Below are 57,329 nucleotides of genomic sequence, written 5' to 3'. Positions count from 1 at the left end.
GCCCGCCGCGTAGCGGAGCTTCTCCATCGTGTACGCGGTCGCCGCACGGTCGCCCGAGATGACCGAGCCGGTCAGCGCGTAGTCGGACGCCGACTCCATCTGGGTCAGCATCTCGTCGTAGCTTTCGTCGTCTCCGTCCTCGTAGACGTGCACGGCGAGGAAGGGACCGAAGTACTCCGTCTTGAAGACCTCGTTCTCCGGGTCCGAGCACTCGACAACGGTCGGGCGCACGAAGTAGCCGACCGAGTCGTCGTACGAACCGCCCGCGACGATCGTGCAGGACTCGTCGGCCTTCGCGCGGTCGATGGCGGCCTTGTTCTTGGCGAACGCGCGCTCGTCGATGACGGCGCCGATGAAGTTCGACAGGTCGGTGACGTCACCCATGGTCAGGTAGTCGACCTCGGCCGCGAACTCCTCCTTGAAGCCGGAGTTCCAGATGGAGGCCGGGACGTACGCCCGGGAGGTGGCGGAGCACTTCTGGCCCTGGTACTCGAAGGCACCGCGGGTCAGGGCGGTCTTCAGGACCGCGCGGTCGGCGCTGGGGTGCGCGACCAGGAAGTCCTTGCCACCGGTCTCGCCGACGAGCCGCGGGTAGGAGCGGTACTTCTCGATGTTGTTGCCGACCGTCTTCCACAGGTACTGGAAGGTCTTGGTCGAGCCGGTGAAGTGGATGCCCGCGAGGTCGCGGTGCTCAAGGGCGACCTTGGAGACCTCGATACCGTCGCCGGTGACGAGGTTGATGACGCCCTTGGGCAGACCCGCCTCCTCCAGGAGCTGCATCAGCAGCACGGCGGCGTGGGTCTGCGTCGGTGACGGCTTCCACACGACCACGTTGCCCATCAGCGCGGGCGCGGTCGGCAGGTTGCCCGCGATCGCCGTGAAGTTGAACGGCGTGATCGCGTAGACGAAGCCCTCCAGCGGGCGGTGGTCGAGGCGGTTCCACACGCCCGGCGCGTTGGCCGGGGGCTGCTCGGCGAGCAGGTCACGGGCGTACTTGACGTTGAAGCGCCAGAAGTCGACGAGCTCGCAGGGGGTGTCGATCTCGGCCTGCTGGGCGGTCTTCGACTGGCCGAGCATGGTGGAGGCCGCGAGGGTCTCGCGCCACGGGCCCGACAGCAGCTCGGCGGCGCGCAGGATGATCGCGGCGCGGTCGTCGAAGGACATCGCGCGCCAGGCCGGGGCGGCGGCGAGGGCCGCGTCGATGGCGTCCTGGGCGTCCTGCTGAGTGGCGTGGGCGCCGGTGCCGATGACGGCCTTGTGGTTGTGCGGCTGCACGACCTCGAAGCGCTCACCGCCACCGAGCCGCTTCTCGCCGCCGATGGTCATCGACAGCTCGATCGGGTTCTCGGCCAGCTCCTTGAGCTTGGCCTCCAGACGGGCGCGCTCGGGCGAGCCGGGGGCGTAGCCGTGCACCGGCTCGTTGACGGGGGTGGGGACCTGGGTCACAGCGTCCATGAGCTACCTCTTCCGAGTGAATCCCTGGCTTCAGCCCGGGAGAGCCGAAACCGTGTGCGTATGTTGGGCGGCGGTCAGGGCTTGACCGTCACGAGCTCGTTGCGGCGAGCGAGTGAGGAGCCCCCACGGGGGCGGAGTCACGGGTTCCGTAACTCCTTTCCGGAACCTGGTCGGCTCAGCCGACCGATGGGCGGTAGCTGCCGTCACCCAGGATGCACCCGGGTGCCGACGGCTACCGCTCAGCCCTTGCTGACCATCGAGCGGACGAAGAAGCGCAGGTTCGCCGGCTTCTCCGCAAGCCTTCGCATGAAGTAGCCGTACCAGTCGGTGCCGTACGCGGTGTAGACCCGCATGCGGTGGCCCTCGGCGGCGAGCCGCAGGTGCTCCTCGCTGCGGATGCCGTACAGCATCTGGAACTCGTACTCGTCCAGCTTGCGCCCGGCCTGGCGCGCGAGCTCCTGCGCGATGGAGATGAGCCGCGGGTCGTGGGACCCGATCATCGGGTACCCCTCGCCCTCCATCAGGATCCTCAGGATGCGGACGTACGCCTTGTCCGTCTCGGCCTTCTGCTGGTAGGCGACCTCGGCGGGCTCCTTGTAGGCGCCCTTCACCAGGCGTACGCGGCTGCCGCTCGCGGCGAGGCGGCGGGCGTCGGCCTCGGTGCGGAACAGGTAGGCCTGGATGACGCAGCCGGTCTGCGGGAAGTCCTTCCGCAGCTCCTCGTGGATGGCGAACATCGAGTCGAGAGTGGTGTGGTCCTCCGCGTCCAGCGTGACGGTGGTGCCGATCGCGGCGGCGGCCTCGACGACCGGGCGGACATTGGCGAGGGCGAGCTCGTGACCGCCCTCCAGAGCTTGGCCGAACATCGACAGCTTGATGGACATCTCCGCCTTGGTGCCGAGGTCCAGGTCCTTGAGGTGCTCGATGAGCTCCAGGTACGCGTCCCGGGCGGCGAAGGCCTGCTCGCGGGTGGTGATGTCCTCGCCGACGACGTCGAGGGTGACCTCGAGTCCCTTGGCGACGGCGTCCTGGACGATCGGAATGACCTGGTCGACCGTCTCGCCGGCGATGAAGCGGGCGACCACCTGCTTGGTGCCGGGGGCCGCCGACACGAAGCGGCGCATCTTGTCGCTGCGCGACGCGGCGAGAATCACGGGACCCAGCACGGGGCACCTCCACGGAAAGAACGGACGGCCGCGGCCCCTCAAGAGACTTTTCGGGTACGGCACGGAGAACCACCGTGAAACCTAAGGATCCCTCCGATCGTCGGCCATCGACAGCTGTCACGCATCCGTGCCCTGGATCTCAGACATCTGTATGAGGCGCCGTGAAAAATGAGGCAGAATGCCCGTGTGACGGGCGATTTCAAGGCAGTCCGCGGGGCAGGCCGCGGTGAGTACCAGGAGCTGGTGGACGAGATCTCGGCGCTCCTCGGTGCCCCCGCGACGCTGGAGAACCGCGACTTCGAGCTGATCGCCTTTGGCGCATACGACAGTGACGGCGACTTCGACGAGGCCTCCCTCGATCCCGTCCGCACCCGCTCGATCCTCACGCGCCGCTCCACGTCGGCGGTCCGGGCCTGGTTCGAGAGCTTCGGCATCGCGCGCGCGACGGGTCCGGTGCGCATTCCACCGACTCCGGAAGCCGGGGTGTACAGAGGGAGAATCTGCCTCCCGGTACGCCATCGGGGCGTCGTCCTCGGTTACGTATGGCTGCTGGCCGACGAGCCCGGCCCCACCGACGCCCAGCTGGCCGCCGCCATGGAGGTCGCCTCCCGGATCGGCGCCCTGCTCGCCGACGAGGCCCAGGCCGGCGCGGACCTCACCCGCGAGCTGCGCGCCGTCCTCACCGCCGAGCGCGGCTGGCAGCGCGACATGGCCGTCGCCGAACTGCGCACCGCCCTCGGCCCGCGCGGCGACGGACTGCACACCGTCGTCTGCGTCGCCCCGTGGCCCTCGGCCGACCCGGACGACGCCCCTTCCGCCCGTTCGGTGCCGGGGGCGACGGCGCTGTGCACGGTGCCGTGGGGGGCAACGGGGCAGAGCCTGGCGCTGCTCGTACGACTGCGCTCGGCGGACGTATTGACTCCGGCACTGACGGCGGCTTCGCGCTTCGTGCGGGAGGCGGAGGGTGGCCGCGGGGTCGATCGGCCCACCGGCGGTGGCACGGCGGGAGGTGGTGAGCCCGGCGGTACGGCGGGTGCCGCATCGGCCGGGGCGAAGCCCGGCGGAACGGCGGGTGCCGCATCGGCCGGGGCGAAGCCCGGCGGAACGGCGGGTGCCGCATCGGCCGGGGCGAAGCCCGGCGGAACGGCGGGTGCCGCATCGGCCGGGGCGAAGCCCGGCAGAACGACCGGAGCCGTATCGGGCGGGGCGGCCGGAGGTGATCGCGCCCTGCGTGCCGCGGCCGGGGTCGCCACCGCGCGCGTCGGGCTCGCCGAGCTGGGCACGGCCTGGCAGGAGGCGTCCGCCGCGGCGCGCGCCGTGCTGGCCGAGCCGCGCCTCGGCCCGGTCGGGGAGTGGGGGTCCATCGGGCCCTTCCGGCTCCTGACCTCCCTGCCTCCGGAGGCCGCCCAGGACCCTGCCGTACGGATCCTGCTGTCTCCCGCCCACCACGAACTCGCCCGCACCGCCGAGGTGTTCCTCGACTGCGCGGGCCAAGCCGGGCGCACGGCGGCGGAGCTGGGCATCCACCGCCAGACGCTCTACTACCGTCTCTCCCGGGTCGAGCAGCTCACCGGCCTCGACCTGGACGACGGCGAGGACCGGCTGCTGCTGCACATGGTGTTGAAGGGGGCGCGGCTCTAGGGCCCGATCCGCCGAACGGGCTCTGAGGCCGTCCAGCGACAGGGAGTGTCTCCGGGGAGGGGGCCGTCTCTAGGAACAGGGCCCTGCGAGCAGGTCGCCGACCGCCGCGATGCCCTCCGTGATCGCCCGCTCCCCCACATCCCCGAAACCCAGTACCAGTTGAACCGGCGTGGTCGCGTGCGTGGAGCGGCACGGGCTCATGCCGTACAGCCCGACGGACCGTTCCCGCGCCGCGATCACGAGGGCCCTCTCGTCGGCGGGAGCGGCGAGGTGCGCGACGGCGTGGAACCCCGCGGCGAGGCCGGTGAGCCGGACCTCGGGGGCGTGCGCGGCAAGGGCGGAGACAAGGGCGGTACGCCGGGTCGCGTAGAGGGTGCGCATACGGCGCAGATGGCGGTCGTGGCGGCCGGACTCGATCAGCTTGGCGAGAGCGAGTTGGTCGAGGGTCGGGGAGCCGCGGTCGGTGAGCCGCTTGGCCTCCGTGACGGGGCCGGTGAGCGCGGGCGGGCAGAGCAGCCAGCCGATGCGCAGCGCCGGGGCGAGGGACTTGCTGACGGTGCCGATGGAGATCACCCGGTCCGCGGCGAGCCCCTGCAGCGCGCCCACGGGCTCCCGGTCGTAACGGAACTCGGCGTCGTAGTCGTCCTCGATGACGTACGCGTCCCGCCGCATGGCCCACTCGATGAGGGCGAGCCGCCGCGCGGGCGCGAGGACGACCCCGGTGGGCCACTGGTGCGCGGGGGTGACGACGACGGCCCGTGCCCCGGTCGCGTCGAGCGCTCGTACGTCGATGCCGTCGTCGTCGACCGTTACGGGCACCGCCGTCAGGCCCGCGGCCTCCGCGGCGGCCGTCGCGGAGGCCGGCGCGCCCGGGTCCTCGTACGCCACGACCCGCACGCCGGCCCCGGCCAGGCTGCGCAGGGCCAGTCCGAGGCCCTGCGCGTAACCGGAGCAGACCACGATCCGCTCGGGGTCGGCAGCGGCGGCGCGCACCCGGCGCAGATATCCGGCCATGACCTCGCGCAGGGCCGAACTTCCGCGTGGATCCCCGTAGTCGAGGCCGGCCGTCGGCATGGCGCGGCCCGCCTCGCGCATCGCCCAGAGCCAGTCGGCGAGCGGGAAGCTGCCCAAGTCCGGTACGCCGTGCCGGAAGTCGGCGATCAGGCGCGGGGCCGCCGGGTGGGCGGAGGCGGGCGCGGGAGGAACATGGGCGCCCGCCGCGACCCGCGTGGCGGAGCCGACACGCGTCACGAGGTAGCCCTCTGCCTGGAGTTGGACGTAGCAGTCCTGGACCAGGCCCCTCGACAGGCCTAGCGCGCGGGCGAGTTCGCGGGAGGACGGAAGGCGTTCACCGGCGACCAGCCGACCGGTGCGGATCGCGTCGCGCACCTGCCGTTCCAGCTGCGCGCGCAGCTGCTCACCGCTGCCCCGGTCGACGGACAGGAGCAGCTCGGGCGACAAACCGGCCCACTGCGGCGGCATGGAATTGGAGCTTACCGGCGGTCCGGCCACAACCTAACGTCGTTCCCATGACGACTGCCGCGATGACGCCGCCGACGGCCCAACCCCCGCTCCTCACCCGCCCCTTGATGCTCCGCTTCGTGAGCATGGTCGGCGCCTCGGTGAGCTTCTTCCTGCTCCTGTCGGTCGTCCCCCGCTACGCGACGGCGTCGGGCGCGGGCCTTGCCACGGGTGCCCTGATGCTCGCCACGGTCCTCGGCGAACTGGCCGCTCCACGCCTCGTGGCGCGCTACGGATACCGTGTCGCGCTGATCGCGGGCCTCGCCCTGCTCGGCGCACCCGCGCTCGCCCTGACCGCCTCCCGCGACATGGCATGGATCGTGGCCATCTGCCTGGTCCGCGGCCTGGGCTTCGCGCTCACGCTCGTGGCGGGCGGCGCGCTCACCGCGTCGCTCATTCCCGCCGGGCGCCGGGGCGAGGGCCTGGCACTGGTGGGCGTCGTCTCCGGCGTACCGTCCCTGATCGCCCTGCCGCTGGGTGTGTGGCTCGCCGCGCACGTGGGCTGTACCGCCGTCGCGGTGACCGCGGGCGTGGCCGCGCTGGCCGCGATCGCCTCCGTACCCGGCCTGCCGGACCGGGAGTCGACGACCGAAAAGCCGGTGGGCATGGTGGCCGGACTGCGGACCGCCGCCCTGACCCGCCCCGCCGTCGTCTTCGCGACCACCGCCCTCGCGACCGGGGTCATCGTCACGTTCCTGCCGCTCGCCGTCCCCGCCGCCTACACCGGCGTCGTCGCGGCGGCCCTCTTCATCCAGCCCGCCGCGTCGACCGCCGCCCGCTGGCTGGCCGGCCGGTACGGCGACCGCCACGACCCGGCGCGACTCGTGCTGCCCAGCCTGGCCCTGTCCTCCTCCGGCATGCTGATCACGGCGCTGACCGCCAGTCCGGTCGCCGTCCTCGCCGGAGTGACCGTCTTCGGCATCGGCTTCGGCATCGCCCAGAACGCCACGCTGACCCTGATGTACGCGAGGGTCCCCGCTTCCGGCTACGGCACCGTCAGCGCGCTGTGGAACCTCGCGTACGACGGCGGCATGGGCGTCGGCGCGGTCGGCTTCGGCGCGCTGGCCGGACGGACGGGCTATGCGCCGGCGTTCGCCGTCACCGCCGTACTGATGCTGGTGGCGGTGATCCCGGCGATGCGGGACCGGCGGACGAGCGCCACGAAGAAGGACTGACGAGCACGCCGAAACGAATGACCGCACCACGGCTGCCGGCCCTTGCCGACCGGTCCCGGCACTCGACCCGTCCGGCCCGACGCCTCAGCCCTGGCCCTCATCCTGGCCCTCGCCCCGGCCCTTCGCCTCCGCGGCAGCGGCCGCGTCGATCACCCGCCGCAACCCCTCCGTGAGGTCGTCCGCCGTGGACGCGCTCGCCGGGTCGAAGAGCCACTGCACCATCAGGCCGTTGAGCAGCGCCTGGTAGAAGCCGCCGAGCGACTGCACGGTCCGCTCGTCGAGCGTCTCCTCGTCCAGGCCCGTCATCATCGCGACGAGCCCGGACCGGCCCTCGATCTGCGCCTTCGCCATCAAGTCCCGCAGCTGCGGCACCCGGTCGCCCTGCGTGGCGATCTCCATGCTGGCCCCCCACAAGGGCCTGAAGTCCTCGAAGGACTCGAGCATCCGCGCCCACACGCTGTGGAACCGCTCGACGGAGCCTCCGGGCTCGGCTTCGCGCGCCGAAGCCGGGTCGAACTTCTCGCCCCACTCCTGAATCAGTTCCACGAAGGCCTGCGTCAGCAGCGCGTCCTTCGAGCCGTAGTGGTAGCCGATGGACGCCAGGTTCGTCCCCGACTCCTTGACGATGTCGCGCGCCGTCGTGCGCACGAACCCCTTCTCCAGCAGGCAGCGCTTGGCGCCTTCGAGCAGATCCTCACGGTGTCCCATGCGGACCAGCGTACCCCCGATCCATACAGTCGTCCTATACCAACGTTCAAAACATGCGTCTTAAACGCTCGTACTAGACAAGCGTTTAAGACGTGCGTACAGTCGCTGCCATGACGAACTCGACGAGCACAACTCCCGCACCCGGCACCCCGGGTGGCCCCGCCGCCCTCGCCGGCCGCCGCGAATGGACCGCCCTCGGCGTTCTGATGCTTCCGCTGCTCCTGGTCTCGATGGACGTATCGGTCCTCTACTTCGCGATCCCCTCGATCAGCGCGGACCTGGAGCCCAGCGGCACCCAGCAGCTGTGGATCTTCGACATCTACGCGTTCGTGCTCGCCGGGCTGCTGATGACGATGGGCTCGCTCGGCGACCGCATCGGTCGCCGCAAGCTCCTCCTCTTCGGCGCCGCCGCCTTCGGCACGGCCTCGGTGATCGCCGCGTACGCCAACAGCCCCGAGACCCTGATCGCCGCCCGCGCGCTCCTCGGGATCGGCGGCGCGACCCTGATGCCGTCGACGATGGCGATCATCCGCACGATGTTCACGGACTCCGCCCAGCGCGCGAAGGCGATCGGGATCTGGTCCGGCGTCATGACCGGCGGCGTCGCGCTCGGTTCGGTGATGAGCGGTGTTCTCGTCGAGTACTTCTGGTGGGGCTCGGTCTTCCTGGTCAACCTGCCCGCGATGGTGCTGCTGCTGGTCCTCGGCCCGATCATGCTCCCGGAGTCCAAGAACCCGGAGCCCGGCCGCTTCGACCTGCTCAGCGTGCCGCTGTCGATGGCGGCGGTCCTGCCCGTCATCTACGGCATCAAGGAAATACCGTCCGAGGGCTGGAAGTTCGAGTACGTCGTCTCGGTCCTCGTCGGTCTGGTCTTCACGGCGCTGTTCGTCCACCGCCAGCGCACCGCGACGTCCCCGCTGATCTCCCCGGCCCTGTTCCGCGGCCGCGGCTTCGCGCCGGCCGTCGTCCTCAACCTGATCTCCTCCTTCGGGATGATGGGTTCGGCGTACTTCACCACCCAGTACCTGCAGTCCGTGCTCGGCAAGAGCTCCATGGAGGCCGCGCTGTGGGCGTTGCTCCCCACGGTCCTGGTCGGCGTCGCGGCCCCGGTCGCCGCGCAGCTCGTCCAGAAGGGTGTGCACCGCGCCCACGTCGTCTCCGGCGGCTTCGTCACCGCCGCCTGCGGCTACGGGCTGCTGACGCTCGCCGGTACCGACTCGATGTGGCTCGTCCTCGCCGGTGCCGGTGTCCTCGCCGCCGGGATCGTCACCGTGATGTCGCAGATGATGGACCTGGCCCTCGGCACCGTCCCCGTCGGCAACGCGGGCGCCGCCTCCTCCCTCCTGGAGACCGGCGCGGAGTTCGGCGGCGCGCTGGGCATGGCCGTCCTCGGCTCCATCGGCACGGCGGTCTACCGCCACGAGATCCCGGCCGGTGCTCCGGCCCCGGCCCACGAGACCCTGGGCGGCGCGCTGGCCGTGGCCCGGCAACTGCCGGGCGACGCGGGGCAGGCCCTGACGACGGCCGCGCGGGAGGCCTTCACCAGTGGGATGCAGGCCGCGGCGATCGCGGGTGCGGTCCTGCTGCTGGGAGCGGCGGTGCTCGCCACGGCGACGCTGCGGAAGGTCCACGTACGAGAGGACCGGGCCGAGGCCGCGGAGTCGGTTGCCTGAGGATGCCCATCTGAGACGGGCCGGGGTTTCCCGGCCCGTCCGGCGTTTCGGGCGAAACCCGTTCGGTGGGCCGCACCGAGCGACCGTACGGGTGTCAGTGCGGCGTGCCAGGATGGTCCCCGTGGCACAGACATTCGGTACGCCGTTCATCGGCCGGGAGGACGAACTCGCCCGGCTCACCGGCGTGCTGGAGCGGGCGAAGCACGGCGACCCCCGCGCCGTACTGGTGGCGGGCGACGCCGGCGTCGGCAAGACCCGCACGCTGACGGAAGCCGCGACGCACGCCGCGGCCACCGGCATGGCCGTCCTCACCGGCCACTGCGTGGACCTCGGCGACGTGGGCCTGCCGTACCTGCCGTTCACGGAGATCCTCGGTGCACTGGCCGCGGACGACAGGTTCGCCCCCGCCTTCGCGGCACACCCGGCGGTGGACCGCCTGCTGAGCACCGGATCCGGCACCGACAGCGCGCCCGACCCCGGCAGCCGCCTGCAGCTCTTCGAGGGCCTGGCCGGGCTCCTCGCCGACCTCGCCGACATCGCCCCGCTCCTCCTCGTCCTCGAAGACCTGCACTGGGCGGACCAGTCCTCCCGGGACCTCCTCCGCTTCCTGCTCAGCCGCGGGCTCCTCCAGCGCCCGAGGCCCGGCGCCCCCGCCCACCGCCTGGCGGTCTTCGCCTCGTACCGCGCGGACGACCTGCACCGCCGCCATCCCCTTCGCCCCCTGCTCGCCGAGCTGATCCGGCTGCCCGCCGTCGACCGCGTGGAGCTGCGGCCGATGGCCGACGCCGAAGTGGCCCGTCTCGTCCGGGCGCTGCGGACGGACCCCCTGTCGGACACCACGGTCCGCCGAATCGTCGACCGGGCCGAGGGCAACGCGTTCTACGCGGAGGAGCTGCTCGCCGCCCTGCCGGGGGACTTCGACCCGGCGTCGCCCGCCATGCCGAGCGGGCTGGCCGACGTACTCCTCATCCGCATCGAGCAGCTCTCCGAGACCGCTCAGCAGGTCCTGCGCACGGCCGCCGTCGCCGGGCGCCGTGTCGAGCACACCCTGCTGCGGGACGCCGTACAACTGCCGCAGGACGAGCTGGAGTCGGCGCTGCGCGAGGCCGTCGGCCGGCAGCTGCTGGTCCCCGGCGAGGACGCCACGTACTCGTTCCGGCACGCCCTCACCCGCGAGGCCGTGTACGCCGATCTGCTGCCCGGCGAGCGTGTCCGGCTGCACGGCGCGTTCGCCAAACTGCTTGCGGGGCACGGCCGTTCGGCGGAGAGCGCGGCGGAGCGGGCCCACCACTCACGCGAGAGTCATGACCTCGCCGACGCGCTCACGGCCTCACTCGAAGCCGCCGACCACGCCCAGCGAGTCGGCGCGCCGGCGGAAGAGCTGCACCATCTGGAAACCGCACTCGAACTGTGGACCACGGTGGACGCCGCCGCCCGCCCCCAGGACGGCGACTCGGTGACCCTCACGCTGCGCGCCTCCGCCGCCGCCGCACGCGCGGGCGAGGCCCACCGGGCGGTCCACCTCACCCGCGCCGCACTCGCCAGAGCCGGCTCGGACGCCGACTCCGAACTCGCCGCCCGCGTCCGCTACACACTCGCGGGCAACCTGATACGCATCGACAACCTGAAGGCCGCGTTCACGTACAGCAGCGAGGCGCTCGCCATGATCCCCGCCGAGCCTCCGTCGTCCACCTGGGTGTGGGCGGCGGCGACACACGTCATAGCGGCACGGTACGTGGGGCACGACGAGGACGCCGAGCGGGTCGCCCGCCAGGCGATGCGCACCGCCGAGAAGCTCGAACTCGCCGACGCCCAGGCCGATTTGATGATCTCCCTGGTCGGTCTGGAGGCGCACAACCGGCGTACGCCGGAGGGACGCGACCGGCTCCGGCAGGCCCGCGAGCTGGCCCGGAGCGCCGGCAACATCCCGGTCGAGATGCGCGCGCTCTACAACCTCGCCATCGGGTGTTACGAATCCGGCGACCTCGACGAGTGTCTGACCTCGCTCACCCACGGCCTGGACCGCGCCCGCCGCGCCGGTCTCCTCACCTCGCCGTACGCACTGGAGCTGCGCTACCTCCAGTCCCTGGTGCTCTACACGCTGGGCCGCTGGGACGAGTGCGCGCGAGCGGCCGCCGCGGATGCCGAACGGCTGCCCGCGGCCGGCGAGTTCGCGACCGGTCCCGCGCTCTACGTCGCCGTGGCGCGCGGCGATCACAAGACGGCCGCCGGAGGGGCCCGCGCTCTGCTCGACGGGCCCTTCGACTGGATGGCGACCCTCGTCGCGAGCATCGTCCTGACCGATACCGCGGCGCTGCGAGGCGACCCGGAGGCGGCCGTCGAGCGGGTACACAGCTCGGTCGAGACCCTTACCGACGTCTCGGGCGCCGAACGGCCCGACGTCGGTGTACGGCTGGCGGCGCTGGCCCTGGCCGCGGTCGCGGACGCGGCCGAGGAGTCGCGTCTGTCCGGTGATGCGGCGGGGGCCCGCCGTTGGACGGACACCGCGACCGAGCTGGTGGAGCTGGCCAGGACGACGGCGGCCAGGGGCGAGGACGGCACCGAGCAGGGCCCCGAGGGCCGGGCCTGGCTCGCCCGCGCCGAGGCGGAGTGGATCCGCGCCCGCACCGGGCCGGACGCCACCGCCTGGGAGGAGGCCGTCACCGCGTTCGGCTACGGCGATCCCTACGAGCTGGCCCGCTGCGAGCGGCGGCTCGCGGAAGCCCTGTTGAGCGCCGATCGCCGCGAGGAGGCCGCCGAGCACGCGCGCGCGGCCCGCGACACGGCCGTCCGCCTCGGTGCCGTACCGCTGCGGGAGGACCTGGACGCCCTCATCCGTCGCGGCCGCCTCGCCGAGTCACCGTCCGCCGAGGACCGCATCGCCACACTGACAGCCCGCGAGAGCGACGTCCTGCGCCTGCTCGCGCGCGGGCGCACCAACCGCCAGATCGGCGAGGAGCTGTTCATCAGCGGCAAGACGGCCAGCGTCCACGTCTCCAACATCCTCGCCAAGCTCAGCGCCGCCAGCCGCACGGAGGCGGTGGCCATCGCCTACCGCGAGGGTCTGATCGAGCCCGAAACGACGCCGTCCGGCTGACCCCGTCATACGACCGAGGGCCGGACCACCCGTAGGTGGTCCGGCCCTCGATGGCAAATGTCAGACCGCGAACGTCAGACGAGGTTCACCGAACGCGCCGACGTCGCGCCGATCTCCTCGGCGACCTCGGAGAGGACGGCCTGCGAGACCGTGTCGTCGACGGTCAGGACCGCGAGGGCCTCGCCACCGACAGCCGAGCGGGCGACCTGCATACCGGCGATGTTGATGCCCGCCTCGCCGAGGATGCGGCCGACGGTGCCGACGACGCCGGGACGGTCCTCGTAACGGAGCACGACCATGTGCTCGGCGAGCGCGAGGTCCACGTCGTAGTCACCGACGGCGACGATCTTCTGCAGGTGCTTCGGGCCCGCGAGCGTGCCGGAGACCGAGACCTCCTCGCCGTTGCCGAGCGTGCCGCGCACGGTGACCACATTGCGGTGGTCGGGGGACTCCGAGCTGGTCGTCAGGCGCACCTCGACGCCGCGCTCCTGCGCGAACAGCGGGGCGTTGACATACGACACGGTTTCGTCGACGACGTCCTCGAACACACCCTTGAGCGCGGAGAGTTCGAGCACCTTGACGTCGTGCTGGGTGATCTCGCCGTACACCTCGACGTCGAGGCGGACCGCGACCTCGCCCGCGAGGGCGGTGAAGATGCGGCCGAGGCGCTCGGCGAGCGGCAGGCCCGGCTTGACGTCCTCGGCGATGACACCGCCCTGGACGTTCACCGCGTCGGGGACCAGCTCACCGGCGAGGGCGAGGCGCACCGAGCGGGCGACGGAGATACCGGCCTTCTCCTGGGCCTCGTCCGTGGAGGCGCCGAGGTGCGGGGTGCAGACGACCTCGTCGAGCTCGAAGAGCGGGGAGTCCGTGCAGGGCTCCTTCGCGTACACGTCGAGGCCGGCGCCGGCGACGCGGCCCTCCTTGAGCGCCGAGTACAGCGCCTCCTCGTCGACGATCCCGCCGCGCGCGGCGTTGACGATGCGCACCGACGGCTTGACCTTGTGCAACGCCTCGTCGCCGATGAGACCGAGGGTCTCAGGGGTCTTGGGCAGGTGCACGGTGATGAAGTCGGAGACCTCGAGCAGCTCGTCGAGGGACAGCACCTTGACGCCCATCTGCGCGGCCCGGGCAGGCTGGACGTAGGGGTCGTAGGCGACGACCTTCATCCCGAAGGCCGACATGCGCTGAGCGACCAGCGCGCCGATGCGGCCGAGGCCGACGACACCGAGGGTCTTCTCGGCGAGCTCGACACCGGTGTACTTGCTGCGCTTCCACTCGCCGTTCTTCAGCGCCGAGTTGGCCTGCGGGATGTTGCGAGCGGTGGCGACGAGGAGACCGCAGGCCAGCTCGGCCGCGGTCACGATGTTCGAGGTGGGGGCGTTGACGACCATCACGCCGGCCTTGGTGGCGGCGGAGACGTCGACGTTGTCCAGGCCGACGCCGGCTCGTGCGACGACCTTCAGCTTCTTGGCGGCGGCGACGGCCTCGGCGTCGACCTTGGTGGCCGAGCGGATCAGGATCGCGTCGACGTCCGCGATCGCGGGCAGCAGCTCGGCGCGGTCCGCGCCGTTCGCGTGCCGGATCTCGAAGTCCGGGCCCAGGGCGTCGACGGTCGCGGGCGACAGCTCTTCAGCGATGAGTACGACAGGTTTCGAGCTCACGTGAGTCCTCACAAGTCCAATGCGGACGGCCGTCCCGACGGCCGCAGGCGGTGGAGGGTAGCCGCGTGGAAGACGCACGACGCTGTGGGCCCGACGCGTATGTTGTGCAGCAGTCTAGTGCCGGTACGGGGCACGTCTTGCGCCTCCGTGGAAGGATCACCCGGACGTGGCTGGCCTCAGTGGACAACAACGTTACCCGGGGTTCGACGATGGGGCCGGAACGGTATGTTCCGGCCCCATGGTCGTCAGGCTTACGCCTCGTCGTCGTTGACCCAGCTCATGAGCTTGCGCAGCTCCTTGCCGGTGGTCTCCAGCAGAGACTCCGCGTCCTGCTTCTTGTACTCGTTGTACTTCTTCAGACCGGAGTGGTACTCCTCCATCCAGTTACGGGCGAACGTGCCGTCCTGGATCTCGGCGAGGACCTTCTTCATCTCGGCCTTGGTGGCGTCGGTGATGATGCGCGGGCCGGTCACGTAGTCGCCCCACTCGGCGGTCTCGGAGACGGACCAGCGCATCTTCTCCAGGCCGCCCTCGTACATGAGGTCGACGATGAGCTTCAGCTCGTGGAGGCACTCGAAGTACGCGATCTCCGGCTGGTAGCCGGCCTCGGTCAGCGTCTCGAAGCCCGCCTTGACCAGCGCCGCGGTACCACCGCAGAGGACGGCCTGCTCACCGAACAGGTCGGTCTCGGTCTCCTCGGTGAAGGTCGTCTTGATGACGCCGGCGCGGGTGCCGCCGATGCCCTTGGCGTACGACAGCGCGAGCGCGAAGGCGCCTCCGGTCGCGTCCTGCTCGACGGCCGCGATGCAGGGAACGCCGCGACCCTCCTCGTACTGGCGGCGCACGAGGTGACCCGGGCCCTTGGGGGCGACCATGGCGACGTCGACGCCGGCCGGGGGCTTGATGAAGCCGAAGCGGATGTTCAGGCCGTGGCCGAAGAACAGCGCGTCGCCGTCCTTCAGGTTGCCCTGGATGGACTCCTCGTAGACCTGGGCCTGGATCGGGTCCGGCACCAGGATCATGATGACGTCGGCCTCGGCGGCGGCCTCCGACGGGGTCACCACGCGCAGGCCCTGCTCCTCGGCCTTCGCCTTGGACTTGGAGCCCTCGTGCAGACCGACGCGGACGTCGACACCCGAGTCACGCAGCGACAGCGCGTGGGCGTGGCCCTGGCTGCCGTAGCCGATGACCGCGACCTTGCGGCCCTGGATGATGGACAGGTCTGCGTCGTCGTCGTAGAACAGCTCGGCCACTGGGGTTCTCCTTGTTATTGCCGGTATCGCCGGTGTTGCATCCCACCGTACGGCGGGCGGGGGAAGGGAAGTTTTCCGGTCTCGGCATACGGGCGGTCGGCGATCACCGACCGCCCATATCAAGACCGTTTACGGACTCATGGAGACCGTTTAAATACTTACGCCGATCGGTCCAGCGCGCGCAGCGAGCGGTCCGTGATTGAACGCGCCCCGCGCCCGATCGCGATCGTGCCGGACTGGACGAGCTCCTTGATGCCGAACGGCTCCAGCATCTTGAGCATGGCCTCCAGCTTGTCGCTGCCGCCGGTGGCCTCGATGGTGACGGCCTCCGGGGAGACGTCCACGGTCTTGGCGCGGAACAGCTGGACGATCTCGACGATCTGGGAGCGCGTCTCGTTGTCGGCGCGCACCTTCACCAGAACGAGTTCGCGCTGCACCGCCGAGGACGGCTCCAGCTCGACGATCTTCAGGACGTTGACGAGCTTGTTGAGCTGCTTGGTGACCTGTTCGAGCGGGAGTGCCTCGATCACGTTCACCACGATCGTGATGCGGGAGATGTCGGGGTGCTCGGTGACACCGACGGCGAGCGAGTCGATGTTGAAGCCGCGCCGGGAGAACAGGGCCGCGATCCGGGCGAGGATGCCTGGCTTGTTCTCGACGAGGACGGAGAGGGTGTGCTTGCTCATGGTTCTGACTCGGCTCTCTCTCAGTCGTCTTCGTTGTCGCCGAAGTCCGGGCGGACGTCCCGGGCGGCCATGATCTCGTCGTTCGAGGTGCCGGCGGCGACCATCGGCCACACCATCGCGTCCTCGTGGACGATGAAGTCGATCACGACGGGGCGGTCGTTGATCGAGTTCGCCTCTTCGATGACCTTGTCGAGGTCGTCCGGGGACTCGCAGCGGATGGCGTAGCAGCCCATGGCCTCCGACAGCTTCACGAAGTCGGGGACGCGGGTGCCCGCGCTCGGCTCCTTGCCGGTCGCCTCGGGGCCCGAGTGCAGCACGGTGTTGGAGTAGCGCTGGTTGTAGAAGAGGGTCTGCCACTGGCGGACCATCCCGAGAGCGCCGTTGTTGATGATGGCGACCTTGATCGGGATGTTGTTCAGGGCGCAGGTGGTGAGCTCCTGATTGGTCATCTGGAAGCACCCGTCGCCGTCGATCGCCCAGACCGTCCGGTCCGGCTGACCGGCCTTGGCGCCCATCGCGGCCGGGACCGCGTAGCCCATCGTTCCGGCGCCGCCGGAGTTGAGCCAGGTGGCGGGCTTCTCGTACTGGATGTAGTGCGCGGCCCACATCTGGTGCTGGCCCACGCCCGCGGCGTAGATCGTGCCCTCCGGGGCGAGCTTGCCGATGCGCTCGATGACCTGCTGCGGTGACAGCGAGCCGTTGTCGGGCTGCTCGTAGCCCAGCGGGTACGTCTCGCGCCAGCGGTTGAGGTCCTTCCACCAGGCGGTGTAGTCGCCGTGGTGGCCCTCGCTGTGCTCCTTCTGCACCGCTTGGACCAGGTCGGCGATGACCTCGCGGGCGTCACCGACGATCGGCACGTCGGCGGCACGGTTCTTGCCGATCTCCGCCGGGTCGATGTCGGCATGGACGATCTTGGCGTACGGGGCGAAGCTGTCCAGCTTGCCGGTGACGCGGTCGTCGAAGCGGGCTCCGAGGGCGACGATCAGGTCGGCCTTCTGCAGCGCGGTGACGGCGGTGACCGCACCGTGCATGCCCGGCATTCCCACGTGCAGCGGGTGGCTGTCGGGGAATGCGCCGAGCGCCATCAGGGTGGTGGTGACGGGCGCTCCGGTGAGTTCCGCGAGGACCTTCAGTTCGGCGGTGGCGTTCGCCTTGAGGACGCCGCCGCCGACGTACAGGACGGGCCGCTTGGCCTGGGTGATCAGCTTCGCGGCCTCGCGGATCTGCTTGGCGTGCGGCTTGGTCACCGGGCGGTACCCGGGCAGATCCTGGGTGGGCGGCCACTGGAAGGTGGTCTGCGCCTGGAGGGCGTCCTTGGCGATGTCGACGAGAACGGGACCCGGGCGGCCGGTGGAGGCGATATGGAAGGCCTCCGCGATCGTCCGCGGGATGTCCTCGGCCTTGGTCACCAGGAAGTTGTGCTTGGTGATCGGCATGGTGATGCCGACGATGTCCGCCTCCTGGAACGCGTCCGTGCCGATCGCCTTGGAGGCGACCTGGCCGGTGATCGCCACGAGCGGCACCGAGTCCATGTGCGCGTCGGCGATCGGGGTCACCAGGTTGGTGGCGCCCGGGCCGCTGGTGGCCATGCAGACACCGACCTTGCCGGTGGCCTGCGCGTAGCCGGTGGCCGCGTGACCCGCGCCCTGCTCGTGGCGGACGAGCACGTGCCGCACACGCTGGGAGTCCATCAGCGGGTCGTAGGCCGGGAGGATCGCGCCGCCGGGAATGCCGAATACCGTCTCGGCGCCGACCTCCTCGAGAGAGCGGATGAGGGACTGCGCACCCGTGACGTGCTCGGGGGCGGACTGCTGTCCTCCGGAACGGGGCCGCGGCTGCGGATGGTGGGCCCCGGTGGCCTGCTCGGTCATCGGCATTCTCTTCTCGATGCTGAGGGTTTTTGCGAGTTTTGTGCGGTGTACGACGGGTGCCTGTGCAACAAAAAACCCCTCGTGCCGTGAGGCAAGCGAGGGGAGCGCGCCGGGTGCGGTCGCTGGGTGTTCCGGGTCTGTCCGGTGGCCACCAAGCTTCAGCCGACGCGCTTTCCAAGTACGAGAATTCGGGTGCGCATGGCATTGACCCTCCCCCCGGCACGCACTGACTGTCAAGTGGGTGGGACGGGAGTCTCATTATGTGAGCGGAGGGCAGTACCGCCCCCCAAAACAGCAGGCACACCACTCGTATACACCCCTGCGCCGCCGCCCGCGAACGCAGGCTCGACCGGCCCGTGCGGCACCGGATAGTGGCCGGAAGACACCGCCCGGCGCAGCCGGTATTCATCGAGGGGCCCCGAGAAGGCCATGCCCTGCCCATGGGTGCAGCCCATCGCGCGCAGGGCGATGACCTGCTCCGGAAGATCGACTCCGTCGGCCACGGACTGCAGTCCCAGGTCGGTGGCGATCCGCAGCAGCCCGCTGGTGATCTTGTGCAGCCGGGCGGACTCGACGACACCCTCGACGAGACCTCTGTCGAGCTTGAGCATGTCGATGGGGAGCCTTCTGAGTGCCGTGATGGCGGCGTATCCGCTGCCGAAGCCGTCCAGGGCGACCCGGACGCCGAGGCGCCTGAGCGCGTTCAGTCGGCGCTCCAGCTCGTCCAGGGAGACCCGGGGGTCGGTGTCGGACAACTCCACGATCAGGGCACCGGAGGGAAGGCCGTGCCGGGTCAGCAGGGCTTCCACCGAGCCGACGGGCAGCGAGCGGTCCAGCAGGCGCCGAGCGTTCATCCGGACGGCGACGGGCACGGCGACACCCGCGGCCGCGCGCTGGGCGGCCTGCTCGACGGCTTCTTCGAGCATCCAGCGGCCCAGCTCGGCGGTCCTGTCACTGTCCTCGGCGACGCGCAGGAACTCGGCGGGCGTGAAGAGCACACCCTGGGAGGAGCGCCAGCGCGCCTGCGCGGTGACCGATGTGATCCGGCCGTTTTCGAGCGACACCACAGGCTGGTGGAGCAGCGCGAACTCGCCGCCCTGAAGAGCCGAACGCAGCCGGGTGGCCAGCTCCGCCTTCCGCACGACGTCCTGCTGCATCTGGGGCGCGTACAACTCGACGCGTCCCTTGCCGGCTGCCTTGGCGCGGTACATGGCGAGGTCGGCGTTGCGCTGCAACTCGCCCGCGCCCAGGCCCGGTTCGGCGAAGGCGACGCCGATGGACGCGGCCACCCGGACATCGTTGCCGTCGATGGCGTACGGCTGCGAGAGCCTCACCCTGAGCCGGTCGGCGAGCTCCATGATGTGGCGTTCGCGCGCGGTGCGGTCGCGGGTACCGTCGCCGACGATCAGGGCCGCGAACTCGTCGCCGCCGAGGCGGGCGGCGGTGTCGCCGTGCCGCACCGAGTCCTGGAGTCTGCGGGCGGCCTGGACGAGGAGCTCGTCGCCGGCCTGGTGCCCGATCGTGTCGTTGACCGCCTTGAAGCCGTCGAGGTCGATGAACAGGACGGCGGTACCGCGGTCGGAGGAGCGGCGGCCGGAGAGCGCCTGCTGGACGCGCCGGGTGAACAGCGCACGGTTGGGCAGGTCGGTGAGCGGGTCGTGCTCGGCGTTGTGCTGCAACTGCGCCTGCAGACGCACCCGTTCGGTCACGTCACGGCTGTTGAAGATGAGGCCGCCCTGGTGCCGGTTGACGGTGGATTCCACATTCAGCCAGCCCCCGTCGCCGGACCGGAAGCGGCACTCGATGCGGGTGGTGGGTTCGTCGATGTGGCTGGCCGCCAGGAAACGTCGCACTTCGTGCACTACGCAGCCGAGGTCCTCCGGGTGGATGAGCGAGGCGAGCTCGGAGCCGACGAGTTCGTCGGCGTCGCGTCCGTAGACCCCGGCGGCGGCCGGGCTGACGTACCGGAGGATTCCGTTGGGCGCGGCGATCATGATCACGTCGCTGGAGCCCTGCACCAGGGAGCGGAAGTGGTTCTCCTTCTGGGCCAGCTCCTGGGTGAGGGTGATGTTGTCGAGCAGCATGATGCCCTGGCGCACGACGAGGGCCAGCACGACGAGCCCCGCGGTGATGAGCACCACGCGGTCGACATTGCGCCCGTTCAGCACGTTGTAGAGGATCCCCAGCGTGCAGACGGCGGCGGCCAGGTAGGGCGTGAGCGCGGCCAGCGATCCGGCGATCGGGCGTGTGGCCGGGTACCGGCTGTGGCCGCTTTCCTGGAGGAGGCTGTGGCCACCTTCCTGGAGGAGGCTGTGGCCGCCTTCCTGGAGGAGCACGTGCATGTGTCCTCCCTGCTGTCGTTCTTGCCGATTCGCCTGATGTCCGTGCTGCCGCTGTTGACCGTGATGGCCATGTGGGGCCTGATGTCCGTGCTGCTCCCGGTGCCCTTCCTGGCGCTGTCCCGGGATGTGCTCATGCACCACGCGTGCGCACCCGTCCGTACTGGGGCCGTCGGCGTCCGACTGTCCGCGCCGGGTGCCGACCCAGGGGGCGTACGCGAGGAGCAGCGAGCCGGCGAACCAGCCCGCGTCGAGGAGCTGCCCGGAGTGGTAGTTGTTGTGCAGGAGGGGCGAGGTGAACAGGGCGTCGCACATCACGGTCAGGGCGAGTGCCCCGATCGCCGTGTTCACCGCCGATCTGTTCACCGACGAGCGCCGGAAATGCAAGGCCAGCACCATGCTGACCAGCGCGATGTCCAGCAGCGGGTACGCCAGCGACAGCGCGGTGTGCGCGACGCTCGGCCCGTCGAACTTCGCGGCCTGGGCGAGCGCGAGGCTCCAGGACAGGGTGAGCAGCGAGCCGCCGATCAGCCAGGCGTCCAGCGCGAGGCACATCCACCCCGCCCTGGTGACGGGCCTCTTGGCGAGCACGAGCAGTCCTACGATGGCGGGCGGCGCGAAGCACAGGAAGAACAGGTCGGCGTAGCTCGGGCTGGGCACCGGGCTGCTGAGGACGACCTCGTACCACCCCCAGACCAGATTGCCGAGCGAGGCCATGGCGGAGGAGAGCGCGAACAGCAGCCACGCGGGTCGAAAGCGGCTGCGGCGGCTGCGCGCGTAGAGGAAGCAGGAGACCGCCGAGGTGCCCGCCGCGGCGCTCAGCCCGAAGTCGCCCATGATCAGCGAGAGACTCGCGGAGCCCCAGCCGAGCGCGGAACCGACGGCGTATCCCGCGCACACCAGGGCCAGTACGAGTTGCGGGAGCAGGCCCGTCCCGCCGGCGAATACAGGCCGGCGGGTCAGCAGCGCCACTGGGGAGCTCACCGGGCCCACCCGGTCCGCACCCCGGGGTCCCGCTGGTCCCCGTGCGCCGGGTGCGCATGCCTCCGGCGGCCGCTGTGCCTGCGGTGGTGATGGCCGCCATGGCCACCGTGGCCACGTCTGCGCGTGGCCGCGCGCCAGGGTCGTCGGCGGCCCCGCCGCGTCGGATCGTTCGTCCATAGGCCGTGCATCGCCCGTCGCCCCCCTCGCAGTCTCACATGTCCATCCCCGGCGCCGAACGGTGCGCGGCGCAGCCCCTGTCGGGACGATACACCAGTCTCGTCACTCAGGGACATAGTTCCTCTACGCTCCGTAACGACCAGCGAAGATGTCGATACCGCCCGCATTCGAGGAACTGCGGAGGGTACTCGAAGCGGACTCGGGGCGAACGGGGCGTGACTCAAGCGCCGGTAGTAAGGACCACGTTCCGCAGCGGCTCCCGGTTCACGAAACGGTTCAGCTGGTCCACCAGGAGGCGCTTGGCGCGCGGCAGGAACGCCGAGGTGGGCCCACCTACATGGGGGCTGATCAGCACGCCGGGCGCGTGCCACAAGGGGTGGCCCTTCGGCAGCGGCTCGGGGTCGGTGACGTCGAGGGCCGCGGTGATGCGCCCGCTCTCCAGCTCGGCGAGGAGCGCCTTGGTGTCGACGACGGGGCCGCGGGCGACGTTCACGAGGAGCGCGCCGTCCTTCATCCGGGACAGGAAATCGGCGTTCACCAGGCCACGCGTGCTCTGCGTGAGGGGCGTCGACAGCACCACGACGTCGGCTTCCGGAAGCAGAGAATTCAGTTCTGTGAGCGGATGCACCGGACCGCGCGCCGTGGTGCGCTCGGAGCGCGCGACGCGCGCCACCCGCGCCAGCTCGAAGGGCGCGAGCCGGTCCTCGATGGCGGACCCGATCGACCCGTACCCGACGATCAGTACGGACTTGTCGGCCAGCGCGGGATGGAAACCCGAGCGCCACTCCTCCTTGTCCTGGCCTCGTACGAAGCCGGGGATGCCCCGCAGCGAGGCGAGGATCAGGGCGAGGGCGAGCTCACCGGTGCTCGCCTCGTGCACACCCTGGGCGTTGCACAACCGCACGCCCGGGCGCAGGAACTTGAGGCTCGGCTGGACGTGGTCGACACCGGCGGAGAGCGTCTGCACGACCTGGACCGATGCCATGTCGGCCATGGGCCGCTGCGAGACGGCGGGCCCCTTCATATAGGGCACGACATAGAACTCGCAGGCGGCGGGATCAGCGGGAAACTCCGGGCCGCCGTCCCAGAAGCGGTAGTCGAGTCCCTCGGGGAGGCCGTCGATCTCGTCGGCGTGAAACGGAAGCCACACATCGGAAGTCATGGTCAGGAGGCTATGCGAAGCGCTCGCGCGCGCAGAGGTTAGTTTTGGTGTGCCAGGAAAGGGAGGGTGCGGCCAGGTGGAGCGCAGGACGATCGGGGCTGCGGCGCTCGATGTGGGGGCGGTCGGGCTCGGATGCATGCCGATGAGCTGGGCGTACACCGGTTCGCGGCAGCGCGGTGAGGAGTCGCTCCGCGCGGTGCACACAGCGCTCGACCAGGGTTCGACGCTGCTCGACACGGCCGACATGTACGGGCCCTTCACCAACGAGCTGTTGGTGGGGCGGGTGCTCAAGGAGCGGCGCTCCGAGGCCTTCGTGTCGACCAAGGTCGGCCTGCTGGTCGGCGAGCAGCACATCGTGGCCAATGGCCGCCCCGGCTATGTGAAGCGGGCCTGCGACGCCTCGCTGCGGCGCCTGCAGACGGACGTGATCGACCTCTATCAGCTGCACCGCGCGGACCCGGAGGTTCCGGTCGAGGAGACCTGGGGCGCGATGGCCGAACTCGTGTCGGCCGGGAAGGTGCGGTCGCTCGGACTGTGCGCGGTGGGTGCCCGGTCGGCCCGCCGTTCCGGCGCGCGGCTGCACGACGGAACGATCCGGCAGCTGGAGCGGGTGCAGCAGGTCTTCCCGGTGAGCGCCGTGGAGGCTGAGCTGTCCGTGTGGTCGACGGAGTCGCTGGACGCGCTCCTGCCGTGGTGCACGGCCCGCGGGGTCGGCTTCCTGGCGGCGATGCCGCTCGGCAACGGCTTCCTGACCGGCACGCTGACCCCTGGCGAGGGCTTCGAACCCGACGACGTACGCGCCCGCCACCCCCGCTTCACCGCCGAGATGATGGCCGCGAACCAGCCCATCGTCGCCGGGCTGCGGCGCATCGCCCGGCGGCACGGGGACCACGAGAACGCGGTGACGCCCGCACAGGTGGCGCTGGCGTGGGTGCTGGCGCAGGGACCGCACGTGGTGCCGGTGCCGGGGGCCAAGCGGCAGCGCTGGGTCACGGAGAACGCGGGGGCGGCGGGGCTGCGGCTGACGGCGGAGGACCTCGCGGAAGTGGAGGGACTGCCGGGGGCGCGGGGATCCTGGGACTGAGGCGCGGTGCGCTGATTCCTCGGGCGTGATCGGGAACCTGGGGCACGCGAGCGGTGTATGAACAGTAGGACCGCCGCGTCGAAGGGACCTTGATGGTGCAACGTCGAGCAGTGACAGCCGTGTTGGCCGCGGCCGCGCTTTTGGTGACGGCCGGTTGTTCCTCCGACGGCGGAGGGAAGTCGGACGGCGGCGGAAGCCTGTTCCCGAGCGCGGGGAGTACGAAGCCGGGATCGTCGCCCTCGGAGCAGGCCGCCGAGGAGACACCGCCCGCCAAGGGCTCGGTGAAGGTGGTGCGCACTGTCACCGAGGACCTCAAGACCCCCTGGGGCCTGGCGCCGCTGCCCGAGGGCGGCCTGCTGGTGTCCTCGCGGGACGAGGGGACGATCACACGGGTCGACGAGAAGACCGGCAAGAAGACGGAGCTGGGCCAGGTGCCGGGGGTGGCCCCCGCGGGCGAGGGCGGCCTCCTGGGCATCGCGCTGTCCCCCGACTACGCGTCCGACCACATGATCTACGCCTACTTCACAACGGCCTCGGACAACCGCATCGTCCGCATGCTGTACGACGAGCGGAAGCCCGCCGGGGAGCAGCTGGGCGCGCCGGACACGATCTTCAAGGGCATCCCCAAGGGGATGATCCACAACGGCGGCCGGATCGCGTTCGGCCCGGACAAGATGCTGTACGCGGGTGCGGGCGAGACGGGTGACCGGGGGCTGGCTCAGGACAAGAAGGCACTGGGCGGCAAGATCCTGCGCATGACACCGGACGGCGAGCCGGCGCCGGGCAATCCCTTCGGCGACTCGGTCGTCTACTCGTACGGGCATCGCAACGTCCAGGGCCTTGCCTGGGACGACAAACAGCGTCTTTGGGCCTCCGAGTTCGGCCAGGACACCTGGGACGAGCTCAACCAGATCAAGCCCGGCGACAATTACGGCTGGCCGGTGGTCGAGGGCAAGGGCGACAACCCCACCTACCACAACCCGATCGCCCAGTGGCACACGGACGACGCCTCCCCCAGCGGCATCGCCTACGCCGAGGGCTCCATATGGATGGCGGGCCTCAAGGGTGAACGGCTGTGGCGCATCCCCCTGAACGGCACCAAGGCCTCCGCCGCCCCCGAGGCCTTCCTCACGGGCACATACGGCCGCCTGCGCACGGTCGTCTCCGCGGGCGGCGACAAACTCTGGCTGACGACGAGCGAGACGGACGGGCGCGGGAGCCCCGGGAAGGGGGACGACAGGATTCTGGAGCTGGAGGTGACGTAGGCGCGCGGGACCTCAGCTGTCCTCGGGCTCGGGCCCCGGGTCCTGCTCGTCTTCGTGCTCGTGCTTCGGCAGCCGTACGACCACCTTGCCCGAGGACAGGTCTATGGGGCCGCGGCCCGGGTCGGCGTCGTTCAGGTCCACGCGGGTCAGTTCCAGGCGTTTGCGTTCGTCGTTGGTGTGCTTGCGGCCTGGTGCGAACAGCTCCTCGAACATGTTGAACACGGCGCCTCCCTCGGCCCGGATCCCTTACAGCGTAAGCCTCAGCCCGCCGCCTGGGCAGCGGGGGCCTCCGGTGGGAACAGCCGCAGCCGGTGCGCCAGGGCCGCCGCCTCCCCCCGTCCTGAGACGTCCAGCTTGGCCAGAATGTTCGAGACATGGACGCTGGCCGTCTTCGGGGAGATGAAGAGTTCCTCGGCGATCTGGCGGTTGCTGCGGCCGGCGGCGACCAGGCGGAGGACGTCGCGCTCGCGGCTGGTGAGGCCGAGCGCCAGCGCCGGATCGGCGGGGGCGAGGACGGATGGTTCGGGGGCGTGGGCCAGGGCGAGGCGGGCCCGCTGGGCGAGCAGCGCGACGGCGTCGGCGAGCGGGCGGGCGCCCAGGTGGTCGGCGACCGCCCGCGCCAGCCGGAGGAGCTCCGTGGCGCGGGCACGGTCGTCCTCGTCGGCGCCCGAGGTCAGCAGGGCCTCGGCGAGGCGGTGGCGGACGCGGGCGAGGTCGTAGGGGCGCTCCAGGGGTTCGAAGGCGGTGACCACCTCGGACCAGTCGTGCGGGGTGGTCACCCCCTCGGCGCGCCGGAGTTCGGCGCGCACCCATTCCTGGTGTGCGAGCCAGATGGGCGCGCCCGTGGCCAGGGACTTCGCGGCCTTGCGGATGCGCTCCACGGTCTGGGCGCGGCCCGGTTCGGTGGCGGGCAGTCCCTGGGCGTCCGCCTCCGCCGTGGCGGCGGCGAGCAGCAGTGGCCAGCCATAGCGCTGGGTCCCGGGCGGGAAGCCCGTGTCCAGGGTCTGCTCCAGGGCGGCGCGGGCGTCGAGGAGGCGGCCCTCGCCGGCGGCGATGCCGATCGCGGTGCGCACCAGCGGCAGGGAGTGCTGCGGCGTGGGGTCGTGGGTGCCGAAGTGGTCGCGGGCGGCGGCCAGTTGGCGTCCGGCCTCGGGGAGGTCGCCGCGGGCCAGGGCGAGACGCGCCAGGCGGGAGGCGCCGAGGCCGGACGGCTTCCCGCTGAGCCCGATGCGCAGCGTGTTCCGCGCGGCCTCCAGGGCCTCGTCCCACTGGCCGAGCGCGTAGAGCGACTCCGAGAGGTTGCCCCAGATCCAGGCCTGGGTGTCCAACAGGCCGTTCTTCCGGGCGAGTTCGACACCCTCCCGCAGGACCGGGACGGCCTCGCGGGAGCGGCCGAGCGACTCCAGATGGGACGGCAGGTTGATGTGCAGACGGCCCACGACGAGGGAGGCGCCGTAGCGGCTCACACTCTCCTTGACCTCGTACATCTCCGCGAGCCCCGCCTCGACGGCACCGGCGTCGACCATGAGACCGCCGAGCGTGAGCCGGGCGTTCAGCTCAATGTCCCGGGCGCCCACCATGCGCGCGTACTCCACGGCTCGCTCGGCGGCCGACAGCGCGCCCGGGCCCGGCTCGTGGAGCATGCACCAGGCGGCGACGGTGGACAGGACCTCGGCGTGCACCTCCGACGGCGGCAGCCCGCGCACCAGGTCCTGGGCGGTGGCGAGCTCCTGCCAGCCGTCGCCGCGGGCCTGCGCCTGGACCAGGCGGGAGCGCTGGATCCAGAACCAGGCGGCGCGCAGGGGGTCGTCCTCGTCCTCCAGGAGGCGCAGCGCCTTCTTGGTGATCTTCAGCGCGCGCTCGCGCTCCCCGCAGAGCCGGCCCGCGACGGCCGCCTCGGCCATCAGGTCGAGATAGCGCAGCGGCGTGGTCTCCGGGTCGCAGCCGCAGGGGGGATAGACCTCCACGTAGTCGACGGGGCGAAGTTCGGCCCGTACCGCGTCGGGGGCGACGTCCCACAGCTCCATCGCCCGCTCCAGGAGCCGCAGTTGCTCGGAGTACGCATGGCGGCAGCGGGCGTCGACGGAGGCGTCGAGGACGGCGGGGAGGGCCTTGGCGGCGTCATGGGCGTGGTACCAGTAGCTGGCCAGGCGGGTGGACCGCTCGTCGGCCGGTACGAGTGTCGGATCGGCCTCCAGGGCCTCCGCGTAGCGGCGGTTGAAGCGGGAGCGCTCGCCGGGCAGCAGGTCGTCGCTGACGGCCTCGCGGACCAGGGAGTGACGGAAGCGGTAGCCGTCGCCGCCGGGCGAGGCGAGCAGGATGTTGGCGCCGACGGCGGCCCGCAGCGCCTCGATGAGGTCGTCCTCGGCGAGCCGGGCCACGGCGGACAGGAGCCGGTACTCGACGGTGGAGCCGCCCTCGGCGACGATCCGGGCGATCCGCTGCGCGCTCTCGGGCAGGCCTTCGACGCGTACGAGGAGCAGGTCGCGGAGGGAGTCCGTGAGCCCCGTACGACAGCCCTCGTGGGCGGCGACGGCGAGTTCCTCGACGAAGAACGCGTTGCCGTCGGAGCGGGCGAAGATCTCGTCGACCTGGGCCGGGTCGGGTTCGCGGGCCAGGATTCCGGCGATCTGGCGGCCGACTTCGGCGCGACTGAACCGGCCGAGTTCGATGCGGGTGACCGTGCGGAGGCGCTCGAGTTCGGCGAGGAGGGGGCGCAGCGGGTGGCGACGGTGAATGTCGTCGGCGCGGTAGGTGGCGATCACGACGAGACGGCCGCTGCGCAGTGTGCGGAAGAGATAGGCGAGCAGGTGGCGGGTGGAGGCGTCGGCCCAGTGCAGGTCTTCGAGGACGACGACGACCGTGCGGTCGGCGGCGACGCGCTCCAGGAGACGTGCGGTGAGTTCGAAGAGGCGGGCCATGCCCTCCTCGTCGTAGTGGCGTCCTCGGGCCGCCTCGCCCAGTTCGGGCAGCAGCCGGGCCAGCTCCTCCTCCTGTCCGGCGGCCGCCGCGGCGAGTTCGTCCGGCAGCAGGCGGCGCAGGGCGCGCAGAGCGGTGGAGAAGGGTGCGAAGGGCAGCCCGTCGGCGCCGATCTCGACGCAGCCGCCGCAGGCGACGACGGCACCCTCGCGAGCGGCCACCGCGGCGAACTCCTCGAGGAGGCGGGTCTTGCCGACCCCGGCCTCGCCGCCGAGCAGCAACGCCTGCGGCTCTCCCCCCGTGCTGGACGCCTGGGAGGTACCCCCACCAGCAGCGCGGGCGAGCGCATCGCTCAATGTCCCCAATTCGTCGGCGCGTCCGACGAACACCGGGCTGACGGACCTGGTCTCCACAGGCCCGAGCATCGCACAGGGGTCCGACCGTGCGGCACCGGTTATCGGGAGGACGACGGTTGCTGCGTGCGGCACCGGCACCGGAGAACGGCCGACCCCCGTACGGCCGTCCTCCCGTGCCCCGGCGCTCACGCGGCGCGGGCGAACCGGCTCCGGCGGGGACGCTTGGTATGGCCCTGCCCCTCGGACTCGTGCTGGGCGGACTCGCGTGCGGCGGCGCGACGGGCGGCACGGCGGCCGCGGAGCGCCTCCTGCGCCAGTCGGTGGTTCTGGGCCTCGCGGATCAGCTCTGCGGATCGGATCTGCTGAAGCTCGTACTCGAACATCTCGTACCCCTCGTGAAGAGTCGGTTTCGGCCTCGCTTGTTTGCGATGCCTCAACCTTCGTCTCCCAGGGGGGTGCGCCACATCGGGAGAGTTCCGCATCTTGCGCACGCGAAGGGCCTTAGGGCGGCCGTAAGTGACTCAGGCCGGCCCTAAGGCCCCTCAGAGGTACGGAGATTCAGCTGGTGGAGGGCAGTCCGAGCAGGATGTCGGAGTACTTGGCGACCGCGAGGACCAGGCCGATGACCCCGAGCGAGACGCCCGCCCAGGCGACCGACTTGATCCAGGCGGCCTGCGGCTTGCCCGGGGCCCCGAAGGCGGGCCGGACCAGGACCACGACGCCGACGACGAGCGCCGCCAGGGCGAAGAGGCCGCCGACCAATGCCGTGGTCGCCCAGGCGTCGCCGTAGATCTCCTTGACCTGCTTGGCGACGCTCGCGCTCTGCGAGGTCTGCAGCTGGCCGACGAGCGTCTCGCGCGCGGCGGCCACGGTGCCGATCCAGCCGCCGGAGAGCGAGACGAGACCGAGCGCGGCGGAGACCACGGCCGCGGCGCCCTGGCCGACTCCGGAGGCGCCCTTCTCGGCCTCGGCGGCGTCGTCACCCGCCGCTATCTCGTCGTCGCCCGCCTCTGTCTCGTCCTCGGCCTCGTCCTGCTCCTCGGCCTCGGCCCCGGCTTCGGTGTCGGCAGGCTCGTCGGCCTTGGTGATGTCCACGGTCTTCGCAGGTCCGCCGGCCGTTGTGGCCTCCGCGGCCTCCTGGTCGCTCTTCGCCTCGGTGCCGTTCTCGTCCACGGCCTCGTCAACTGTCTTGGTTCCCATGCCCCGCACCGTACGGACGCTCTCTGAGAAGTCTCTTAATGATCGTTGTGAGCGCCACCCGCGCGTGCCTCGCGCCACTCGGGGGCGAGGACAGACCACACCTCGAGGTCGTGCCGTACGCCTCGATGGGGATGGGCCTCCCGGCGCACCCCGTCCCGGGTCATGCCCAGCCGCCGCGCCACGTTCAGGCTCGGCTCGTTCCCCGAGGCGGCGACCCATTCGATCCGGTGGATGCCGCGCTGCTCGACGGCGAAGTCGATGAGCACGCGCATGGCGCGGGTGACCAGCCCGCGTCCGGCGCCGGCGGGTTCCAGCCAGCAGCCGACCTCGCAGTTGCCGCTCTCCGCGTCGAAGTTCAGGAAGAGCACCCCGCCCACGAGCTTCCCGTTCAGCCACAGGCCGTGCAGGGACCCGGTGTCGGCGGCGCGCATGTCGGCGTACCTCTGAAGCTGTTCCCGCGCGGACGCCACGTCCGTGGTCTTCGCCCCGAACGGGATGAACTGCTGGATGAAGTCCCTCCCCCGGTCCAGATGTGCCAGGAACTCCTCGGCGTGCCACGGCTCCAGGGGGCGCAGTTCGGCTCCGTCGTCACCCAGAGATATCGCGTACATCCCGCTGCTGCTCCTTCGCCAGTACGTCCGCCACCTCGGCGTCCGTCGCAGCGGCCAGCCTCTCATGGGCGGCGCGGCATTCGGGCGGCTCGATGCTGATGCGCGGCAGCCGCTGGTCGAGCCACCGTGGCAGCCACCAGTTGGCGCCGCCCAGCAGGTGCATCAGGGCGGGCACCAGGAGCGTACGCAGCACGAAGGCGTCGAGGGCGACGGCGGAGGCGAGGGCGATGCCGAACATCGCGATGACGCGGTCGCCGCTGAGGACGAAGGCGAGGAAGACCGAGATCATGATGACGGCGGCGGAGTTGATCACGCGGCTGGTCTCGGCGAGGCCGACCCGGACCGCGCGCCGGTTGTCCCCGGTCTCCAGCCACTCCTCGTACATCCGGCTGACCAGGAACACCTGGTAGTCCATGGAGAGTCCGAAGAGGACCGACACCATGATCACCGGCAGGAAGGGTTCGATCGGACCCGCGCGGCCGAGGCCGAGCAGTTCGCTGCCCCAGCCCCACTGGAAGATCGCGACGACGACTCCGAAGGCGGCCGCCACGGCGGCGATGTTCATCACGGCGGCCTTGAGGGGGATGCCGATCGAGCGGAAGGCGAGCAGCAGCAGGACGCAGCCGAGCCCGATCACGACGCCCACGAAGAGCGGCAGTTTGCCGATGATGACATCCGCGAAGTCGTCGTAGCTCGCCGTCACACCGCCGACGTGCACATCGAGCGCGGTGTCCGCCTCGGCCGGCGGCAGGACGTCGGTGCGCAGCCGGCTGACGAGGTCGCTGGTCTTCTGGGACTGCGGGGCGGAGTCCGGGACGACGGTGAGGTAGGCGGTGTCACCACCGGTGTTGTACGTCGCCGGGGTGACCGACGCGACGCCCTTGGTCGCCCGGAGAGTGGCATCCAGGTTGTCGAGCACGAGCTTGTCCTCGGCGCCGCGGACTTGCGTGACGAGGGTGAGGGGCCCGTTCACGCCCGGTCCGAATCCCTCCCCGATCAGGTCGTACGCCTGGCGCGTGGTCGCCGACTTCGGGTCGTTGCCCTGGTCGGAGGTGCCCAGGTGGAGCGAGAGCGTGGGCAGGGCGAGCAGCGCCATGACGGCGACGGCGACGGCGCCGAGCAGCTTGGGGTGGCGTTCCACGAAGACGGACCAGCGGGCGGCGAACCCGGTCGGGAGCTCCGGTTCGGGTCCGTGCTCGTACAACCTGCGCCGCTCGCGGCGGCTCAACGCGCGGGGACCGATGAAGGAGAGCAGCGCCGGCAGCAGGGTCACGGAGGCCGCGACGGTGAGGACGACCGTCAAGGAGGCGGCGATCGCCACGCCGTTGAGGAAGCTGAGCCGCAGGATGAGCATGCCGAGCAATGCGATGCAGACGGTGGCGCCCGCGAAGACGACGGCGCGGCCTGTGGTGGCGACGGCGTTCCGCGCGGCCTCGGCGACCGGGAGCCCGCGCTTCAGCCCCCGCCGGTGCCGGGTCACGATGAACAGCGCGTAGTCGATGCCGACGCCGAGCCCGATCAGCATGCCGAGCATGGGGGCGAAGTCGGCGACGGTCATGGCGTGTCCGAGGAGCACGATTCCCGCGTACGCCGTGCCGACGCCGACCAGGGCGGTGGCGATGGGCAGCAGGGAGGCGGCGAGCGAGCCGAAGGCGAGGAAGAGGACCACGGCGGCGACGACCACGCCGACGATCTCGGCGAGATGCCCGCCCGACGACTCGGTGAGCCCGATGGCGCCGCCGCCGAGCTCGACTTGGAGTCCCTTGGTCTCGGCGGCCTTCGCGGTGTCGACGACGGCCCGGGCCTCTCCCTTGTCGATGTTCTCGGCCTGGGCGCGGAAGGTGACGGTGGCGTAGGCCGTGCGTCCGTCGGCGCTGATCTGGCCCGCGCCCCGGCCCTCGTAGGGGCTGACGACGGAGGCCACGCCGGGCAGCCCCGCGATCCGGTCGAGGGTGCGGGTCATCGTCTGTTCGACGTCGGTGGAGCGCACGGTGCCCGGCGTGGTGTGCCAGACGACGGTGTCGCTGTCGCCGCCGAGGCCCGGGAAGCCGTGCCGCAGGAGCTGGGTGGCGCGGCCCGATTCGGTTCCGGGTGCTTCGTAGTCGTTCGAGTAGGCGGAGCCCGTGATGGACGCGGCGGCGGTGATGCCACCGAAGGCGACAAGCCAGAGCAGTACGGCAACGAGGCGGTGCTGGACACACCAACGCGCGAGGGCTGCCACGGACCAGCTCCCTGGGTGATTTGGGGATCTTTATCGGGAACTGCCCGCAAAGAACGCATGACTTATGCGTCATCACTCTTTCAGCCGGAAATGATCGTTTACCTCATTCGTGGGTCTCCTCACCCGACTGCGACCCAACTCACAGGACATTCCCGTGAACTCTGTCGCCCCGCGAGGCAACGCTCAGTCGAACTGGTCACCCACCGCCATGATCATTACTCCGGCGACCATGAGCCACAGGGCCCGCCTGGTACGCCCCCGGGCCCCCAGCACGGAGGCGACGGCGCAGACGGCGGCGCCCGAGGCGTAGGACACGGGTATGAGCGCGGTCGCGGAACCGGTGGAGCGCAGTGCCGACGCCGTGAGGCCGGCGAGGGTCAGCAGGGCTCCGGTTCCGGCCGCCGTCCAACGGGCCCGCCGCGCCTCCTGCGCCGGGTCCTCGAAGTCGTGCGTCTCGGAGTCAGTGCTTCCACTCATGGCGCGGCAGCCTAGCGCGCACACCTGTGCGGGTGTTGACGCGGCTAGGGGGATGCATCGGAACCGATGCATCCCCCTAGGGAGTAGGAAAACCCTGACCTCAGCCCTCGCTGACGCCCAGCTTCTCCAGGATGAGCTCCTTGACGCGCGCCGCGTCGGCCTGGCCACGGGTGGCCTTCATGACCGCGCCGACCAGGGCGCCGGCCGCGGCCACCTTGCCGCCGCGGATCTTCTCCGCGACCCCGGGGTTGCCGGCAATGGCCTCGTCGACGGCGGCGGTCAGCGCGCCCTCGTCCGAGACGACCTTCAGACCGCGCTTCTCGACGACCTCGTCCGGAGTGCCCTCGCCGGCGAGCACACCCTCGATGACCTGGCGGGCGAGCTTGTCGTTCAGGTCTCCGGAGGAGACGAGCTCCGTCACCCGGGCGACCTGTGCCGGAGTGATGGACAGGTCCTCCAGGGACTTGCCCGACTCGTTGGCGCTGCGGGCCAGTTCGCCCATCCACCACTTGCGGGCGGAGGCGGCGTCGGCACCGGCCTCGATCGTGGCGACGATCGTGTCGATGGCACCGGCGTTGAGGATCGACTGCATGTCGTGCGCCGAGACACCCCACTCCTCACGGAGGCGGTTACGACGCGCGAGCGGCTGCTCGGGCAGGCCGGCACGCAGTTCCTCGACCCACTCGCGAGAGGGCGCCACCGGCACCAGATCCGGCTCGGGGAAGTACCGGTAGTCCTCGGCCTCCTCCTTCACCCGGCCCGAGGTCGTGGACCCGGTGTCCTCGTGGAAGTGGCGGGTCTCCTGGATGATCGTGCCGCCGGAGCTCAGCACCGCGGCGTGGCGCTGGATCTCGAAGCGGGCCGCACGTTCCACGGAGCGCAGGGAGTTGACGTTCTTCGTCTCGGAGCGCGTGCCGAACTTCTCCGCGCCCTTGGGCATCAGCGAGAGGTTCACGTCGCAGCGCATCTGCCCCATCTCCATGCGGGCTTCCGACACTCCGAGCGCCTTGATGAGCTCGCGCAGCTCGGCGACGTACGCCCTGGCGACCTCGGGGGCGCGCTCGCCCGCACCCTCGATCGGCTTGGTGACGATCTCGATGAGCGGGATGCCCGCGCGGTTGTAGTCGAGCAGCGAGTGCAAGGCGCCGTGGATGCGGCCGGTGGCACCGCCGACGTGCGTCGACTTGCCGGTGTCCTCCTCCATGTGGGCGCGCTCGATCTCCACGCGGAAGACCTCGCCGTCCTCCAACTGGACGTCGAGGTAGCCGTTGAAGGCGATCGGCTCGTCGTACTGGGAGGTCTGGAAGTTCTTCGGCATGTCCGGATAGAAGTAGTTCTTCCGGGCGAAGCGGCACCACTCGGCGATCTCGCAGTGCAGCGCGAGACCGATCTTGATGGCGGACTCGACGCCGGTCGCGTTGACGACCGGCAGCGAGCCGGGCATGCCGAGGCAGGTCGGGCAGGTCTGCGAGTTGGGCTCGGCGCCCAGCTCGGTCGAACACCCGCAGAACATCTTGGTCCTGGTGCCGAGTTCGACGTGGACTTCGAGGCCCATGACGGGGTCGTAGGACGCCAACGCGTCCTCGTACGACACCAGGTCGGTCGTGGTGGTCACGGTGAAAACTTCCCTCTCAGCCCAGCAGGACGTCGTCGTCGCCCAGGCGCTTGAGCTCCCGGTAGAGGATGGCGAGGCCGGTGACGATGGCGGCGGCGGACACGGCCGCGTCGATCAGGCGCAGCGTGTCGTGCTCGGAGCGGGCCTTCTTGGCCTGCTTGGCGACACTGACGGCACCGAACGCGGTGGTCGCGATGGACAGGTACGTACCGGACTTGGACTTCTTGAAGCCCTTGGCCTTGGACAGTGCCTTACTCACAACGACGGAGCCTCCTCGAGCAGCGGGTGGCCCCACTTTTCCACGAAGGCGGCCTCGACGGCGGCGCCGACCTTGTAAAGCCTGTCGTCCTTCATCGCGGGGGCGATGATCTGCAGCCCGACCGGGAGGTCGTCCTCCGGCGCGAGACCGCAGGGCAGCGACATGGCGGAGTTGCCCGCCAGGTTGGTCGGGATGGTGCACAGGTCCGCGAGATACATCGCCATCGGGTCGTCGGCGCGCTCGCCGATCGGGAAGGCGGTGGTGGGCGTGGTCGGGGAAACGATCACATCCACCTGCTCGAACGACTTCTCGAAGTCGCGCGTGATGAGCGTGCGGACCTTCTGCGCGGAGCCGTAGTACGCGTCGTAGTAGCCGGAGCTGAGCGCGTACGTGCCGAGCATGATGCGGCGCTTGACCTCGGGACCGAAGCCGGCCTCGCGCGTGTGGGCGGTGACCTCCTCGGCGGAGTGCGTGCCGTCGTCGCCGACGCGCAGGCCGTAGCGCAGACCGTCGAAGCGGGCGAGGTTGCTCGAACACTCGGACGGGGCGATCAGGTAGTACGCCGACAGCGCGAGGTCGAAGGACGGGCAGTCCAGCTCGACGATCTCGGCGCCCAGCTCCTTGAGTACGGCGACGGCCTCGTCGAAGCGCTGCACCACACCGGCCTGGTAGCCCTCGCCGCGGAACTGCTTGACGACGCCGACGCGCATGCCGGCGACGGAGCCGTTGCGCGCGGCCTCGACGACCGGCGGGACCGGGGCGTCGATGGAGGTGGAGTCGAGCGGGTCGTGCCCGGCGATCACCTCGTGCAGGAGAGCCGCGTCCAGGACCGTACGGGCGCACGGCCCACCCTGGTCGAGGGAGCTGGAGAACGCCACCATGCCGTAACGGGAGACGGCCCCGTACGTCGGCTTGACGCCGACCGTGCCGGTGACGGCCGCCGGCTGGCGGATGGAGCCGCCGGTGTCGGTGCCGATCGCGAGGGGCGACTGGAAGGAGGCGAGGGCGGCGGAGGAGCCACCGCCGGAGCCGCCGGGGATCCGGGTGAGGTCCCACGGGTTGCCGGTCGGCCCGTACGCGCTGTTCTCGGTGGAGGACCCCATGGCGAACTCGTCCATGTTGGTCTTGCCGAGGATGACGACGTCGGCGGCCTTCAGCTTCTTGGTGAGAGTCGCGTCGTACGGCGGAATCCAGCCCTCGAGGATCTTCGACCCGACGGTGGTCGGGATGCCCTCGGTGGTGAAGATGTCCTTGAGCGCGAGCGGCACACCGGCGAGCGGTCCGAGCTTCTCGCCCGCCGCACGCTTCGCGTCGACGGCGCGGGCCTGGGCGAGCGCCCCCTCCCGGTCGACGTGCAGGAAGGCGTGCACCTTCTCGTCGACGGCCTCGATACGGGCGAGGTGGGCCTCGGTGACCTCGACGGCGGTGAGCTCGCCTGCCGCGATCTTGGCAGCGATCTCCGCTGCCGTCAGCTTGATGATGTCCGTCATGTGATTAGTCCTCCCCCAGGATCTGCGGCACCTTGAAACGCTGCTGCTCCTGGGCCGGGGCGCCGGAGAGCGCCTGCTCGGGGGTGAGCGACGGACGGACCTCGTCCGCGCGCATGACGTTCGTCAGCGGCAGCGGATGGGAGGTCGGCGGTACGTCTTGGTCGGCGACCTCGCTGACGCGGGCGACCGCGCCGATGATGTCGTCGAGCTGGCCTGCGAAGTGGTCGAGCTCTTCGCCCTTCAGCTCCAGACGCGCCAGCCGTGCGAGGTGGGCGACCTCCTCGCGCGTGATGCCAGGCATGCAGCGATCCTCTGGGGTGAGTGTGTGTGGTTTGGGCCCAATCCTATGGCGCCGGTACGGATGCCCGCGCACGGGTTTCTTTCGGGACCCGCCCACCCGCGCACCACCCGTGACGGTTACCCGACAAGTGGACCTCTCCGTGGGGGTTCCTCACCGTCTCTCCCGTGGGGGTTCCTCACCGTCTCTCCCGTGGGGGTTCCTCACCGTCGGCGCCCGCCCGTGCGCACTGCCCTGGGGCACCACGGTCCAGCGCCCACGGCCGCCTGCGGCTTGCCCGCAGACGCCCGACGGCCCCGCCGTCCGAAAAGCTGCGGGTCGGCCGTGGCGCGTCCGTGGGTGCCCGACAGCCCCGCCCCGCGGGAGGGGTCCACTTGTCGGGCGAGGTCCACTTGTCGGGTGACAGCTTCAGGCGGTGCGCGGGCGGGAGAACCGGGCGAATCCCCACGCACCCGCACCCGCACCCGCACCCGCACCCGCACCCGACAACGAACCGTAGGACCTACTCCGCGGCCGGCAGCGCAGCCCGCGGCCGCTGCCACCCCCGGGTCCCCCGGGCGCGCAGCCACGCCGTGGCCTCCTCGGCGGGCATCGCGGCGGCGACCAGCCACCCCTGCACCGCGTCACAGCCCAGGTCCCGCAACCGCTCCCATGTCTCGTCGTCCTCGACGCCCTCGGCGACGACGAGCAGCCCGAGCGAGTGAGCGAGGTCGACCGTGCAGCGCACGATCTCCGCGTCCTGCGTGTCCACGGCGAGCCGTGCGACGAACGAGCGGTCGATCTTCAGCTCGCTGACCGGCAGCCGGCGCAGATGAACGAGGGAGGAGTACCCCGTACCGAAGTCGTCCAGCGACATCTTCACCCCGTGCCCGGTCAGCCCGGCCAGGGTGTCCGCCGCCCGCTGCGGGTCCTCCAGGAGTACGTGTTCCGTTATCTCCAGCTGCAACGCCCCCGCAGGGACCCCGTGCCGGGCGAGCCGCGCGGCGACCGCGCCGGCGAACCCGGGGGTGTGCACATCGCGCGGCGACACGTTCACCGCGACCGGCACGTACAGGCCCTGCGCCCGCCAGCGCGCGACCTGTCCGAGCGCCGTCTCCAGCACGTACTCGGTGAGGTGGGGCATCAGCCCGGACGACTCGGCGATGGCGATGAACTCGTCCGGCGGCACCTTCCCGCGCTCGGGATGCACCCAGCGGACCAGCGCCTCGAGGCCGGCCACCTGTCCGTCGAAGCGGACCTTCGGCTGGTAGTGCAGTTCGACGTCACCGGCGTCGAGGGCCCGGCGCAGATCGCCGAGCAGACCGAGCCTGTCCGGGGTGTTCGAGTCCCGCTTGGACTCGTACACCTCCACCCCCGTACGGTCCCGCTTCGCTTGATACATCGCCACATCCGCCCGCCGCAGCAACCCCTCCGCGTCGAGCGCGTGGTCGGGGAAGACGGCGAGCCCGGCGCTGGCCTCCAGGACGAGGGTGAGCCCGTCGAGGTCGAGGGGCGAGCCGAGCGCGGCAACGAGGTTGCGGGCGACCCGCGTGGCCGACGTGGTGGAGTCGGCGACCGGCAGTAACACGGCGAACTCGTCGCCGCCGAGCCGCGCGGCCTCCGCCCCGCGCGGCAGCGCCAGCCGCAGCCGGTCGGCTATTTGGAGGAGCAGCCGGTCGCCGGCGAGATGCCCCAGCGTGTCATTCACGGAACGGAAACGGTCGAGGTCTATCAGCATCAGGGCAGAACGCGCACCGATGCGCTCGGCATCGTCCAGGGCCGTCCAGGTGCGTTCGAGCAGCCACTGCCGGTTGGGCAGCCCGGTCAGCGGATCGCGCAGCTGCTCCTCAGCCCGCGCGCGGGCGATCCACAGCGTGGAGTCGAGGGCGATCAGGGGTATCGAGAACAGCGGCAGCAGGATCGGCTGCGCGATGGCGACCACGCAGACCAGCGGTGCGATCCCGAGCAGCGCGACCGCGAGGAGCCCCTGTCTGACCAGCGCCGTACGGGCGACGGTGGGCAGACCGCCGGTGCGCGGCGCGTGCAGGTACCAGAGCAGGGCTCGGGTCATCGCGAGATACGCGGCCGCGACCAGCGCCACCTCGGGAGCGGCGGAGAACGTCCAGGTCTCCGGGTTCCAGGGCGTCTCGACGGACGGGAACCGCCCGAACGCGGCCAGGACCAGCGCTCCGGCGCCGATGCCGAGGATGTCGACCGCGCCGTGCAGCACGCCTTGGCGCCAGCGGTTGCGGCGCGCGATGCCGACCAGGACGACGACGGTCAGGCTGACCATTCCCGCGGGCACCCAGCCGTACAGCAGCAGGACCGCGAGGGTGAGCGCCGCGCCGGAGCCGGTGCCGCCCCACCAGCGGGCCCGGCCGAGGGCGACCAGATGGCCGACGATGATGCCGGTCAGCACGGCCAGAGACCAGCCGACGGTGCCGGACGGGAAGAGCGCGTGGTCGTCGCTGAACGCCCGGTAGAAGCCGGCGCCCAGGACGAACCCGGCCGCCGCGACGACCGCCGCCGGCAGCGCGGGCCACGACACGTGCCGTTCGTGATCGTGGCCGGGCAGGCCGGTGCCGCGCTCGGCGGTGAGCCTGCCGACGCCGGGAACGGTGGATGTCGTGAGGGATGCGAAGCCTCGCCCGTCCGTGCCGGCACGCTCCGAAGGCCGCCCTGTCCGAAGGCCGGCCATCCATGCGCCGGTCATCCGGCGCAGGCGCGGCCGTGAGTCGGCGGCGGCGCTTTCGGTCGGTTCCATTCCCGTCCCTCTCACAGCCGGCGGTGCCCACGCCACGCGGTCCGTTGACGGCGACAACTGCCAACGGCGTCGCGTCTGAAAACCCTTCCCCAGGGCTCTCGAAGAGCAGGGGATGCGCCAACCGCAACTGGGCACGGCAGGCGCACATCTCAACAGTAGGCCGCAGAAGGCTTCCACGGGCAGCGGTCGTCGACGGTTGCCCGAATGCAACCCGGCCACCCGTATGCATCTGATATGCGCCGAACGGGTGGTCTTCAACCGCTACTCCTCGATCGGAAGTGCGACTTCCGCCGCTGCGTCCGGCCCTTGTTCGAGCAGGACGGCGAAGCCGTCCTCGTTCAGAACAGGAACCTTCAACTGCATTGCCTTGTCGTACTTCGAGCCAGGATTGTCGCCCACCACAACGAATGACGTCTTCTTTGAGACAGAACCAGTCACTTTCGCCCCCCGGCTCTGCAGAGCCTCTTTCGCGCCGTCCCGCGTGTGGTGTTCGAGCGTGCCGGTGACGACGACGGTGAGCCCCTCGAGCGGGCGCGGCCCCTCGTCCTCGCCGGATCCCTCCTCCTCCATCCGGACCCCGGCGGCCCGCCACTTGCGGAGGATCTCGCGGTGCCAGTCCTCGGCGAACCACTCCTTGAGCGAGGCGGCGATGATCGGTCCCACGCCTTCGGTGGTGGCGAGCTCCTCCTCGGTGGCCTGCTCGATCCGGTCGATGGAGCGGAACTCGCGCGCCAGCGCCTCGGCGGCGACCGGCCCGACATGACGGATCGACAGACCCGTGAGGACGCGGGCGAGCGGGCGGTCCTTGGCAGCCGCGATGTTGTCCAGCATCGCGATGGCGTTCTTCTTGGGCTCGCCCTGCTGGTTGGCGAAGACCGTGGCGATCTTCTCCTCGCCGGTCTTCGGGTCGCGCTTGGGCAGGCCGCTGTCCTGGTCGAGGACGTATGCCTTGATGGGCAGCAGCTGCTCGATGGTGAGGTCGAAGAGGTCACCCTCGTCCATCAGCGGCGGCTCGGCCGGCTCCAGCGGCTTGGTGAGGGCCGCGGCGGCGACGTACCCGAATTGCTCGATGTCCAGTGCCTTGCGGCCCGCGAGGTAGAAGAGCCGCTCGCGCAACTGGGCCGGGCACGTGCGCGCGTTCGGGCAGCGCAGGTCGACGTCGGCCTCCTTCATGGGCCGCAGCGCCGTACCGCACTCGGGGCACTCGGCCGGCATCACGAACTCCCGCTCGCTGCCGTCGCGCAGGTCGACGACCGGGCCGAGGATCTCCGGGATGACGTCACCGGCCTTGCGCAGCACGACCGTGTCGCCGATGAGGACGCCCTTGGCCTTCACCACGTCCTGGTTGTGCAGGGTGGCGAACTCGACCTCGGAGCCCGCGACCGTGACCGGTTCGACCTGCGCGTACGGCGTGACCCGGCCCGTACGCCCCACGCCGACGCGGATGTTGATCAGCTTGGTGTTGACCTCCTCGGGCGCGTACTTCCAGGCGATCGCCCAGCGCGGCGCGCGCGAGGTGGAGCCGAGTCGTCCCTGGAGCGGGATCTCGTCGAGCTTGACGACCACGCCGTCGATCTCGTGCTCGACGGAGTGGCGGTTCTCCCCGTAGTACGCGATGAACTCCCGTACGCCCTCGAGGTCGTCGACGACCTTGGCGTACCGCGTGGTCGGCAGGCCCCAGGAGTGCAGCAACTCATACGCCTCGGAGAGACGCGTGAGGCCCTCGAAACCCTCCAGGGCACCGATGCCGTGGACGACCATGTGCAGCGGGCGGGTCGCGGTGACGCGCGGGTCCTTCTGACGCAATGAACCCGCCGCCGCGTTGCGCGGGTTGGCGAAGGGCTTGTCGCCTGCCTCCACCAAGCGGGCGTTGAGTTCCTCGAACTTCTCCATCGGGAAGTAGACCTCGCCGCGGATCTCCACGAGGTCCGGGACGCGGTCGCCCTTCAGACGGTCCGGAATCTCCGCGATCGTACGGACATTGGGGGTGATGTCCTCGCCCGTACGGCCGTCGCCGCGGGTCGCCGCGCGGGTGAGGCGACCGTGCTCGTAGGTGAGGTTGACCGCGAGGCCGTCGACCTTCAGCTCGCACAGGAAGTGGTACGTGGAGGTGCCCACGTCCCTGGCGACGCGCTCGGCCCAGGCGGCCAGCTCCAGATCGCTGAAGGCGTTGTCGAGGGAGAGCATGCGCGAGCGGTGCTGGACGGCCGTGAACTCCGTCGCGTACGCCCCCGCGACCTTCTGGGTCGGCGAGTCCGGCGTGCGCAGCTCCGGGTACTCCTCCTCCAGCGCCTCCAGGGAACGCAGAAGCTTGTCGAACTCCGCGTCGCTGACGACCGGGGCGTCCTTCACGTAGTACCGGAAGCGGTGCTCCTCGATCTGCTCAGCGAGCTGCGCGTGCTTCTCCCGTGCCTCGGCGGGCACCGTCGTCTCCGCTTGCTTGTCGCCGGCCACCGTGTTGTCCTCCCGTTACTCTGGGTTGTCCGCGAGGGATCTCGCCGCCCGGACGCAGTGGGCGAGTGCCTTGCGCGCGAAGTCGGGGGAAGCCCCCGCGAGCCCGCACGACGGAGTGACCGTGACCGCCTCCGCGAGAAGTCCCGGTTGCAGCCCCAGCCTGCGCCACAGCGTCCTGACACCCATGACGCTACCGGCAGGGTCTGACAACGGGCCGTCCACGCTGGGGACGACACCGGCGAAGAGCCGCGTACCGCCTTCCACGGCCTCACCGATCGCGTCGTCGTCACGCTCGGTGAGGAGGGAGAAGTCGAAGGAGACCGCCGCCGCGCCCGCCCGGCGCAGGAGGGCGAACGGCACGTCCGGTGCGCATGAGTGGACCACGACCGGGCCGCCTCCGTGAACCCCGATGACGTCCCGCAGCCCGGCCTCGACGACCTGGCGGTCCACGGACCGGTGGGTCCGGTAGCCGCTGGCGGTCTTGATCTGCCCGCGCAGCACGGCGATGAGCGACGGCTCGTCGAGCTGGAGGACGATCCGGGCGCCGGGGACGCGCCGCCGTACCTCGTCGAGGTGGAGCCGCAGCCCCTCGGCGAGCGACCCGGCGAGGTCCCGGCACGCACCGGCGTCGGAGAGGGCCACCTCGCCGTTCTTCAACTCCAGCGCGGCGGCGAGCGTCCAGGGGCCGACGGCCTGCACCTTCAGCGGGCCCTCGTACCCCTGCGTGAACTCCTCCAGCGCGTCGAGGTCCTCCCCCAGCCACGACCTGGCCCGCTTGGTGTCCCGCCCGGGCCGGTCCCCGATCCGCCAACCGCTGGGCTCCACGCGCGCGTACAGCTCGACCAGCATCCCGGCGGTCCGCCCGATCATGTCCGCGCCGGGCCCGCGGGCGGGCAGTTCGGGCAGATACGGGAAGTCCTCGAATGACCCCGTGACCGTCTTGGCGGCCTCCCGGGCATCCCCGCCCGGCATGGACCCGATCCCGGTAGCCGGACCGAACCTGAACTCGCTGTTTTCGCTCACCCTGGAAGCCTACGTAACCCTCAGGGGGGCGGTCCCGACGACCGCCCCACACGACGTTCCAGGAAGGCGCGCAGTCGCTCGGGGTCGGCGACCTCGAGGTTGTTGCCGAAGCGGCCGCGCTCCCAGGAGATGTCGGTGCGGCCGTGGTAACTCCCGCTCGCGATGAACTCCCCGTCGGCGTCGAGCAGGGCCACGGTCAGGCTGCCGTGGCAGCGGCAGATGTCGTTCAGGAACTCGCCGGTCGTGGTGAGGGCCCGTAGTTCCGCGAGGCCGTCCCGGTCGAAGACCTCGCCCAGGACCCGGCGCTCGGCGAGCGGGCCGCCGTCGTCCCCGTGCTTCAGGATCACCGCGGCCTCGGTGCGTCCCCAGACCTCCTACAGCCACGCGCGGATCTCGTCACCGCCCGTCCCTTCGTCCATCCACCACGGCGTCACCGCCCCGGTCGCACCGTCAGGTCGTTGATCTCCGCGTCCCGCGGCAGGTCGATGGCCATCAGGATCGTCGTGGCGACGGACTCCGGGTCGATCCACTGGGAGGCGTCGTACTCCTTGCCCTCCTGCTGGTGGACCTTGGCCTGCATGGGGCTTGCCGTGCGGCCGGGATAGACGGAGGTGACGCGGACGCCGTTCGCGTGCTCCTCGTGGCGGAGCGAGTCCGCCAGGGCCTTGAGGCCGTGCTTGGAAGCGGCGTACGCGGACCAGTCGGCATGGGCGTTGAGGCCGGCGCCGGAGTTCACGAAGACCACGTGGCCCTGGGCGACCCGGAGTTGGGGCAGGAGGTGGCGGGTCAGCTCGGCGGGGGCGATCAGATTGACGTTGAGCTGGTGGCGCCAGGACTTCGGGGTCAGCTCGCCGACCGGGCCCAGGTCGACCACGCCCGCGATGTGCAGCAGTGAGTCGATGCGGTCGGGGAGCGTCTGGTGCGAGAACGCCCAGGAGAGCCTGTCCGGGTCCGCCAGGTCGCCCACCAGGGTCTTCGCCCCCGGGTACTCGGCCGCCAGTTCCTTCGCGCGGCCGGCGTCGCGCGCGTGCAGCACGAGTTCGTCCCCGCGCGCGTGGAGGCGGCGGGCGACGGCCGCGCCGATGCCGGAACCCGCCCCGGTGATCACATGTGTAGCCATGCCCGCCATGCTCGCATCACCGGGTGCCGTGACTCTCCTCCAGGTAGGCAAGCGCGCCGACCGGCTCCTCGGCGAAGAAGACCAGGTCGGTGAGGGGCCTGGGCAGGAAACCCTCGTCCTCCATGCGTCGGAACTGCTCCTTCAGGCCGTCGTAGAAGCCCGCCGTGTTGAGCAGAACGACCGGCTTCTCCGTCTTCCCGTGCTTCTTCAGCTCCAGGATCTCGGTCGCCTCGTCCAGCGTCCCGGTACCGCCCACCATGATCACGACGGCGTCGGCCCTGTCCAGGAGCAGCGCCTTGCGCTCGGCGAGGTCACGCGCGACGACCATCTCGTCGGCGCCCGTGCGTGCCTTGGCCGCCAGGAAGTCCACCGAGACGCCCAGCAGCCGCCCGCCCGCCTCTTGCACACCGTCGGCGACCACCTTCATGAGACCGACGTCCGAACCGCCCCACACCAGCGTGTGGCCCCCCTTGCCGAGGAGTTCGGCGAACTCCCGCGCGGGGCGGGTGTAGCGGTCGTCGAGGTCGGCGGCGGAGAGGAAGACGCAGATATTCATGCACCTACCGTACGGGGGAAGAACTCGGGTCCCGCCGGTGCTGTACAGGTATGGCTGATGGACACACGATCACGATCGAGCAGGGTTCGGAGCACGTCCGCGTGGTGCACGGCGGGCAGGTTCTCGCCGAGAGCCGCCGCCCTCTGCTGCTGCGTGAGACGGGCCTTCCCGTGCGGTACTACCTGCCGCCCGAGGACGTCCGACTCGACCTGCTGACACCCTCGGACACCCACACGCACTGCCCGTTCAAGGGAACGGCCTCCTACTGGTCCCTGCCCGACGCACCGGACCTGGTCTGGTACTACCCCGAGCCCAAGCCGGATGTCGCGCAGATCAAGGACCACCTCTGCTTCTACGAAGTGGAAGTGGCCTGACCGGCGATTCCCGACCGATGAGTTCCGGCGCGCGCGGCAGTCTTCACCGTCATGGACAAGAAGACCCTCTCGCGCGACGGGACCCCCATCGCGTACGAACGTTACGGCGACGGCCCGGCGGTCGTCCTGGTTGCCGGCGCCATGTGCACGGGCGCCACACTGGCTCCCCTGGCGACGGCCCTGTCCGACCGCTTCGGCGCCGTCACATACGACCGCCGGGGGCGCGGCGCCAGCGGCGACACCGCGCCCTTCGCGGTGGCCCGTGAGGTCGAGGACATCGCGGCCCTGATCGAGGCGTCCGGGGGCAGTGCGGCGCTCTACGGCATCTCGTCGGGCGGCGCGCTGGTCCTGGAGGCGGCGGCTAGCGGACTGCCCGTGAGCAAAGTCGCCGTCTACGAAACGCCGTTCGCCGTCCACGAGGGCGGCGGCAAGGAGCTCCGGGAGTACACGGAGCGGTTGACCGAGCTCCTCGGCCAGGACCGCCGCGGGGACGCCGTCGAGCTCTTCATGGCGCTCGCCGGCACTCCCCCGGAGATGATCGCGGGCGCCCGCCGGTCCCCGGCCTGGCCGGACATGGAGGCGATCGCGCCCACACTGGCGTACGACAACGCGGCGATGGGAGACGGCCTGGTGCCCCGGGACCGGCTGTCCTCGGTCACCGTGCCCGTGCTCTCCGTCGCCGGCGGCGCGAGCCCCGAGTGGCTGCGCGAGGCGGCCCGTGCCGTCGCGGACACGGCGCCGGAGGGGTCGTACCGCACGCTGGACGGCCAGACTCACATGGTGGACCCCGAGGCCCTCGCGCCGCTCCTGACGGAGTTCTTCGGCGAAGCCGGCTGACGGGCTGGGCCGAAGAAGCCGCTGGAACAGGTCGAAGAGGCCGCTGGAACCGGCAGCCGAAGAGGCCAGTGGAACCAGCAGCCGAAGAGGCAGGTGGAGCAGCCGGAGAAGCCGGTGGAACAGGCCCGAGAAGCCGGTGGAACAGGCCCGAGAAGCCGGCTAAACGGCCGCCTTCGCGCGCGTGGTCGTCGCGATCGTCGCCGAGCCGACCACGCGCGTGCCCTCGTACAGGACGATCGCCTGGCCGGGGGCGACGCCGCGGACCGCCTCCGCGAAGCTGACCTCCAGCTGCCCGTCGACGAGCTCGGCGGTGACCCTCGTCTCGCCGCCGTGGGCACGGAGTTGGGCCGTGTACGTGCCCGGGCCCGTCGGGGCCGCGCCGCACCAGCGCGGCTTGATCGCCGTCAGGGCGGTGACGTCCAGGGCGTCCACCGGGCCCACCGTCACGGTGTTGTTCACCGGCGAGATGTCCAGGACATAGCGCGGCTTGCCGTCGGCGGCCGGGGTGCCGATGCGCAGCCCCTTGCGCTGGCCGATCGTGAAGCCGTACGCGCCCTCGTGGGTGCCCAGCTTCGCGCCGGACTCGTCGACGATGTCGCCCTCGGACCTGCCGAGCCGGCCCGCCAGGAAGCCCTGGGTGTCGCCGTCGGCGATGAAGCAGATGTCGTGCGAGTCCGGCTTCTTGGCGACGGCGAGGCCGCGGCGCTCCGCCTCGGCGCGGATCTCGTCCTTCGTGGTCACCGTGTCGCCGAGCGGGAACAGCGCGTGGGCGAGCTGGCGGTCGTCGAGCACCCCGAGGACGTACGACTGGTCCTTGGCCATGTCGGAGGCCCGGTGCAGCTCGCGGGTGCCGTCGTCGCGGACGGTCACCTTCGCGTAGTGGCCGGTGCAGACGGCGTCGAAGCCGAGCGCCAGCGCCTTGTCGAGCAGGGCGGCGAACTTGATCTTCTCGTTGCAGCGCAGGCACGGGTTCGGGGTGCGTCCCGCCTCGTACTCGGCGATGAAGTCCTCGACCACGTCCTCGCGGAAGCGCTCGGCGAGGTCCCACACGTAGAAGGGGATGCCGATGACGTCCGCCGCGCGGCGGGCGTCGCGCGAGTCCTCGATGGTGCAACAGCCTCGCGCGCCGGTCCGGAACGATTGCGGGTTGGCGGAGAGCGCGAGGTGCACGCCCGTCACGTCATGGCCTGCTTCCGCCGCGCGGGCGGCGGCTACGGCGGAGTCCACTCCACCCGACATGGCGGCGAGGACGCGGAGGGGGCGCTGCGAGGTGTCAGTCATAACCCCTCCAGAGTACGGGGCCGTGGGAACCGAAGCCCGCGCGTATCCGTTGAAGATCGCATGGGGGAGAAAAAGGGCGGGGACAGCGACCGGCGCATCGGACGCCGGGCGCTGCTCATCGGCGGTGCGGCGGCGGCCGTGGGCACGGCCGCGCTGGCGCGGGAGGAGCTGGGCCACCTGTGGTGGCGGCTGCCCGGCGTGGAGAAGCCGCGGGTGGCGGGTGCGGTCGACTTCCGGGGCGCCCAGTGGGTGGCGGCGTCGGCGGCGAACTGGCGGCGCGCGGACCGGCCCGACGACTACTCGATAGACCGGGTGGTCATCCATGTCACCCAGGGCGGCTTCAAGAGCGCGGTGAAGGTATTCCAGGACCCGGGGCACGGCGCGGCCGCCCACTACATCGTCCGCAAGGACGGACACATCACGCAGATGATCCGCGAGCTGGACGTCGCGTTCCACGCGGGGAACAGGGAGTACAACGAGCGGAGCGTCGGCATCGAGCACGAGGGCTTCGTCGAGCGCGCCTCGTCCTTCACGGACGCGATGTATGCCGCCTCCGCGCGGCTCACCGCCGGGATATGCGGGCGCTACGGCATCCCCGTCGACCGGAAGCACATCATCGGGCACGTGGAGGTGCCGGGCACGGACCACACCGACCCCGGACCGTACTGGGACTGGGACAGGTACATACGGCTCGTACGTGAGGCCCGTACGGCGAAGGCCTGACCCTCGCGCCGGAAGGCCCCCGCGCGCGAAGGGTCGGCCCCTGTCCTAGCTGAGCCCGGCCGTGCGTGCCCGTCCCACCGCCGGGCCGATCGCCTTCGCCACCGCCTCGACGTCCGCCTCCGTGGAGGTGTGGCCGAGGGAGAAGCGGAGGGTGCCGCGGGCGAGGTCGGGGTCGGTGCCGGTGGCGAGGAGGACATGGCTGGGCTGGGCCACGCCCGCCGTGCACGCCGAGCCCGTGGAGCACTCGATGCCCTGTGCGTCCAGGAGGAGCAGCAGGGAGTCGCCCTCGCAGCCGGGGAAGGTGAAGTGCGCGTTGGCGGGCAGGCGGCCTTCGGCCGCCGGGTCGCCGCCGAGGATCGCGTCGGGCACGGCCTTGCGCACGGCCTCGACCAGGTCGTCGCGCAGGGCGCCGATCTCACGGGCGAACCACTCGCGCTGCTCGGCGGCGAGCCGCCCCGCGACGGCGAAGGACGCGATCGCGGGCACGTCGAGCGTGCCGGAGCGGACGTGGCGCTCCTGGCCACCGCCGTGCAGCACGGGTACGGGGCTGTACTCGCGGCCGAGCAGCAGCGCGCCGATGCCGTACGGGCCGCCGATCTTGTGGCCGGACACGGTCATCGCGGCGAGGCCCGAGGCGGCGAAGTCGACGGGGACCTGACCGAAGGCCTGGACGGCGTCGGAGTGCAGCGGGACGCCGAACTCGGCGGCTGCGTCGGCCAGTTCGCGGATCGGGAACACGGTGCCGATCTCGTTGTTGGCCCACATCACCGTGGCGAGGGCGACGTCGTCGGGGTTGCGGGCGATGGCCTCGCGCAGGGCGTCCGGGTGGACGCGGCCGTACGAGTCGACGGGCAGGTACTCGACCGTGGCGCCCTCGTGTTCGCCGAGCCAGTGGACTGCGTCGAGGACGGCGTGGTGCTCGACGGGGCTCGCGAGGACGCGGGTGCGAGCCGGGTCGGCGTCTCTGCGGGACCAGTACAGGCCCTTCACCGCGAGGTTGTCGGCCTCCGTACCGCCGGAGGTGAAGACCATCTCGCTGGGGCGTGCGCCGAGGGCGTCCGCCAGAGTCTCGCGGGCTTCCTCGACGGTTCGCCTGGCGCGGCGGCCGGCTGCGTGCAGGGAGGAGGCGTTGCCCGTGATGCTCAGCTGGGCGGTCAGTGCCTCTACCGCCTCGGGGAGCATGGGGGTGGTCGCGGCGTGGTCGAGGTAAGCCATGGTGAGCCCGATTCTACGGGCCCGCTGTCCGCTGACTCCGCCCCCACCGGGGGTGGGCCTTGGTCTGCCCGCACCCAGGGCTCGCACGTCGCCTCGTCGGCACGAAAAGCGGCCCCTCGTGCGACGCACCCGGCGCTGTCGGCTGTGCCCACCCTCCTGCAAGAGCCCCGGCCGAGCAGGGGCCCCCACCGCCCTGCGGAACGGCTGCCCACAGACGACCGGGACAGCGATGGCCCTGGAAGTTCCCTAGAAGTTCCAGGACATCGTGCTGTCGAACTGCATGAAGGCCACCAGGACGAGCAGGTCGGCGACGCCGAGGCCGAGGCCGAGGAAGGCGCGACCGCGGCGGGCCGTGCCGCGCCAGAGGGCGACGGAGGCGAGGGCGATGGCGATGGGGCCCAGGAAGACGTTGAGGACCAGGAGGCCGAGGAGGCCGAGGATGAAGGCGGCGACGGCCATGCCGTCGGCGTCCCGCGTGGCGGTCCGGCGGGCTGCGGTAGCGGTGAGTTCCATGATGTGGGTCAGCTCCCAACGGTCGGTTGGTTGACGAATGGCACCAACGGTCGGTTGGTGAAGGTGTGACGCCGGCGGTCGGTTGGTGAAGGCGTGACGCCGACGGTCGGTTGGTGAAGGCGTGACGCCGACGGTCAGTTGGTGAAGGTGTGACGCCGGCAGTCAGTTGGTGGAGGTGTGACGCCGGCGGGCATTGCGCTCGCGGACCGCGAAGACGGCGAGCCAGATACCGATGACGGCGGCGGCGACGAGGGTGACGGGCAGCGGCGCGTGGGCCACGGAGCCCATGACGACACCCAGCAGCAGAAGGGCGGCGACGAGGAACAGCATGAGATGCCTCTCGTGGAAGTCTCGATGTCCCGACCCCGGGATCGATGCCTCGACAGTGAGGCCCGATCGTTTCGGGGACTTGACCACTCAGTGAACGGTTGTAGTAACACTTGTTCACTGACTCTTGAGTCTAGCGCGTCGCCCGGCTTTCCAATTACAGAGAACAGTTGTTAACTGCATGGCATGAGTCACACTCTCGGCATCCGACAGGCCCAGAAGCAGAAGACCCGACAGGCGCTCCTGGACGCGGCGTTGGGACTCCTGGAGGACCAGAGCCTGAGCAGCCTGGGTCTGCGCGAGGTCACCCGCGCCGTCGGAGTCGCCCCGACCGCCTTCTACCGGCACTTCCGCTCCACGGCGGATCTCGGCGTGGCACTGGTCGAGGAGGCACTGGGCAGCCTGCACCCGATGATCGAGGACACGGTGTCCGCGGCCGGGGACAGCGACGAACGCATCGCGCGCGCCGTCGACCTGATCGCCCGCCATGTCGAGACGTACCCGGCGCACGTCCGCTTCATCGCGCGCGAGCGGCACGGCGGCGTCCAGCCGGTGCGGGAGGCGATCAGGGAGCAACTGGCCAGGTTCGCCGAGGAGGTGAAGCTCGCGCTGGCCGAACACCCGGAGTCGAAGGGGTGGAGCGACGACGATCTGCTGATGCTCGCGGGACTGTACGTCGACCACATGCTGATGGCGGCCTCCGCGTTCCTGGAGGCGCTGGAGGGGTCCGACCAGGATCGGCAGCGGGTGGCCTGCGTGACCAGCCGCCAGATGCGGCTGATCAGCATCGGCCGCCACAACTGGCTGGGGTGACGCACCCGTTCACCGAGCGCGTCACCCCTGGGAGAGCCGATCCGGGTCAGCCCTGGGCAGCCTGCTGCCCCTGGCCCTGCTGACCGCCGGGGCCGCCGCCACAGCCGCCCTGACCGCCGCCCATGCCGCCACCCGGACCGCCGCTCGGCATGCCCGAGGGGTTGCCGGACGGCGCCTTCCCGGTGGGCATGTTCGACGGCGCCCCGGACGCGCCGCCCGACGGCATCCCGGAGGGCGCACCGCTGGGACGCCCGGACGGGCCCCCGCTCGGCATGCCGGACGGCCGCTGACAGTTCTGGCCGGAGGTGCCGCTGTTGTTCGAGGACGACGAGGAGTCGCCCGAGCCGCAGGCGGCGAGCAGCGGCGAGAGCGCCAGCAGGGCAACGACGGGGACAAGTCGCGCACGACGATTCATGAGGGTAACTCCCAGTCAGGTCGCAGGGCCGGTTGATGAAGGCCGGATGAGCGGGGGCCAGAGCACCAGATCCAGGTAGGGCCGCGCTGTGCCGAAGCTGTGCCTTGCTGTGGATCAACCGCCCCGCGCAGCGCTCAATCCCCCTCGTACACCGCGCTGATGGCGGCGGCCGCCCCCGCCAGCTCCGCCCGCGCCTCCGGCGGCTCCAGGACCTCCACCGTGTCCCCGAAGGCCAGCAACGTGCGGGCTTCGCGGAGGGAGCCGTAGGACAGCCGGGCGAGAACCCATGCGCTCGCGCCGTCGTCCTCCGGCAACGCCGAGAGCGAGGAGGCGTTGAGGCGCAGGAACATGTCGAGGCGGGAGCGCTGTACCCGAACTGTGACATCGAGACCGCCCGGACGTTCCTCGACCTGGCGTCGCAACACCTCCCAGACGTCGCCGAGTTCGACGCCCGGACGCCGCTTCACGGGGTCCGGCAGCACGTCGGCCGTCCGCACCCGGTCGGCACGGAACAGCCGGGGCCTGCCGCGCCGGTCGGCGACCAGGTACCAGACACCGGCCTTGGACACGAGCCCGTACGGGTCGACGGTGTACGTGCTGGGCTCGGCGTCCCCGCTGTGCCGGTAGCGCAGCCGCAGTCGGCGGTCGCTGAAGACCGCGTCCTGCAGCACCTCCAGGTCGACAGCCCGTTGTGGACCGCCCTTCCAGCGCGTCGCGTCGACCAGGATGCGGCGACTGGTGACCTCGGCGGCGGGCCGGTGCGGCGCGGGCAGCGCGGCCATCACCTTGCGCAGCGCCGAGCCGAGCGCCGCGTCCAGGCCGAGCGCGGCGTGCGCCCCCTGTGCGGCCAGGATGAACAGCGCGCGGGACTCGTCGGCGGTCAGCCCCGTGACGTCCGTGCGGAATCCGGCGAGCAGTTCGATGCCGCCGTGCCTCCCGCGCTCGGCGTAGACCGGGACACCGGAGGCGGACAGGGCCTCGACGTCCCGGTAGATGGTGCGCACCGACACCTCGAGGCGGTCGGCGAGTTCGCGCGCGGGGACACGGCCGCGGGTCTGCAGGAGGAGCAGGATCGAGAGCAGGCGGTCGGACTTCACGCCCCCAGGATCGCGCCCGTCGAAAGGTCAGGCAAATGTTGACGGAAACTGTCAGGTTATGCGGCGAACGTGGGGGCACACCGCCACACGGAAGAGGTCAGCCATGAACGCCATGAACACCGCGCACACCATCGATCCCCGCCCCCTGTACACCCGTGCCACCGAGCAGATCGCCGCGCTGGTCGAGACGGTACGACCGGAGCAGCTCGACGCGCCGACTCCGTGCGCCGACTTCGACGTACGGACCCTGCTGTCGCACATCGTCGGCGGCACCCGCCGTATCGCCGTGATCGGCGAGGGCGGCGACGGGCTCGCCGTGCACCCGTTCGCGGACGGGGTCGGGGACGACGGCTGGCCGGCCGCGTACGACGACGTCAGGGCGCGGGTTCTGAAGGCCTGGGCGGACGACGCCCGGATGGACGCGCCGGTGCGCGTGCCGTGGGGCGAGGCGCCCGGCCGCAACGCGCTCTCCGGGTACGTCATGGAGGCCGTCACCCACACCTGGGACCTGTCCGAGAGCCTCGGCCGGCCGCGCGAACTCGACCCGGAACTGGCCGAGTTCGCGCTCGCGATCGCCCATCGCGTACTGCCCGACGGGCAGCGCGACGACGAGGAGCTGCCCTTCGACTCGGCGGTGCCGACCCCCGAAGGGGCCGACGCCTACGGGCGGTTGGCGGCCTGGCTCGGCCGCCACCCGCTCGTCACCGCGTGAGGCAGGAGCGGCGGCTCAGCCGAGCCTGACCCGCGCGAGCTGCCGGGACTGCGCGACCAGCCGGTCCGCGCTGTCCCACACCTCGGCGTCCTCCTCCAGGAAGCCGCCGGCGAGGTTGCGGGTGGTGATCGACACCCGCAGCGGACCGGGTGCCGGACGGGAGCGCACATGCACCGTCAGCTCGACGGTCGGCACCCAGCCGGACAGGCCGATCTCGAAGGCGGTCGGCGGCAGGGCGTCGACCGCGAGGAGCAGCGAGAGGGGGTCCGCGTCGCGGCCGTCGGCGAGACCGAACCAGGCCCGCATCTCGCCCTTCCCGGACGGCGCGCCGAGCGCCCAGCCCAGGGTCGACGGGTCGAGCTTGAGGAAGAGCCGGTCGGTGATGGCCGAGCTGCCGGGGATCGGAGCGGGCGCGTCCTGCGGGCCGAAGCACTGGTCCATCGGCGGGATCGCGGGCGCTTTCGCGGTCGTACGGACGTCGTCGGGCAGGGTGTCGAGATCGCCGTACGAGGCGAGGACACGGATCCGCTCGACCTCGCGGCCCGCTTCGTCGTACTGGAAGAGGGACGCCTGACCGGTCGACAGGGTCCGGCCCGTCCGCACGACGTCCGTGCGGACGACCGCGGGGCCCGGCTGGGACGCGGTCAGGTAGTGCGCGGAGATCGTGAACGGGTCGGAATGCGGCAGGGCGTCCGCGAGCGCGCGGCCCAGGACGGCGAGGAGATACCCGCCGTTCACCGCGTTGATGATCGTCCACCCGGCGGAGAGGTCGATGTCGTAGACGCCGGGCTCGCGCAGGGTGACCGCGGTGTCCCGGTCGAACTCACTGTCGCCGATCGTGGCCCGTACGGCCTGTACCGAAGCTGCTTCTGACATACCTGAACGGTACAACAGGAAATTACTAAGCGGTAGCTTTGACTGTTGCGGTGATGTGACGTCTCGCGACACCACCCCGGTGACCCAGGTGAGGATTCGGCAATTTCTTGGTAAGTGTCCGTAATGACCCGTGACCAACCGGCTCAGCTTCTCCTCTGAACTGACATGAGCCTCACCGGGACGCCGTTCCTCTTCACCGCGATCGCGCTGTTCGCCCTCGCCCTCGTCCTGCCCCTGGCCCTCTGGTCCCGAGTCCGCGGCCCGGCGCCCGTGCGCAGCGCCGCCCGGGTGCTGATGCTGCTGTTCGCCCAGGGCACCGCGATCACCCTTGTCTTCGTCCTCGTCAACAACGCCAACAGCCTGTACGACAACTGGGCCGACCTCCTCGGCACCGGCAACCACGTCCAGCAGGCCGCCGACCTCGGCAGGGACGGCACCGGCGGGATCGCACTCCAGCAACTGCCCAAGGTCCGGCAGACGTTCACCCAGGCCGACGGTCCCGGCATGCACCAGGCGGGCGGGGTGCGCGTCACCCAGCTCAAGGGCCGGGTGTCGGGGGTGAACGCGGAGGTCTACGTCTGGCTGCCGCCGCAGTACCACGAGGCCGCCTACCGGCACCGGAGGTTCCCCGTCGTCGAGCTGCTGCCGGGCTACCCGGGCTCGGCCAAGGCCTGGTTCGGTTCGCTGAAGGTGCACGAGCAACTGCTGCCGATGATGCGCGCCGGTCAGGTGGCACCGTTCATCCTGGTCGCGCCGCGCACCACACTGCTGGCCAAGGTGGACACGGGCTGTGCGAACGTCCCGGGCACGGTGAACGCCGACAGCTGGCTCAGCATCGACGTGCCCAGGATGGTGACGGACAACTTCCGTGCCGAGGCGGCTCCCGACGGCTGGGCGACCGCCGGCTACTCGGCGGGGGCCCACTGCGCGACGAAGCTCGCCGTCGCCCACCCCGACCGCTACCGGGCGGCGGCGAGCCTGTCCGGCTACAACGACCCGATCGGCGAACGGAAGTCCCTCGCCGCACAGAGCCTGATGCTGCGCCGGCAGAACAACCCCTACCTGCTGCTGCGCGCCTACCGCACCCCGCCGCACGTCGCGCTCTACTTCTCCGGCGAGTCCGGGGACGGCTACCAGGCGGGCGCCGCGCTCCAGCAGATCGCGAAGCCGCCGACGACCGTGGACGTGGTGCTGCTGCCGAGGAGCGCGGGCGGCCACGACATGGGGCTGTGGCGGCCGCAGGTCCCGGAGGTGTTCCGCTGGCTGACCCAGCAGATCGGCACCGGCCCGAAGGGAGCCAGGACGCCTACGGGGTCTCCGGCTCAGCTGCCGTCGAGCGACGGTGCCAGGCACGCGGCGCTCGCCAGTGGTACCGCATCGCGAGCAGCCTCAGGACGAAGGCGGTGACCACCGCGAGCCCGCTGGTGAACGGGGACAGCACGTCGTAGCGGATGCACAGCACGACCATCGTGGCGCCCACCATCGCGGGCACCGCGTACAGGTCACGGTCCCAGCGCAGCAGCGAGGGCACCTCGTTGGCGAGCACGTCGCGCAGCACGCCGCCGCCGACCGCGGTGGTGAGACCCAGGGCGGCCGACTGGGGCAGGCCGAGCCCGTACTCGTACGCCTTCGTGGTGCCCGCGACGCAGAAGAGGCCGAGCCCGGCCGCGTCGAAGACGTTGACGGCCACCTGGATCCGCTCCACCTCCGGGTGGAGGAAGAAGACGAGCAGCGTGGCGAGCAGCGGAGTGGTGAAGTAGCCGAGGTCGGTGAACGCGGCCGGGGGCACGGCCCCGATGATCACATCCCGGAACAGCCCTCCGCCCAGCGCCGTGACCTCGGCAAGTACGGCGATGCCGAAGACGTCGAAGTTCTTGCGGACGGCCAGCAGCGCGCCGGAGATCGCGAAGACGAAGATCCCCACGAGGTCGAGCACATGCTGGACGGAGGGAGTGAACAGTTCCTGAAGCACCCGAACATTCTCACCCGCCGACGGGCGTGCACCTTACAAAGCAAGGCTCGCGGCAGGTTCTGCGGCCTACACCACGGGCTTGCCGGTCGTGTAGATCCAGGTCTGGAACAGGTCGTCCAGCTGTTGGCCCGAGATCTTCTCGGCGAGCCTGATGAAGTCCGCGGTGTTCGCGTTGCCGTAGCGATGCAGCTTCGTCCAGGCGGGCAGCAGCTTGAAGAAGGCGGTGTCGCCGATGCGCTCGCGCAGCATCTGGAGCGTCATCGCACCACGCTGGTAGACCGCCGAGGCGAACATGGTGTCGCGCTGCGGGTCGGCGACCGTGATCTGCCAGAACGCCGAGTCCGCGGGCCGGGCGTTGTACCCGGCCACGAACGAGTCGTGCGCCGAGCGGATGCCCTTGTGCTCGGACCACAGCCACTGGGCGTAGGTCGCGAAGCCCTCGTTCAGCCAGATGTCCTTCCAGCGCTCCACCGAGACGGAGTCACCGAACCACTGGTGGGCCAGCTCGTGCACGATGGTCGACTCCGAGCGCACGGCGGAGTACGCGGGCTTCGACTGGACCTCCAGCGAGAACCCGGCCTCCGGCATGTCGTCGACGATCGCGCCGGTCTCCTCGAAGGGGTAGGGGCCGAAGACCTGCGACCAGTAGTCGGTGGCCTCGGCCGTGACGCCGTACACGTCGACGCTGTTGCTGTTGGCCAGCACCGGGTCGATGGCGACGTAGACGGGTGTCCCGGCCGGGGTCTTCCCGGTCTTCACGTCGAACTTGCCGATGGTCGCGGTCGCGAGATACGTGGCCATGGGCCTGTTCTCGCGCCAGTGTGTGACGGTCTGGCCGCCCCTGTCGTACGTCGATACGAGGCGGCCGTTGGAGACACCGGTCAGACCCTTCGGGGCCTTGATGCGGATGTCGTACGTGGCCTTGTCGGACGGGTGGTCGCTGGACGGGAACCAGGTGGAGGCGGCGTTGGGTTCACAGGCGACGAAGACGCCGTCGGTGGTCTTCATCCACCCGTAGTCGGAGCCGAAGACGATGGGGCCGTTGAGGGCTTCGGGGACGCCACCGTAGGTGACGGTCACCGTGAAGGTCCTGTCCTTGGGCAGGGTGCCGCGCGGGGTGATGTGGATCTCGTCGCCCGCTCGCGTGAAGTCGGCGCGTCTGCCGTTCACCTCGACCTTCGTGACGTCCAGCTTCTGGAGGTCCAGATCGAAGGCGGAGAGGTTCTGGGTGGCGCGGGCCGTCAGAGTCGTACGGCCGTCGAGGCGGTCGGTGTCCGGGTTGTACGCCACGTCGAGGTCGTAGTGGCGGGCATCGAAGCCGCCGTTGCCGAGCTGCGGGAAGTAGGGGTCGCCGATGCCGTCGGCGCCCGGGGTCGGGGCGGAGGAGGCGGCGATGAGGAGGAAGGAGGCCGCCGCGGTGGCGAGGGCCCCTAAACGTGCCGAACGGGAGAGTGCCATGAGCGTCCCTTTCGAACGTGTTCCGAACTAACGGACACGCGAGACTCTGCACTCTCCCGTACGAGCATGTTCATGACTTTGCCAAGTCGTCATGGCCTACTTGTCAGTTGACTCCTGACGATCGGCTTCCGCGGCATCGGACTTCGCCTCGGCCTCGACGGAGGCGTCGACTTCAGCGGCTTCGGTCTCGGCTTCGACGGAGGCGTCGACTTCAGCGGCTTCGGCGTCGGCGGAGGCTTCCGCCTCGTGGGCCTCGGTCTCGGCGGAGGCGTCGCCCTCCTCGGCTTCCGTCTCCGCTTCCGCGGCGTCGTCGGCCCCTTCGGCCTCGGCCTCGGCCTCGGCAGGCGCCTCCTCCTCGGCAGCCGCCTTGGCGACCACCGGCTCGGCGGCCTCCGGCTCCGAAGCCTCCTTAGACGCCTCGGACTCCTGCGGAGAAGACTGAGCCGGAATCAC

At 70.9% G+C, this 57,329-nt stretch carries 49 protein-coding genes (2 of these 49 cut by a window edge); 12 read left to right on the top strand and 37 right to left on the bottom strand.

The features are described 5' to 3' along the window. Positions 1-1,455, bottom strand: the 5' portion of a protein-coding gene (gene pruA / locus IEY95_RS27805; protein ID WP_189188903.1) for an L-glutamate gamma-semialdehyde dehydrogenase. The gene continues 186 nt to the left of window position 1, outside the view; only the first 1,455 of its 1,641 coding nucleotides appear in the window; the start codon lies at positions 1,453-1,455; its stop codon lies off the left edge, out of view. Positions 1,456-1,694: 239 nt separating this feature from the next. Then, complete coding sequence (locus tag IEY95_RS27800; RefSeq protein WP_189188902.1) at positions 1,695-2,621, bottom strand: proline dehydrogenase family protein; 927 nt, start codon at positions 2,619-2,621, stop codon at positions 1,695-1,697. A 168-nt stretch (positions 2,622-2,789) separates the two neighbouring features. On the opposite strand from IEY95_RS27800, the gene IEY95_RS27795 reads away from it, so the two are divergent. Further along, complete coding sequence (locus tag IEY95_RS27795) at positions 2,790-4,262, top strand: PucR family transcriptional regulator (protein ID WP_189188901.1); 1,473 nt, start codon at positions 2,790-2,792, stop codon at positions 4,260-4,262. A gap of 69 nt (positions 4,263-4,331) precedes the next feature. Here the strand turns inward: IEY95_RS27795 and pdxR are convergent, their stop codons facing one another. Continuing rightward, positions 4,332-5,744, bottom strand: coding sequence for a MocR-like pyridoxine biosynthesis transcription factor PdxR (pdxR, locus tag IEY95_RS27790; protein ID WP_189188900.1), 1,413 nt, complete (start codon positions 5,742-5,744; stop codon positions 4,332-4,334). A gap of 47 nt (positions 5,745-5,791) precedes the next feature. On the opposite strand from pdxR, the gene IEY95_RS27785 reads away from it, so the two are divergent. Then, positions 5,792-6,958, top strand: coding sequence for an MFS transporter (locus IEY95_RS27785; protein WP_229703429.1), 1,167 nt, complete (start codon positions 5,792-5,794; stop codon positions 6,956-6,958). An 84-nt stretch (positions 6,959-7,042) separates the two neighbouring features. Here the strand turns inward: IEY95_RS27785 and IEY95_RS27780 are convergent, their stop codons facing one another. Next, the gene (locus IEY95_RS27780; protein ID WP_189188899.1) at positions 7,043-7,666 is read right to left on the bottom strand and encodes a TetR/AcrR family transcriptional regulator; all 624 of its coding nucleotides are present in this window, start codon (positions 7,664-7,666) and stop codon (positions 7,043-7,045) included. A 110-nt stretch (positions 7,667-7,776) separates the two neighbouring features. Between IEY95_RS27780 and IEY95_RS27775 the strand changes: the two genes are divergently transcribed. Together IEY95_RS27775 and IEY95_RS27770 are read left to right on the top strand one after the other, a co-directional pair. After that, the gene (locus IEY95_RS27775; protein ID WP_189188898.1) at positions 7,777-9,339 is read left to right on the top strand and encodes an MFS transporter; all 1,563 of its coding nucleotides are present in this window, start codon (positions 7,777-7,779) and stop codon (positions 9,337-9,339) included. Positions 9,340-9,460: 121 nt separating this feature from the next. Continuing rightward, complete coding sequence (locus IEY95_RS27770) at positions 9,461-12,436, top strand: ATP-binding protein (protein ID WP_373294558.1); 2,976 nt, start codon at positions 9,461-9,463, stop codon at positions 12,434-12,436. A 74-nt stretch (positions 12,437-12,510) separates the two neighbouring features. On the opposite strand, the gene serA is transcribed toward IEY95_RS27770, so the two are convergent. The 6 genes from serA to IEY95_RS27740 all read right to left on the bottom strand — a co-directional run bounded on the left by serA (position 12,511) and on the right by IEY95_RS27740 (position 22,572). Further along, on the bottom strand, positions 12,511-14,100 hold the full coding sequence (gene serA / locus IEY95_RS27765) for a phosphoglycerate dehydrogenase (RefSeq protein ID WP_189188896.1): 1,590 nt from the start codon (positions 14,098-14,100) through the stop codon (positions 12,511-12,513). Positions 14,101-14,351: 251 nt separating this feature from the next. Further along, positions 14,352-15,353 (bottom strand): ketol-acid reductoisomerase, encoded by a 1,002-nt coding sequence (gene ilvC / locus IEY95_RS27760; RefSeq protein WP_189188895.1) that lies wholly within the window; start codon positions 15,351-15,353, stop codon positions 14,352-14,354. A 158-nt stretch (positions 15,354-15,511) separates the two neighbouring features. Beyond that, entirely contained in the window at positions 15,512-16,039 is a 528-nt protein-coding gene (gene ilvN, locus IEY95_RS27755; protein ID WP_189188894.1) for an acetolactate synthase small subunit, read from the bottom strand. A gap of 20 nt (positions 16,040-16,059) precedes the next feature. Further along, positions 16,060-17,916, bottom strand: coding sequence for an acetolactate synthase large subunit (locus tag IEY95_RS27750; protein ID WP_189188893.1), 1,857 nt, complete (start codon positions 17,914-17,916; stop codon positions 16,060-16,062). Positions 17,917-18,143: 227 nt separating this feature from the next. Next, positions 18,144-21,410, bottom strand: coding sequence for a putative bifunctional diguanylate cyclase/phosphodiesterase (locus IEY95_RS27745; RefSeq protein WP_189188892.1), 3,267 nt, complete (start codon positions 21,408-21,410; stop codon positions 18,144-18,146). Positions 21,411-21,630: 220 nt separating this feature from the next. After that, on the bottom strand, positions 21,631-22,572 hold the full coding sequence (locus IEY95_RS27740; RefSeq protein WP_189188891.1) for a 2-hydroxyacid dehydrogenase: 942 nt from the start codon (positions 22,570-22,572) through the stop codon (positions 21,631-21,633). Between the two features lie 76 nt (positions 22,573-22,648). Here IEY95_RS27740 and IEY95_RS27735 point away from each other — a divergent pair, with 76 nt between their 5' ends. Together IEY95_RS27735 and IEY95_RS27730 are read left to right on the top strand one after the other, a co-directional pair. Further along, the gene (locus IEY95_RS27735) at positions 22,649-23,656 is read left to right on the top strand and encodes an aldo/keto reductase (RefSeq protein ID WP_189188890.1); all 1,008 of its coding nucleotides are present in this window, start codon (positions 22,649-22,651) and stop codon (positions 23,654-23,656) included. Positions 23,657-23,766: 110 nt separating this feature from the next. Further along, positions 23,767-24,921, top strand: coding sequence for a PQQ-dependent sugar dehydrogenase (locus IEY95_RS27730; RefSeq protein ID WP_229703427.1), 1,155 nt, complete (start codon positions 23,767-23,769; stop codon positions 24,919-24,921). 12 nt (positions 24,922-24,933) lie between these two features. On the opposite strand, the gene IEY95_RS27725 is transcribed toward IEY95_RS27730, so the two are convergent. From IEY95_RS27725 to IEY95_RS27645, 17 genes are all read right to left on the bottom strand, one after another. Continuing rightward, entirely contained in the window at positions 24,934-25,143 is a 210-nt protein-coding gene (locus tag IEY95_RS27725) for a DUF6191 domain-containing protein (protein ID WP_189188888.1), read from the bottom strand. A 38-nt stretch (positions 25,144-25,181) separates the two neighbouring features. Beyond that, positions 25,182-28,265, bottom strand: a complete 3,084-nt coding sequence (locus IEY95_RS27720; protein ID WP_189188887.1) for a helix-turn-helix transcriptional regulator — start codon at positions 28,263-28,265, stop codon at positions 25,182-25,184. A gap of 116 nt (positions 28,266-28,381) precedes the next feature. Then, positions 28,382-28,579: a hypothetical protein gene (locus IEY95_RS27715; RefSeq protein ID WP_189188886.1), complete on the bottom strand. Its 198-nt coding sequence runs from the start codon at positions 28,577-28,579 to the stop codon at positions 28,382-28,384. A 175-nt stretch (positions 28,580-28,754) separates the two neighbouring features. After that, entirely contained in the window at positions 28,755-29,396 is a 642-nt protein-coding gene (locus IEY95_RS27710) for a hypothetical protein (protein WP_189188885.1), read from the bottom strand. 35 nt (positions 29,397-29,431) lie between these two features. Beyond that, positions 29,432-30,007: a GNAT family N-acetyltransferase gene (locus IEY95_RS27705; protein WP_189188884.1), complete on the bottom strand. Its 576-nt coding sequence runs from the start codon at positions 30,005-30,007 to the stop codon at positions 29,432-29,434. After that, on the bottom strand, positions 29,985-32,228 hold the full coding sequence (locus IEY95_RS27700) for an MMPL family transporter (protein WP_189188883.1): 2,244 nt from the start codon (positions 32,226-32,228) through the stop codon (positions 29,985-29,987). Before IEY95_RS27700 ends, IEY95_RS27705 begins: the two co-directional genes overlap by 23 nt. Positions 32,229-32,411: 183 nt before the next feature. Beyond that, a complete protein-coding gene (locus IEY95_RS27695) occupies positions 32,412-32,705 on the bottom strand; it encodes a hypothetical protein (protein ID WP_189188882.1) in 294 nt (97 codons plus the stop codon). Positions 32,706-32,805: 100 nt separating this feature from the next. Further along, positions 32,806-34,320, bottom strand: a complete 1,515-nt coding sequence (gene gatB, locus IEY95_RS27690; protein WP_189188881.1) for an Asp-tRNA(Asn)/Glu-tRNA(Gln) amidotransferase subunit GatB — start codon at positions 34,318-34,320, stop codon at positions 32,806-32,808. Positions 34,321-34,336: 16 nt separating this feature from the next. After that, positions 34,337-34,579 (bottom strand): hypothetical protein, encoded by a 243-nt coding sequence (locus IEY95_RS27685; RefSeq protein ID WP_189188880.1) that lies wholly within the window; start codon positions 34,577-34,579, stop codon positions 34,337-34,339. Then, complete coding sequence (gene gatA, locus IEY95_RS27680; protein ID WP_189188879.1) at positions 34,576-36,069, bottom strand: Asp-tRNA(Asn)/Glu-tRNA(Gln) amidotransferase subunit GatA; 1,494 nt, start codon at positions 36,067-36,069, stop codon at positions 34,576-34,578. Before gatA ends, IEY95_RS27685 begins: the two co-directional genes overlap by 4 nt. Before the next feature lie 4 nt (positions 36,070-36,073). After that, the gene (gatC, locus tag IEY95_RS27675) at positions 36,074-36,370 is read right to left on the bottom strand and encodes an Asp-tRNA(Asn)/Glu-tRNA(Gln) amidotransferase subunit GatC (protein WP_015036350.1); all 297 of its coding nucleotides are present in this window, start codon (positions 36,368-36,370) and stop codon (positions 36,074-36,076) included. Positions 36,371-36,869: 499 nt separating this feature from the next. Next, entirely contained in the window at positions 36,870-39,110 is a 2,241-nt protein-coding gene (locus IEY95_RS27670) for a putative bifunctional diguanylate cyclase/phosphodiesterase (RefSeq protein WP_189188878.1), read from the bottom strand. Positions 39,111-39,371: 261 nt separating this feature from the next. Continuing rightward, positions 39,372-41,564, bottom strand: a complete 2,193-nt coding sequence (gene ligA, locus IEY95_RS27665; RefSeq protein WP_189188877.1) for an NAD-dependent DNA ligase LigA — start codon at positions 41,562-41,564, stop codon at positions 39,372-39,374. A gap of 15 nt (positions 41,565-41,579) precedes the next feature. Continuing rightward, on the bottom strand, positions 41,580-42,587 hold the full coding sequence (locus IEY95_RS27660) for a methionine synthase (RefSeq protein ID WP_189188876.1): 1,008 nt from the start codon (positions 42,585-42,587) through the stop codon (positions 41,580-41,582). A 20-nt stretch (positions 42,588-42,607) separates the two neighbouring features. Next, on the bottom strand, positions 42,608-42,934 hold the full coding sequence (locus IEY95_RS27655; RefSeq protein WP_229703426.1) for a hypothetical protein: 327 nt from the start codon (positions 42,932-42,934) through the stop codon (positions 42,608-42,610). 83 nt (positions 42,935-43,017) lie between these two features. Next, positions 43,018-43,716, bottom strand: coding sequence for an SDR family oxidoreductase (locus tag IEY95_RS27650; protein WP_189188875.1), 699 nt, complete (start codon positions 43,714-43,716; stop codon positions 43,018-43,020). 7 nt (positions 43,717-43,723) lie between these two features. Further along, positions 43,724-44,263, bottom strand: a complete 540-nt coding sequence (locus IEY95_RS27645; protein WP_189188874.1) for an LOG family protein — start codon at positions 44,261-44,263, stop codon at positions 43,724-43,726. Between the two features lie 50 nt (positions 44,264-44,313). On the opposite strand from IEY95_RS27645, the gene IEY95_RS27640 reads away from it, so the two are divergent. Continuing rightward, on the top strand, positions 44,314-44,637 hold the full coding sequence (locus IEY95_RS27640) for a DUF427 domain-containing protein (protein WP_189188873.1): 324 nt from the start codon (positions 44,314-44,316) through the stop codon (positions 44,635-44,637). A gap of 51 nt (positions 44,638-44,688) precedes the next feature. Further along, complete coding sequence (locus IEY95_RS27635; protein WP_189188872.1) at positions 44,689-45,474, top strand: alpha/beta fold hydrolase; 786 nt, start codon at positions 44,689-44,691, stop codon at positions 45,472-45,474. Positions 45,475-45,633: 159 nt separating this feature from the next. Here IEY95_RS27635 and mnmA read toward each other — a convergent pair whose 3' ends face one another. Then, the gene (gene mnmA / locus IEY95_RS27630; protein ID WP_189188871.1) at positions 45,634-46,755 is read right to left on the bottom strand and encodes a tRNA 2-thiouridine(34) synthase MnmA; all 1,122 of its coding nucleotides are present in this window, start codon (positions 46,753-46,755) and stop codon (positions 45,634-45,636) included. Positions 46,756-46,815: 60 nt separating this feature from the next. On the opposite strand from mnmA, the gene IEY95_RS27625 reads away from it, so the two are divergent. Then, on the top strand, positions 46,816-47,478 hold the full coding sequence (locus tag IEY95_RS27625) for an N-acetylmuramoyl-L-alanine amidase (protein ID WP_189188870.1): 663 nt from the start codon (positions 46,816-46,818) through the stop codon (positions 47,476-47,478). Between the two features lie 45 nt (positions 47,479-47,523). Here the strand turns inward: IEY95_RS27625 and IEY95_RS27620 are convergent, their stop codons facing one another. From IEY95_RS27620 to IEY95_RS27610, 3 genes are all read right to left on the bottom strand, one after another. Further along, positions 47,524-48,693 (bottom strand): cysteine desulfurase family protein, encoded by a 1,170-nt coding sequence (locus IEY95_RS27620; protein ID WP_189188869.1) that lies wholly within the window; start codon positions 48,691-48,693, stop codon positions 47,524-47,526. A gap of 246 nt (positions 48,694-48,939) precedes the next feature. Further along, a complete protein-coding gene (locus IEY95_RS27615) occupies positions 48,940-49,206 on the bottom strand; it encodes a DUF4190 domain-containing protein (RefSeq protein ID WP_189188868.1) in 267 nt (88 codons plus the stop codon). A gap of 162 nt (positions 49,207-49,368) precedes the next feature. After that, complete coding sequence (locus tag IEY95_RS27610) at positions 49,369-49,536, bottom strand: hypothetical protein (RefSeq protein ID WP_189188867.1); 168 nt, start codon at positions 49,534-49,536, stop codon at positions 49,369-49,371. A 183-nt stretch (positions 49,537-49,719) separates the two neighbouring features. Here IEY95_RS27610 and IEY95_RS27605 point away from each other — a divergent pair, with 183 nt between their 5' ends. After that, the gene (locus tag IEY95_RS27605; RefSeq protein WP_189188866.1) at positions 49,720-50,346 is read left to right on the top strand and encodes a TetR family transcriptional regulator; all 627 of its coding nucleotides are present in this window, start codon (positions 49,720-49,722) and stop codon (positions 50,344-50,346) included. 46 nt (positions 50,347-50,392) lie between these two features. On the opposite strand, the gene IEY95_RS50200 is transcribed toward IEY95_RS27605, so the two are convergent. Both IEY95_RS50200 and IEY95_RS27595 read right to left on the bottom strand, forming a co-directional pair. Then, positions 50,393-50,761: a hypothetical protein gene (locus IEY95_RS50200; RefSeq protein WP_189188865.1), complete on the bottom strand. Its 369-nt coding sequence runs from the start codon at positions 50,759-50,761 to the stop codon at positions 50,393-50,395. Between the two features lie 134 nt (positions 50,762-50,895). Beyond that, complete coding sequence (locus IEY95_RS27595) at positions 50,896-51,858, bottom strand: helix-turn-helix transcriptional regulator (RefSeq protein WP_189188864.1); 963 nt, start codon at positions 51,856-51,858, stop codon at positions 50,896-50,898. A gap of 112 nt (positions 51,859-51,970) precedes the next feature. Here IEY95_RS27595 and IEY95_RS27590 point away from each other — a divergent pair, with 112 nt between their 5' ends. Further along, the gene (locus tag IEY95_RS27590) at positions 51,971-52,570 is read left to right on the top strand and encodes a TIGR03086 family metal-binding protein (protein WP_189189098.1); all 600 of its coding nucleotides are present in this window, start codon (positions 51,971-51,973) and stop codon (positions 52,568-52,570) included. Between the two features lie 15 nt (positions 52,571-52,585). Here the strand turns inward: IEY95_RS27590 and IEY95_RS27585 are convergent, their stop codons facing one another. Beyond that, positions 52,586-53,446, bottom strand: a complete 861-nt coding sequence (locus tag IEY95_RS27585; RefSeq protein WP_189188863.1) for a thioesterase family protein — start codon at positions 53,444-53,446, stop codon at positions 52,586-52,588. A 165-nt stretch (positions 53,447-53,611) separates the two neighbouring features. On the opposite strand from IEY95_RS27585, the gene IEY95_RS27580 reads away from it, so the two are divergent. Beyond that, on the top strand, positions 53,612-54,853 hold the full coding sequence (locus IEY95_RS27580) for an alpha/beta hydrolase (protein WP_189188862.1): 1,242 nt from the start codon (positions 53,612-53,614) through the stop codon (positions 54,851-54,853). Here IEY95_RS27580 and IEY95_RS27575 read toward each other — a convergent pair. The 3 genes from IEY95_RS27575 to IEY95_RS27565 form a co-directional block, all read right to left on the bottom strand. Further along, positions 54,753-55,418 (bottom strand): trimeric intracellular cation channel family protein, encoded by a 666-nt coding sequence (locus tag IEY95_RS27575; protein WP_189188861.1) that lies wholly within the window; start codon positions 55,416-55,418, stop codon positions 54,753-54,755. The genes IEY95_RS27580 and IEY95_RS27575 overlap by 101 nt on opposite strands. A 66-nt stretch (positions 55,419-55,484) precedes the next feature. After that, positions 55,485-56,876: a M1 family metallopeptidase gene (locus IEY95_RS27570; RefSeq protein ID WP_189188860.1), complete on the bottom strand. Its 1,392-nt coding sequence runs from the start codon at positions 56,874-56,876 to the stop codon at positions 55,485-55,487. Positions 56,877-56,972: 96 nt separating this feature from the next. Continuing rightward, positions 56,973-57,329 carry the end of an ABC transporter ATP-binding protein gene (locus IEY95_RS27565; RefSeq protein ID WP_189189097.1) on the bottom strand. The gene runs 1,083 nt beyond the window's last position, so only the last 357 of its 1,440 coding nucleotides appear in the window; its start codon lies off the right edge, out of view; it ends in the stop codon at positions 56,973-56,975.

The sequence above is a fragment of the Streptomyces albiflavescens genome, from assembly GCF_014645835.1.
GTDB classification, from domain to species: Bacteria; Actinomycetota; Actinomycetes; order Streptomycetales; family Streptomycetaceae; genus Streptomyces; species Streptomyces albiflavescens.
This window is presented reverse-complemented; position numbering and strand designations above follow the sequence as displayed.

Excerpts from the sequence above, each read along its gene's own strand:
- IEY95_RS27635 (WP_189188872.1), top strand. The coding sequence starts at position 44,689 with ATGGACAAGAAGACCCTCTCGCGCGACGGGACCCCCATCGCGTACGAA.
- IEY95_RS27640 (WP_189188873.1), top strand. The coding sequence starts at position 44,314 with ATGGCTGATGGACACACGATCACGATCGAGCAGGGTTCGGAGCACGTC.
- IEY95_RS27705 (WP_189188884.1), bottom strand. The coding sequence starts at position 30,007 with ATGTACGCGATATCTCTGGGTGACGACGGAGCCGAACTGCGCCCCCTG.
- gatC (WP_015036350.1), bottom strand. The coding sequence starts at position 36,370 with ATGCCTGGCATCACGCGCGAGGAGGTCGCCCACCTCGCACGGCTGGCG.
- IEY95_RS27715 (WP_189188886.1), bottom strand. The coding sequence starts at position 28,579 with ATGTTCGAGTACGAGCTTCAGCAGATCCGATCCGCAGAGCTGATCCGC.
- IEY95_RS27745 (WP_189188892.1), bottom strand. The coding sequence starts at position 21,410 with ATGGACGAACGATCCGACGCGGCGGGGCCGCCGACGACCCTGGCGCGC.
- IEY95_RS27750 (WP_189188893.1), bottom strand. The coding sequence starts at position 17,916 with ATGCCGATGACCGAGCAGGCCACCGGGGCCCACCATCCGCAGCCGCGG.
- mnmA (WP_189188871.1), bottom strand. The coding sequence starts at position 46,755 with ATGACTGACACCTCGCAGCGCCCCCTCCGCGTCCTCGCCGCCATGTCG.
- IEY95_RS27775 (WP_189188898.1), top strand. The coding sequence starts at position 7,777 with ATGACGAACTCGACGAGCACAACTCCCGCACCCGGCACCCCGGGTGGC.
- IEY95_RS27570 (WP_189188860.1), bottom strand. The coding sequence starts at position 56,876 with ATGGCACTCTCCCGTTCGGCACGTTTAGGGGCCCTCGCCACCGCGGCG.
- IEY95_RS27585 (WP_189188863.1), bottom strand. The coding sequence starts at position 53,446 with ATGTCAGAAGCAGCTTCGGTACAGGCCGTACGGGCCACGATCGGCGAC.
- IEY95_RS27610 (WP_189188867.1), bottom strand. The coding sequence starts at position 49,536 with ATGCTGTTCCTCGTCGCCGCCCTTCTGCTGCTGGGTGTCGTCATGGGC.
- IEY95_RS27645 (WP_189188874.1), bottom strand. The coding sequence starts at position 44,263 with ATGAATATCTGCGTCTTCCTCTCCGCCGCCGACCTCGACGACCGCTAC.
- IEY95_RS27625 (WP_189188870.1), top strand. The coding sequence starts at position 46,816 with ATGGGGGAGAAAAAGGGCGGGGACAGCGACCGGCGCATCGGACGCCGG.
- IEY95_RS27695 (WP_189188882.1), bottom strand. The coding sequence starts at position 32,705 with ATGAGTGGAAGCACTGACTCCGAGACGCACGACTTCGAGGACCCGGCG.
- gatA (WP_189188879.1), bottom strand. The coding sequence starts at position 36,069 with ATGACGGACATCATCAAGCTGACGGCAGCGGAGATCGCTGCCAAGATC.
- IEY95_RS27650 (WP_189188875.1), bottom strand. The coding sequence starts at position 43,716 with ATGGCGGGCATGGCTACACATGTGATCACCGGGGCGGGTTCCGGCATC.
- IEY95_RS50200 (WP_189188865.1), bottom strand. The coding sequence starts at position 50,761 with ATGAATCGTCGTGCGCGACTTGTCCCCGTCGTTGCCCTGCTGGCGCTC.
- IEY95_RS27710 (WP_189188885.1), bottom strand. The coding sequence starts at position 29,396 with ATGGGAACCAAGACAGTTGACGAGGCCGTGGACGAGAACGGCACCGAG.
- IEY95_RS27580 (WP_189188862.1), top strand. The coding sequence starts at position 53,612 with ATGAGCCTCACCGGGACGCCGTTCCTCTTCACCGCGATCGCGCTGTTC.
- IEY95_RS27785 (WP_229703429.1), top strand. The coding sequence starts at position 5,792 with ATGACGACTGCCGCGATGACGCCGCCGACGGCCCAACCCCCGCTCCTC.
- IEY95_RS27615 (WP_189188868.1), bottom strand. The coding sequence starts at position 49,206 with ATGGAACTCACCGCTACCGCAGCCCGCCGGACCGCCACGCGGGACGCC.
- IEY95_RS27780 (WP_189188899.1), bottom strand. The coding sequence starts at position 7,666 with ATGGGACACCGTGAGGATCTGCTCGAAGGCGCCAAGCGCTGCCTGCTG.
- IEY95_RS27590 (WP_189189098.1), top strand. The coding sequence starts at position 51,971 with ATGAACACCGCGCACACCATCGATCCCCGCCCCCTGTACACCCGTGCC.
- IEY95_RS27740 (WP_189188891.1), bottom strand. The coding sequence starts at position 22,572 with ATGACTTCCGATGTGTGGCTTCCGTTTCACGCCGACGAGATCGACGGC.
- IEY95_RS27605 (WP_189188866.1), top strand. The coding sequence starts at position 49,720 with ATGAGTCACACTCTCGGCATCCGACAGGCCCAGAAGCAGAAGACCCGA.
- IEY95_RS27620 (WP_189188869.1), bottom strand. The coding sequence starts at position 48,693 with ATGGCTTACCTCGACCACGCCGCGACCACCCCCATGCTCCCCGAGGCG.
- pdxR (WP_189188900.1), bottom strand. The coding sequence starts at position 5,744 with ATGCCGCCGCAGTGGGCCGGTTTGTCGCCCGAGCTGCTCCTGTCCGTC.
- IEY95_RS27795 (WP_189188901.1), top strand. The coding sequence starts at position 2,790 with ATGAGGCAGAATGCCCGTGTGACGGGCGATTTCAAGGCAGTCCGCGGG.
- ilvN (WP_189188894.1), bottom strand. The coding sequence starts at position 16,039 with ATGAGCAAGCACACCCTCTCCGTCCTCGTCGAGAACAAGCCAGGCATC.
- IEY95_RS27670 (WP_189188878.1), bottom strand. The coding sequence starts at position 39,110 with ATGGAACCGACCGAAAGCGCCGCCGCCGACTCACGGCCGCGCCTGCGC.
- IEY95_RS27720 (WP_189188887.1), bottom strand. The coding sequence starts at position 28,265 with ATGCTCGGGCCTGTGGAGACCAGGTCCGTCAGCCCGGTGTTCGTCGGA.